We start from the raw sequence: 57,184 nt of genomic DNA, 5'->3' as shown, positions 1-57,184 counted from the left end.
CAATGCCCAATGCCCAATGCCCAATGCCCAATGCCCAATGCCCAATGCCCAATGCTATTAAAAGAATAAATTTATCGCCAGAATGATGCTTATTGGTACCACTAGCATCTAAGCTAGTACGGGTGAACTATATCCTGCATGGAATGTCTGACTTAATTCTGTTTTGGCATCGGCGCGATTTACGCATTTCTGATAATACGGGACTGGCTGCGGCAAAACGGCAGAGTCCGAAGGTGGTGGGCGTATTTTGCCTCGATCCGCATATTCTAGAACGGGATGATGTTGCTCCTGTGAGAGTAACTTATATGATTGGCTGTTTGCAGAAACTCCAAGAGCGATATGCTCAAGTTGGTAGCCAGTTGTTAATACTCCACGCCGATCCTGTACAAGCGATACCAGCTTTAGCAGAGGCTTTGACAGCCAAAGCTGTTTTTTGGAATTGGGATGTAGAGCCTTATTCACAAGAACGCGATCGCACCATTATAAATGCCCTCAAAGAAAAAGGTATTGAGTTTCTTAACCAAAACTGGGATCAAATCCTCAACTCCCCAGAGGAGTTACGCACGGGTAGTAACAGTCCTTACACGGTTTACACCCCCTTCTGGAAAAATTGGCTTACTAAACCAAAGAGTCAACCAGTAGAAACATTGCAAAATGTTGAGGGATTAACGGAAGCTGAACAGGAAATTGCCAAACTTGCAGGAGCGATCGCACTACCTTCAGCAAAAGATTTAGGATTTATTTGGGATGGAGAATTAATTATTTCACCAGGAGAGGCGGCGGCACAAGAACGATTAGAAGAATTTACTAATAAAGCCATTACTGAATATCAAGAACAGCGCAATTTTCCCGCAGTGGACGGTACATCACAACTGAGTGCAGCTTTAAAATTTGGCGTAATTGGCATTCGCACCGTTTGGCAAGCCACGATAGAAGCACAGGAAAACAGCCGCAGTCAGGAAACAGCAGTTAATATCCGCACATGGCAACAGGAATTAGCTTGGCGGGAGTTTTATCAACATGCAATGTATAACTTCCCTGAATTAGCTGATGGTGCTTTCCGCGACGCCTTTAAAAACTTTCCTTGGCAAACTAACGAAAAACACTTCCAAGCTTGGTGTGAGGGGAGAACAGGCTATCCCATTGTGGATGCAGCAATGCGTCAGTTAAACGAAAGCGGCTGGATGCATAACCGCTGTCGGATGATTGTTGCCAGTTTCCTCACTAAAGACTTGCTAATTAATCCCCAATTGGGAGAAAAATATTTTATGCAGCACCTGATTGATGGTGATTTATCTGCTAATAATGGCGGTTGGCAATGGAGTGCTTCTAGCGGCATGGACCCCAAACCCGTGCGGATTTTCAACCCAGCCAGTCAAACACAAAAATTCGATCCAGAGGGGGAATATATTCGGCAATGGGTGTCAGAATTGCGGTCTGTAGATCCAGAATATTTAGTTACTGGTAAAATTCCACCTTTAGAACGTCATGCTGTTGGCTATCCTGACCCAATTGTGGATCATAAAATCCAACAACAGCAGTTTAAACAGCTTTATCAACAGCAAAAAAATATTAGTAATGGTGAGTAAAATAGTTGGTTTTTTAATAGACATTCCCGAAAATGATATAGGCATAATTAATGAATTGTGCCTACCAAATTATTATTCCTAATTCTTTTAAAAGAATTCCTGAAGTCAAAAATTCTACCTCTAGCAAAGATAAGCGTGCTGATTTTCTCATTGAAACTTCAAGTTCATATATCATATTAGAATGCAAAAGTAGTATTATGTCTGCCGATACAAGCGCCTATTTTCATGCTGATAAACTTGCTGATGTTTGGTGTCGAATTCATTCTGCATTTGAGCAAATTGGCAACACAGTAGAAGCTTTAAAACTTTACGACAAGCCAGTGATTCCTCTTATTTTGACTTTTTATGACAGTATTGCTGCATCTACAGTATTTGAGGAGATGGTAAAGCAAACTGACTATTGCTCTCGTCTGGGTTTGAATATACCGCCAATTGTGCATTCTCTACATGAATTTGAACATTGGATTTCTGAGAGAAGTCTTAATAATTGGGCAGAATCAATTCTTTCAAAACAGAATGCTTCTTCTCCTATACAACGTGATAATAAGGGACATAATTATGGACACTTAAACAATATTTCAATTCTTTAAAATTTATCTTAATAACCCAGATGAGTTAATATTTTATCCTAATTTTTAAATTCAGCCTGCTGGAGTTCAACGAGTTAACAACGCTAACATAATATTACGTCTTGACAGGTAAACGAGAAATTGTCCATAAGATGAGCAGGAAGATTAAGTAAATTGCGCCAATTAGCCCAAATTCAATCAGAGGAATATAAGTTACTTCGTAAATTCTGCCCAAGCCTCGTTCGGTCAATCCATAAACCGCAAGTACACTCACTAAAAAAGCACCGTAGATAGTACGTTTAGTCAAGATACCCACAGATAAACCGTGGAGTTGAGTAAGCACCAGAATGCCAAAAAAACCAAAGAGAAATGTGGGCCACTTGCTTTGCCCTAGCATCAATGACACAATCACACTATGCAAAAGCACCGTAATTTCCAAAGTGAATGTCCACCAACGGTTTACATGGGTGTGGTTAAATATCAACGAAGATTGAAGCAGAAGCAAGAACATATAGAGAAAACCAATTAAGTGCCCCAAAGTCGCTTCCATTGGATGATACCAAAAGGTGTAGATAGCGGCGAAGGAGAAAAAATAGCCGTGGTACATTTTGATAATTTGCAAAAACTGTTGATGGAATGGAACAGAATTGCCAAAAAACAAACCGCGTCGAGGTGTTTCTAAAATCAGTACGAAGACTAGTAGGAATACAACCGCACCTTGAGAAGCCCAAATTGAAGTATCCTGAGCTAGAGCATCATACCAAATATATGTTTGGAGAAAGTGTAAAGCAATGAATACACCATTAATGGCAAGCATGAGGTAATTTATCGGATGCAACGCTGATTTGTATTTCAACTGCGATCGCTGCGCCCACAAGATACATGCCCAGATGCTAAACTGATGCCCAAAGTACATACCCCAAGCCGTCGCTCGACTCCAAAAGGTTGGTTGGGGAAGCTTCCAGTAGTACCAGTTTAATCCTTGGTCAGGAAGTTTGATGATGCTTGCAGGAATGCTCCCACCGATCCAAATTGCGTAGGTGATGAGGATGCTTACAAAGATGCCTAAAAATAATACTCGGCGACCTGTCATATTAATTCGTAATACTCGCCAAAGGCGAGAAGCAAGCTACATAATTCGTAATTCTTAATTAATACCTAGATTTTCAGGCGACACGTTCTGTTTTCGATTCAGATGTACTTTTAGTTACTCGCAAACTAAGAGTCAAAGCTACTATCATTACTAAAGTTCCACTCAAAAAAGGAGCAGAAATCCCAAATTTTATAAAACTAACTCCTGCCCACGTTGGCCCAGCGATGCGTGCCAATGCAGAGCAAGAACCGGCAATTCCTAATATTTGTCCTTGTTCTTCTGGAGGTGTCATCTGGGAAATCAAGCTGTTCAATATTGGTTGACTGACACTAATTCCCCATGCCACAAGTGTGGTGGCTACTAATAATAAAATTAAGCTTTGTGAGAATCCAATTAACAGTAATCCTAAGCCTAATCCTAATATTCCCAAGATAAGTAACTTGATTTCACCCAATTGTTTCTTGAGGAATCCGATTAGTCCTCCTTGAATTATTGTGCTGACAATCCCCATGAAAGCAAAAAGATAACTAGCTTGTTGAGGGCCCCAATTTAATTGCTGCTTAGACCATAAAGCTAATGTAGAGTCCATAGCTGCAACAGCAAAGGTGACTAAAAAGTAGATGCCAACAAGTAGACAAAACTGTGAACGCTGTGACAGATGTAGCAAGTTTAGCGAGCGCTGACGGTGGCGATGAACTTGAATTTTGGCTTTAGTCTCAGAATTTAGAGATTCTGGAAGTAATATCAAAGCACAAAGAAATGCTAATAAAGATAATCCGGCTGCAAACAACGACGGTAGAAGAAAGTTAGCGTTGTTCGGATCTGACCCGATTAGAAGACCTCCAATCGCTGGGCCGAGAATAAACCCAAGACCAAAAGCTGCCCCGATTACACCCATGCCACGAGCTCGATTACTTGGTGTGGTAATATCTGCTATGTACGCCTGAGCAGTGGCAATATTCCCTGACATAATCCCAGCAAGACTACGAGCAATAAACAAAATCCATAAGGAGTTGGCAAAACCTAAGCCTGCGTATGCAATTACCGAGCCGAATAAAGTCAGTAATAAAATCGGACGGCGACCGTAGCGATCGCTAAATCTGCCCCATAATGGTGCAAATAAGAACTGCATTAAAGAATAAATAGCTACAAGTAGAGTCGCTTCATTAGGTTTTGCACCAAATTGTTCAGCATACAAAGGCAGTATCGGCAGAATAATTCCGAAGCCGAGCAAGTCTATAAATACAGTCAAAAATAAGACGAATATAGCCCTGCTATTATTTTTACTCTCCATCTGTGCAATTCCATTTTATAAAAAAGATGTGTAACTTGGATTAGTTTTAAGAACATCAGGGAATGCTTGATTGTAAAGAGCTATTGATTACAAACAGTAATCAGTACAAACAAAATGTTTGAATTTCGGTGTGGTTGAGCAAAATAGCATGGAATAAACCCATGATGAAAATCAAGCCAATAATACTACTAATGAAAGCAACTATAATTTCGTGCTTCCGTATGGCTTTTTGTATCTTAGCGTCTATGATGTTTTCTAATTCTTTGTATAACATTGAGTTGAATTTGGTTAAAGACAAGAATTATCTGGAACTTACGTTACATACTTACATAAGTTTGAGTATGTCCGAAATCTCTAACTTATTAAATGAAAACTATTTCGATGCTGTGGGAGTGTTAAGTATGTTTGCGTCGTTTCAAAACAGCACCTGAAACACCAAAAGCTAATATCGCTAAGGTATAAGTTGGTTCGGGAACTGCAAGAATGCTTACCTGATTAATAGCCAAGCCGTATTGTGGAGCAGAACTGCTAAAAACAAGTCGTGAGATGTTTGGAGTGTCACTACGAATCCCCAAGAATACTGCCGAATTATCTAATGCTAAGGAAGAAATATTTGGAACTGAGAAAGTACCCAATAGGTTATTGGCGTTATCAAAAGCGGCGATCGAATTTTCAATTTTCAATTTACCAGTGTCTACAGCTATCTGAGTTCCAGCGCCAAAAACTGGCTGGGCAAAACTAATCGAAAAAGGCCCGCCGTTCCCCTGAGTGCCAGGATCGGGAGTACCAGGAGGAAGAGGGATAAAACCTGTTGGGTCTATACCTCCGAAGAGAATAAAATCACCTAGACCAAAGTTACTCCGAATGCCAGGTGGAGGTAAAGTTTGAAAGACAAATGGTGGAGTAATTTGAGGCTTATTAGTTGGAGTTATATTTATATCCAAGCCTAAACCACGTTGCGATGTTGCTGAAAAAGAGTTAGGTAGAAAAACAGAAAAATCAGGGGCAGAGGGATTAAATACTTTACCTAAACTTTCCCAATTAACTTGATCGTTGCCTCCTAAACCAGCACGCTCAGTTACTAAAAATGTAGCGGCTTTAACTGGTAATGGGAGAACTGTTATTATGGCTGTGATTGCTGAAAAATATTTTACAGATAACTTAAATAATTGATTGATCGTAACTTCCACAATGTTTACTCCTTAATTTTTTAAACTAATATCATCAAAATGCAACAATTAAATACTCAGGATGAAGCAATGCGTTGTTCCGATCAAGAGAGTTAAAACAACTGCTATTATCGCGCCGACCGCTCTGAAATTTGTCATTGCCTCCATTACCAGCCAACTTGTCATTATTCTTTCCAGCATCAATTAGGTTATCTGCAAGACTAGCAGAGATATTGTCATTGCCCTCATAAGCAAAAATCCAATAGTCATGACCAGTACACACCAATAAATCATCATTAGCAATACTAATAATCATAGATATAAAATATTCCTTGATAGTTTTGTATATCAAATAATTTTGATATTTGTAATACTTACATATTACAAATATCAAAATTATAAATTTCTGATGAAATATGCCTCAAAACAGTTAATCCTATTTTATATCTCTGACAAGAGAAAAATACAATAATTTATTTACTAAAATTATTTAATTTCTTCAAGGCTTTCAAAAAGGCGAGGGCTATTGTGTTGGAAATATGGGGAAGCAATAAAATATAGTACTGATACAGCAGATTTCAACTTCTCTACGAACGCGAACAGCGTATCAAAGACAGACTCTACGTCAACGTCAGGTACAGAATACCCTACCAGCGCGATCGCCCGCACCCGAACTCAACTCTTAGCGCACTGGTTAGGCAGGCAATGCCCGACTTGTTCGCTTCCCACGATGAAAGCAAGTGGGGTGAAGGTTGAGTTCGGATATACTTCCAACAAATAGATTATGCAATATTGTAGGGTATTTTTTTATTTGTCAGTCCCCTATGGCAATTTATAGCTACCAACACGTAGATTTAACTGACCTTGGCGCGGGTTATGGCTGAATATAAATGCGCCTTCTTCGCTTTCCCCACTAGATAAAAAGTCAATCTGTTGCTCTCCTGTTTCTGTAACTTTGCCGTTAATCAGTAACTCAGCCATAATCTGAACTGACTCAGCTGTATCTCCTCCACTATTCACAACTTCAAAAGGAACATAAAACTGGCCATTAATTTCTCGAATTGTTTGTTTTTTAGTAACAGAAAGGATGGGAGGTTGATTTTTTTCGTTCAGCCAAGTGTAGCCTACTAGACTCACAATGATTGCCAGGATGAATGAGGCGATGCTGAATGTTATCCACTCAGCTATTGAGCGCTTTGGTTGTTGTTCTGTTTTAGTCATATTGCTAACCTTCCAGCTGCACCACCAATAGTTGCAGGTAAGCCCAGTATCAATGTGTGATCTAACCACATTGTCCAGGGGTCGCTAAGAGTTAACTTTTGAAAGAACCACAGCATAAAAGCGCCTGCTAGCAATGATACTAGGTAAGAAATAATGGTTTCGCTTGATGGTCGTTGAAAAATTCCCTTTTGCTCTTTACGTTTTTGCTGGTTAGAAAAACCTGCCTGAAATACAATGCCATAAGAAATCAGCAAAGATGCGGCGATCATTGCCAACTCCCAAGGTGGAGAGGTCGCGGCTGCAAGCATAGGAATTTCATCTGTGGGAGCGATGTTAAATGCAATTATGGTTGCACCAATCAGGGTTCCACCCACATCAGCAAAGGTGGCGTGTAACTCATCCCCTTTGTTCTTGGTTGTGCTATTTTCCCGATCGCTTGCTTGTCCTTTTCCATTGCTGTTTTCAGTATCTCCCATAAACTGATTCGCTAATGCTACACCGAGAGCGAAGGGCACACTTTCAAAGATGATTTTACCTAAAGATTCTTTTAGGGAGGTTTCTGGTGTCAATTCTCGCAATAGTAACAGCACAAAGGTAGAACAAGCTAATCCAATCGCGATCGCTTCGACGGTATCCATTAGAGCTTGATGAGCTAGCCAGGTATATCTGCGTTTGCGAAAGCCTTCTGTGTAATTGAGCAAGTAAACCACAATAAACATTAATGCGATCGCCGTCATTATCAGTTGTGATTTTGCCAACGATCCAATCCACCAAACCTCCATTGTGTAGAGTAGAGGTATGCCAAATAAAAAACCTCCACAAGCACCTCGAATGATGTCATTAATCTCATTCTTCCAGACATTTTTTTGACTTTTTGTTGGCACTCCTTTATTTCCCTTTTATTTAAATTTTGCTTTAACTTATAGTTCATTTATTTGGGAAAAAGTTATTTTTTTAATATATATAAATTTTATTTATCAGATTTTCATATTTTGTATTATGTGCTACTATACTGATCGGCATCTATCTTAAGTTAATATAATTTACCAAAATATTCTCTCGGTTGATGGAAGTAAAAAACAATACACAACTGTTAAATTATTTAATAGCTTAGGGACTTCCAAGAAATTAAATAACCCAATATTTTATTTCTTGTAGGATGAGCGTTTTGCCCGTCCTGTGAAATGGGCGGGCTTTTCGGCCCACTTTGCAAGTAGTAATAATTTATTTTTGGAGTTCCCTGAATCAACTACAAGCTGGAGATAAAAACCATGAGTACCGAAAAGAGAATAGAAGCGACTACAAAAAATATTGAAGGAAAAATTCAAGAGGTTGTGGGTGAAATAACAGGTAATCCACAAGATAAAACTGAAGGACAAGCAAAGCAAGCTGAAGCCCAAGTCACTCACACCGTAGAAAATATTAAAGACGAACTTAAGAAAGCTTTAGAATAATTTCGCTTGTCGAGTCCAAATAGCGATTTTACCGATGATTGACTCCTAAACTTGTAACATTAATTGCTCCACTTTCTATAAGTTAGTGGGGTTTTTTATTGCATAAAATCTGAAGGTGAGTGATATCTGATGACCAGGATCTAATCCGTGGTCTAACTTATTACCATTGGTGGCCGCAAACAAATAGAAGTTTTACTACGTGCATTTAACCGGATTTGATATGATTGGTAGGTAATGCCAAGTATTTGACTACAATTTACTCACTGGTGGCTAGCCATCAGCTAATCATACGTAAACAGCTGAACGTTGCTACAATCAAGGCATTTACGCGCCCGCAGCTTTTCGCCTTCCCCCCACCCAGCCCCATCAGCACAGAAATACACCCACTGACTTACTGATTCTCCACGGTACGACCCCTTCAGAAAATTTTGTGAACCGCAGATAAGACCTCTTGCAAAAGTTTTTTGTGATATAATATCTGGTTTGACTTCCTAAGTAAAATTACTGAGTTAAAAATGAAATACTCTCAAACCAAACAATTGTCTTCCACAAAATTTAAACGACTGACAGGAGTTAATCGTAAAACTTATCGATTGATGGTTCGTATAGTTAAAGGTAAAAAAGCATTGCGCAAAAAATCTGGACGTCCTCCGGAATTAATTGTGGAAGATCAAGTTTTAATGGTTCTTCAGTATTGGAGAGAATATAGAACTTATTTTCATATAGGGCAAGATTTCGGAATTGCAGAATCGACAGTTTGTCGTATAGTTCATAACATTGAAAACATTTTAATCAAGTCCCGAAAATTCAGTTTACCAGGGAAGAAAAAATTATTAAATACATCTGTATCAGAAGACTTAATTGTCATGGATGTTATGGAAAGTCCGATAGAAAAACCACAAAGACATCAAAAAGCATTTTATAGTGGTAAACAAGAAGAACATACTTTTAACCTCTTACGGATAACCTGTTGAAGTGTGGATATCTTTTATGACTATGCTCGAATATACTTCTCCTCCCATTTGGCTAAATGCTCATATTCAAGACCCGCGTATCAAAGTTGGAGATTACACCTACTTTGATCGGCACATCAGTTTGGCAATATTTACCCCAAAAGATCGGATTGAGATCGGAAAGTTTTGTTCTCTGGCTAAGGATATCGTTATTTTTGGTGGAGGAAACCACATTATGACAAGAGTAACGACATTTCCTTTCAAGTGGTTATCTGCGGAAGCTTCTCCAGAAGAACGTTACACCGATGCATCTGCTTGCGGGGTGACGAATATTGGCCATGATGTTTGGATTGGGCATGGAGCAACGATTTTGTCAGGGGTGAAAATTGGGAATGGTGCAGTTGTGGGCGCACAGGCTGTTGTTGCTTGTGATGTTCCTGCGTATGCAATTGTGGTCGGTAATCCAGCTAAGATAATTCGGTATCGGTTTGAGCCTAAAACAGTAGAACGGCTGCTAGAACTATCTTGGTGGGATTGGGAGTCACACAAGATTGCAGCTAATTTAGATTTGCTATATACCAACCCGGATGAATGGCTACCAGAGATCCAGTTGAAACAGCCACAAGCAGATGTATTGAAATTGATCGGGATGCCGCCATCAGCAGAACACAGAACAGATAGGTATTGAGCCGAGGTGCCACTTCCACATCCTAGACATCTAGATGTTTGAACATCTAAATACAAAGATTTTAGTTTGATTTATTTCTAAAATATGAAAAGTTAGTAATAGGTCAGTTGGCGAGCTACCCCAGAAGCAGCGAGGTGTGATCGCCTTAAGGCAAGAAATAGGACATGGCGTTTCTTGTAGACTACGGTTTTTGTGATTCGGTTGGTTGTTCATGAGCTTTGCCCGATAAATTCTGAGTGCAATCTTCAGCAGCTATTGGGCCAAAGTGCGATCGCGATCGCTTGAGATTGAATTACCGATTTTCCCCAACTGACGCGCTTAGTGACTTTAGTCATGTTTAAGTGGTGACATTTGCTAGATATCTTTTCTTGATTATGCAGAATATATTGGCAATATACAAGTTAAGTAAAACAAGGATTAAAGGATATATGAACCGCTTAAAATCTATTCTTCTTGGTGGTTTATTAGCTTCTGTTTCAATTGCTGCTCTTTCAACTCATGCTAATGCATCTGAAGTGAATTTTCGCAATGAACATTTAAATACTAATACTATTGCTTTTAATAACGCTAAACTAATTCGTGAACGTCAATTGCATGAACAGCAGGTTCGTGAACAAAAGGCTCGTGAATTACGTGAACGCCAAGCTCGTGAACAAAAGGCTCGTGAATTACGTGAGCGCCAAGCTCGTGAACAAAAGGCTCGTGAATTGCGTGAGCGCCAAGCTCGTGAACAAAAAGCTCGTGAATTGCGTGAGCGCCAAGCTCGTCTTCATCACTAAAATTTGAATTTTTACTCGCTCTGCGATCGCCCCGCATTCCCATCACCCTATCTCCTGTAAGATAGGGTGAAATTTTGTTGGAAATTAAAAATGAAGGTTAAAGATTTAAGCAGATTCACGTTATTTTCTTATTTTGGCAAGCTGCATAATAGATGTAACTATAGTTACTGAGGCTTACTTAGATGTTTAATCCAGCAGCTAACAGTTATAAAGAGAAAGAGTTTTGGGAAAATGCTAGTATTCAATTTGAAGAAAGTCCTAAAGAACCGAAAAACTTGACTTCTAAAAAAGTCGCTGCGGTTAAATAATTCGTCACTCTAGATTTTTCTTGAAAGTCAATCAAAGCGAGTTCCGCAATGACTCAAACCGAGCAAATTCCGACTCTAGCTGCCATTGAATCCGCGCGTGCTCGTTCTTGTGCAAAAAAGCACTGCACCTTTGAGAAACAGAAGTATCACCAGGGGTATCGCTTTCACAAGTTGGAACCATTTCCTTAAACTCAGGCGACTTCCAGAGACTATTTCCCGGAGCGAAACTATATTCTAAGCTATTGCGAGCTAGTCGCTTGAGGTCTTTATATCCCAGCCCATATCTCGTTGCCGCTAACAGATACTCATGACTCAAATCAATGCGGGAAATGCCTTCATCATCGGAAGCAAGGGTCATTGGTACCCCAGCCTTCCAATACTCCCTAAAAGGATGTTGATCTCCCTGGACATTCAAAATGACCTCATTACTGGTCAGGCAGATTTCGACCAACACGCCGCGTCGCTTCATTTGCTCCATCAACTCGAAGGGACGCTCCTCAAAAAGAATATCCACACCATGTCCGATGCGAGATGCCTGTGCCACTTCTACAGCTTGCCGAATATGGAAACGTAAATCTTCGGTCGGAACCAATCCCAGGGTTAACTCTCCAGAATGGAGCGCGACCTTGACATTGGGAAATTGGCGTTTTAAAAATTGCAGCATTTGCATTTGCAGGGTGTAGTCACGCAGCGCAATCGGGTTATCTTCCGGGGCGACGAGATTGATGCCAACCACACGCTTTTCCGATGAAGCTAATTCAAAGGCATAAGCTAACTGAGCAAACACTTCAACGGGTGACTTTGTTCTTGTCGTTTGCTGCAAATAGCGCACCGTCACAGCACATCCGGGCTGTGCTGATAGAGTTCCGCAACCAAGTGTTTTCCAGACTTCGCGCTCCAACTGTTCTAATTGCTGGCTGCCGAGTATCACTAGCTTGCTTAATCCTCCTTTGAGCAATTGACGGTGCATCTCTTGCAAATCTTTATTCCAACCAACTTCACGCCCTAGCTGTCGAACCTCACTCCCCTGAACGGTAAGCATTAACTCTAGATAGGTAATATGCTGCGAAGCTGCCCGATTTGCTACTTCCGCGACCATATCATCCCGGCGACTCGCAGAGTCTGATATTGTCCCAAAACCACTAAAAGCGTCAAAAAATTGGTCGTGTCCGGATTTTCCAGCAAATTGGAGGTTACGAGTAGACCAACGATTTATTAGGGAATCATAAACAGATGTTCGGTTTAACAATTCTGAGGCTGGAAAATAGCTACTGTCCTGACCGCAAGCCTTAGGTTCAACTAAAGCCCCCACCTTTGGATTCACACAATACCCATCGATGGCAGCCCACTCCAGATAGTGTTCTGCGTACACAGCCCCGCTTAGATGACTGTGGATATCTCCTCCCTTCGGCATTCGTTGTACAAATGCTCGTAAAGCTGCTGGCTGCGCGCGATGGGCTTCAAACCAACTAGCAGCTTGAGCTTCACTCCGAGTCGAGGACTGCTGCGAATTAGATGGGACTTGGGCTGCTACACTGAAGAGAAAACAGCTAGAACTCGTTAATACTCCTAAAAACAAAGATAAAGGCGCTCGTCTATGCATATAGATTTATTTTTTTGTAAAACATTGACAGAACTCTCTGGTTTAATTGCCGCATCATTGTAGTGTTTATCTGCGGTAATAAGCATTGAAACAGTCATAAGATGTCCGGCATAGGCTGCAAGTAGTTTTTGAGTTGTCGTGGTGAAAAACAATAACTCTACTACGAAGTTCCTTACCTTTTCATGCTCTTATTTTGGCAACGGTATTGTACTTATGATCTAATCTCATGGTTTTCAAGTTAAGAATATAGTCTTATAGACTGAAAGGGATGATACTCAGTATGAGTGGAGTTCTCATGCTGTTTAAAACCATCAACTATCAATCTCTATAAGCTAGATAAACTATAAGCTAAGATAGATACGTATTAATGAATTCTATATACTCGAATCAGAACTTATCATCTTTTAACATTGTATTGAACTCTGAAAAGAAGGTTGTTGACATTAGTTCCGTAGGATGCTCTACAAGTAATCGTTTAAACCTAAATGATGAACGTCATAATGAAGAGTCTATTGTCAAAGCTCGTCTAAGGGATTAAAGGTGGTTGGCATCCACCTGATGAAGACCCGCGACAAGTAAAAGAGTTTTGATTTGCAATTTCTTAAACTGTATGAGTAAAAGCAAAGTTTTTAGCCTTGGAGAAACTGATATTTGATGAAAAGTGCGAGCGCACGCTCGGTGTTTTTAGGGGTTATATCAAATCCGGTTAAATGCACGTAGTAAAACTTCTATTTGTTTGCTGCCACCAATGGTAATAAGTTAGACCACGGATTAGGTCCTGGTCATCAGATATCACTTTGCAACGTTGAAATAAAGCCTCTTCTAAGTGATCTAAAGAATCAAAGGACACGAAGCGCGATCGCTTCATTAGTTACTGGCCATAACCTAACTGAAGAGTTGAAGTTCGGGAGAATGTGAAGGCATCGTTGAGGCGATACTTTTCGACCCAACAACTCGCTCATCCAAGCTGCCACCTTGGGACCATTCCATAAACCTGCATCTGCGGGTAAGGAATGCAAAATTTGCCATAATTGCGCTAATTGGACATCATCTAACAATGGTTCCGTGCCTGTGTTATTTTGCCTACGGTCTCCTAGCATCTTTGCTCCGTAACGGTTATAGCTGCGAACTAGCTCATAAATCCACGACAACCCATATCCCGTAATTGAAGCGACTTCTGCTGTGGTCTTGCCAAGAGATAATAACCAAATAATTTGCTAATGAGTCCGTGCGATCGCCTCTTTTGATTGGCGATAACGATTTTCTAGTTCCTCAATACTTAGGTGAGGTTCTATACAAATGCGTCTTGGCATATACTTCGTTACCTGATCCACTTAGACGATTATACTATGTGCAATCAACCGGATTTGATATTAAACCCGTTTTGGAGTCTGAAATCATAGTTTAGTTATCAATCTTTTATTTCATCAAATTTATTATCAATTACCAAACAGCAAGTAATTATTCTCAAAATGAGAATTGCTGTATAGTTTGAGGTATGCCAGATTATAGTCTTAAGAGTTGCTCTATGATTGCTCTACCTGGTATTGCCATCCAAAACAAGATATATGAAAGTTCTAATTCTCTAGTTTATCGGGGCATCAGAGACGATGGAGTAGGGATCGTCGTAAAAATGCTAAAGCTTGATTATCCCTCTCCCCAAGAACTGACTCGCTACAGACAGGAATATAAAATTACCCGCTCCCTAAAATTAGAAGGAGTTATCAAAGCATACAGCCAGCAGGACTATCAACGCACTCTGGTGATTCTCTTAGAAGATTTTGGGGGAGAGTCCCTAGAGAAATGGATGCACAAGCGCCCAGAGAACTTCTGCCCCATGCCCTTATCCACTTTTATCGGTGTTGCGATTGCTATTTGCGACATTCTGGGCAGAATCCATGCAGCCAATGTCATTCATAAAGATATCAACCCTGGAAACATAGTCCTCAATCTGGATACTGGCGTTGTCAAAATTATTGATTTTGGGATTGCCACCCAATTTAACCGCACGAATCCGACTTTCAAAAGTCCTCATGTTTTAGAAGGGACACTTGCATATCTATCTCCAGAGCAAACCGGGCGGATGAACCGTTTACTCGATTACCGCACCGATTTTTACTCCCTTGGTGTGACGTTCTACGAACTGCTAACTGGACATCTGCCGTTTCCCACAACGGACATTCTTGAGTTAGTCCACTGCCATATCGCCAAACAGCCAGATCCACCTCATGAACTGAATACAACAATTCCTAAGCCAGTTTCAGATATCATTCTCAAACTGATGGCGAAAAATGCAGAAGAACGCTATCAGAGTGCTTGGGGAATCAAAGCGGATTTAGAAATCTGTGCTGAACAATTAGCACAAATCGGTCAAATCTCTAGCATTCAACTGGCGCTTCAAGACGCTTCGGGTCAGTTTCAAATTCCCCAAAAACTGTATGGGCGGGACAAGGAAGTTGCAATGTTACTGGCGGCGTTTGATCGCGTAGCGTGTCCAGAGTCAAATTGCGTCGCTGCTTTATCAAACAATTCGGAAACGACTTCACAAAGAGAACAAGCGGGCAAACCAAAATTCCAAGTCGAAATGATGTTGGTATCTGGCTATGCTGGAATTGGTAAATCTGCGTTAGTGCAAGAAATTTATAAACCAATTACCCAAAAGCGTGGTTATTTTATCTCTGGTAAATTTGATCAATTTCAGCGTAATATTCCTTACAGCGCGATCGCAGATGCTTTGCAAAAATTGATACAACAATTGCTCAGTGAGCCAGATGAGCATCTGCAACAGTGGCGATCGCAACTTCTAAGGGCTTTGGGAACCAACGGACAAATTATTATTGATATCATCCCGGAAGTTGAATTAATTATCGGCAAGCAGTCGCCTGTACCAGAAGTTGGAGCAACTGAAGCTCAAAATCGCTTTCATCGAATCTTTGGGCAGTTTGTGCGAGTGTTTTGTTCAGAGTCACATCCCCTTGTGATCTTCTTAGATGATTTGCAGTGGATAGACTCAGCAACGCTGAAGTTAATCGAGTTGATGCTGCTGGATGAGCAAACCCAATCACTATTTTTGATTGGAGCCTATCGAGATAATGAAGTAAATCCAACGCATCCATTAGCATTAATGCTAGAGAGACTGCGAAAACAAGGGGCAAAGCTTCAGGAAATTACCCTAATACCATTAACGCTTGAGCCGTTGAGTCAGTTAATTGCCGAGACGCTACATCAGAATGCAGACACCGTTCGTGCGTTAGCTGAGTTGGTGTTGCGTAAAACTGAGGGCAATCCCTTCTTTGTCAGTGAATTTTTGAGAATGTTGCATAGCGAAAATTTATTGACCTTTGACCCCCCTCAATCCCACGCCAGATGCTACCCTGCGGGAACGCTAAGAGCGAACAAGTCGGCAGAGCCGCCCAACGCACTGGCTCCCCTTAGTAAGGGGAGCCACTCTCGTGCGGGGGTTCCCCCCGTTGAGAGAAGTGGCGTGGGAAGTAAAGGGGAGTGGCAATGGAACATAGCTCAGATCCAAGCCCAAAATATCACCGATAATGTTGTAGAATTAATGCTGGTCAAGTTGAAGAAACTACCCGAATCTACACAGCAAATTCTCAAATTAGCGGCTTGTATTGGGGCTGAATTTAATTTAGATGTTTTATCAATTGTTTGCGACCAATCACCTCAATTAGTTTTTTTAGATTTACTCCCTGCCATACAAAATGGATTAATTCAACCCTTATCTGAATTGGATGAAAACTTGTTAATTAAAGAGCATAAGTTTCTGCATGATCGCGTACAGCAAGCTGCCTATGCTTTAATCGATGAGGCGCATAAACAAATTGTTCATTTACAAATTGGTCGCAATCTACTATGCAAAACTTCACCGGAGTGCCTATCAGATAGGTTATTTGAAATCGTTGATCATTTGAATCATGGGATTGAGCTTGTCAGTGAGCAACCTGAACGAAATGAAATTGCTCGATTAAATTTAATTGCCGTGCAGAAAGCAAAAGCAGCGATTGCTTATGGTGTGGCGAAAAAATATTTAGCTACAGCAAGAGTTTGGCTGGCAGCTTCTAGCTGGCAAATAAACTATGACTTGAGCTTAGATTTATATTTAGAAACAACAGAAGTCGCGTACTTGTGTGGCGATTTTGAGCAGGTAGAATATTGGGTGGCGATCGTTCTACAAGAAGCCAGAACGGTTCTTGACACCGTGAAAGTTTATGAAGTCAAAATTCAAACCGACATCGCGCAGAACCACCTATTAAAAGCAATTAACACTGGATTGCAAGTGTTGCAGCAACTGGGGATCAGTTTTCCCGAAACCCCCAGTCAGTTAGATATTCAGCTTGAACTAGACGCAATCGCATCACTCTTTAGTGAGAAGCAGATTAAAGACTTGATCCATTTGCCGGAAATGACCGAGCCAGAGAAGTTAGCAGCAATGCGAATCCTATCTAGAATTACGATTACGGCCTGGATTGCCGCTCCTGATTTAATGGCCTTACTGGTATCTAAACAAGTCAGCTTATCATTCGAGCATGGAAATTCATTTGCGTCTTCCTTTGCTTATGCCAACTTTGGATTAGTTCTGTGTGGAAAGGTCGAAGACATCGAGACTGGCTACGAGTTTGGACAGTTAGCTTTAAGGCAGTTGTCACAACCTAAGTCTCATTCACTCATAGCTAGAACATCCCTCATCGTGAATACCTTCATTATTCATTGGAAAGATCATGTGAGAGACACATTACAGCCATTACTAGAGATTTATCAAAGTGGGCTAGAAACTGGGGATTTAGAGTTTGCCGCCTATGGCGCTCACTCTTATTGCTTTAACTCCTATGTTGTCGGAAACGAACTTGTGGAGGTTGAACGCGAGATGGCGGCATACAATGAAGCACTCCGTCAAATCAAACAGGAAATAGCACTAACCTGGAATCAAATATTTCACCAAGCGATCGCAAATTTGATGGGATACTCGGTCAATCCAACCCGTTTAGTTGGCAAATTCTACAATGAGGAGAATGGATTGCCACAACACGAAGCAGCAAATGATGGAACTGCAATCTTTGATGTCTATTTTAATAAATTTTTCCTGTGCTATCTATTTTGTGAGTATGCTCAGGCAATTGAAAACTCAACCATAGCAGAACGTTATTTAATCCGAATAACAGGCACACCTATTGCGCCTTTTTACTACCTATATGATACTTTGACAAGACTCGCAACATACCCTGAAAGCAGCGCTCAAGCGCAAGAGGAAATCCTCAAAAAAATTGCAGTTAGCCAGGATAAAATAAAGCAATGGGCACATTATGCGCCCATGAATCATTTGCATAAATATCATTTAGTGCAAGCAGAGACTGCACGAGTTTTGGGTCAGTTGCTTGAGGCAGAAGAATTTTACGAGCAAGCGATTCAAGGGGCTAAAGACAACGAGTATTTGCAAGAAGAAGCATTAGCATACGAATTAGCTGCTAAACATTATCTGGCAAGAGGTAGAGAAAAAATCGCCCAAACTTACATGAAGGAAGCACATTACTGCTATGAGCGATGGGGAGCATATGCGAAAGTCAAAGATTTAGAAACTCGCTATCCTCAGCTATTTCCTCAATCGTCGGGTATGGCTTACGTGCCAATCCACAAAACTTCTGGAACCACCTCTAATCGCTCACCCATCGCTTTTGATTTAACGGCAGTGATGAAGGCATCCCAGGCAATTTCGAGCGAAATTGAACTAGATCAGCTGCTTGGTTCCTTGATGCAGATTTTGATCGAGAATGCTGGCGCACAAACTGGATGTTTGCTTTTGGAAAATGATGGAGAATGGGTAATTGAAGCTTCTTGTGAACTTAATGATGGCAATAATATCTGTGCTACGCGAGTGCTGCAATCGATGTCAATGGCAAATTGCTTACCCGAATCAATCATTCAGTATGTGATCCGGACTCATGAAACTGTCATCTTAAATAATGCGGCTCGTGAAGGTAATTTTATCAATGAGCCATACATTCAGCACAACCAAACTCAATCACTGCTCTGCTTACCGCTGCTGAATCAAAGTAAGCTGGTTGGCGTATTGTATCTAGAAAATCAATTAGCGGCTGGGGCATTTACACCCGAACGATCGCAGATATTAAATCTGTTATCATCCCAAGCAGCGATCGCAATCGAAAATGCCAGGCTCTACTCCAAGCTACGCGCTAGCGAAAGTAGAATGAAACAATTTCTAGAAGCGGTTCCAGTAGGAATTGGAGTATTGGATGCGGCTGGTCGCGTTTACTACGTCAATCAACGGGGAATTCAGCTAATGGGTAAAGGGATTGATCCTTCTGTGGCATCGGAGCAAATCCCAGAGGTTTATCAATTTTATCTGGCGGGAACAGACCAAAACTATCCAACTGAGAAACTACCAGTTATTCGGGCATTGAGCGGCGAATGCACCACAGTTGACGATCTGGAAATTCACCAAAACAACGCAACCATTCCAGTCGAGGTGTGGGGAACTCCTATCTTTGATGAACAGGGTAATGTAGCTTATGCGATCGTAGCCTTTCAAGACATCACAGAGCGTAAACAAGCAGAACACCTCTTAGCCAATTACAACCGCACTCTAGAGCAACAGGTAGCAGAACGAACTGCGGCTTTACAAAAAAGCGAAGCCGCACTGCGCGATGTCTACGACGAGCTTCGCCTACGCGAACAAGAATTACGACTAATCACCGACGCTCTACCAGTTCTTATCAGCTACGTGGATGCAAATCAGCGCTATCGGTTTGTTAACCAGACTTATGAGGTCTGGTTTAACCTTAGTCAAGATGAGATTTTGGGCAAGTATGTTCATGAACTCCTGGGTGAGACGGTTTATCAACGGGTTGAGCCGTTTATCAATCAAGTGTTTGAAGGGCAAACTGTAACCCTGGAAGCAGAAATTCCCTTTTCACTGGGTAAAAGGTGCATCAGTGCTACCTTGATCCCCGATTGCGATCGCAATGCTCAAGTCAGAGGATTCTACAGTCTAATCACAGACATTAGCGAACAGCGAAACGCTGCACTGCGTGAACAAAAACGCGCCGAGCAAGCCTCAATTCTGGAAGAACGCAACCGTATGGCGCGAGAAATTCACGATACGCTAGCCCAGTCATTCACAGGCATTCTTGTTCAAGTAGGAGCTGCAACACAAGTGCTAGCGGACGATATAGAAGCGACACAGGCACACCTGGAAATAATTGATGAACTAGCACGAACCGGACTTGCTGAGGCGCGTCGATCGGTGGTAGCGCTTCGTCCTCAGCTATTGGAGGATGGTAATTTACATAGTGCCCTTCATCGCCTTGTGACTCAAATGAGAGCCGCTGCCGATACCGCTCTGATCTACGAAATCAAAGGCACAGCCTATTCCTTGCCATCTGAGGTTGAAAATAACTTACTACGAATTGGACAGGAAGCATTAACCAATGCTATAAAATACGCTGATGCTGCGGAAATTCGTGTTGAGTTGGTATATGACAATGCCCAATGTATTCTGCGCGTTAAAGACGATGGACGAGGTTTTGGGGTTGGTACGATCCCATCTGTTGGCGGATTTGGATTGCTGGGAATGAGCGAGAGGGCAGAACATCTTGGAGCGCAACTGAATATTCAGAGCCAACCTGGACAAGGAACAGAAATTGTTGTCATTGTAAATCGAGAGTGAGAATATTATTAAAAATGCACTAGTTACAAACGCAACCTGTAGTAGCTCAATTTCTAATTCTTAATAATTATGAGCCAATCAACGAATATTCGGGTTCTAATTGTTGACGATCATTCCATTGTCAGGCAAGGATTGACAACCATCATTAACCGTGACCCAGAGATGACGGTGATTGCTCAAGCAGAAGATGGACAACAGGCGATCGCTCTCTTTCGTGAATACCAACCAGATGTAACGCTAATGGATTTACGAATGCCCCAGATGGCAGGAGTTGAAGCCATTACTGCTATTTGTGCTGAATTTAAAGCTGCTCGAATTGTTGTGCTGACAACCTACGATGGTGATGAAGATATCTATCGTGGTTTACAGGCAGGCGCTAAAGGATATTTGCTCAAAGATGCTAAACCCAACGAACTTCTGAGTGCCATTCGCACAATTCATCTTGGTCAGCAGTATATTCCACCAGCCGTGGGGGCAAAACTGGTGCAGAGGATGAGCAATCCAGAACTGAGTGAGCGAGAACTAGATGTACTCCGTTTAATGGCGCAAGGAATGAGTAATTTAGAAATTAGCACTACTTTGAGTATCGGTGAAAGCACCGTCAAATCTCACGTTAATCGAATTTTAAGTAAGTTGGGAGTGAACGATCGCACTCAAGCCGTGATTATTGCTGTTAAACGAGGGATTGTCAATTTGTAAGGAAGTTGTACTAAAGTTCAAATTTAGATTCCAACTTTAGTTGGAACCAACCTTAGATTTTGAGATGGACTGATTTATCAATCACTCTATTGAGCAAAAATTCCAACTTTTAGGGGACGACAAGTTAGAGTTAATTGCATATATTTAATTCAGGCAAACATTGATAGCAATTTAGTTGCAAGATATAAGTTTACTTTACACAAAGAAAGTAGAAAGAGGGTTGTATGTTCAGCGCTGGCGACGAGCATACAACCGTCGGAGGTATCAGTGAGTTTTGACCGTGACCGCAGTTTGTTATTCCTCCCACCTTCAACACAAGATCACATAAAAGGTGTGCTGAATGCGATCGCAGTGCTGGTGATGTATGGGGACTATGAATGTTCTCAAAGTGCGGACGCTTACAGGCTGATTAAAGTCATTGGGCGACAGCTTAGTGTTTCTTTGGGGGAGAATTATTTGTGTTTCATCTTCCGTCATTTTCCACAGATAGAGATTCATTCTCATGCTCAACGTGCGGCTGAAGCGGCTGAAGCGGCTGCTGTCCAAGGTCAATTTTGGCCAATGCATGAAATGCTGTTCAGCCATCAACAAGAGTTGGGAAACGGCTATCTGGTGGAGTATGCTAATAATCTAGGACTTGATATTTCCCAATTTCTCCAAGATATATCTAAAAAAGTCTACATCGATCGCATCAATGAAGATATTGAAAGTGGAATATACAGTGGAGTAACGGCTACTCCAGCACTGTTTATTAATGGAATTCGGTATAGCGATCGCTGGAAAATTGAGCAGTTGATGGCAGCTATTATCACTGCAAGTCATTAAGTTTCTTCGTTCTTAACCACACAACTAAAATTACAGCTTATTACGCAAGCAATTAATCAACAGGAGCAATTTCATGGTACAATCTCTCTGGCTTTTTGGCACTCGCCTCAACATCGTTGCCGATCACACCACTACAGGAGGTCAGTACGATCTGATCGAAGGCTACTTCCCACCTGGCACACAGACTCCTCCCCATCGCCACACGCGCTATTCCGAACAACTCTACGTGCTAGAAGGGGAGTTCACGGTCTGGTCAGGTGAGAACAAGGTTGTATTGAATGCTGGTGAAAGCTTCCTGATTCCTGCTGGCACACCCCACGTAGTCGCTGCGCTCAGCGATCAGCCAGCTCGCGGGTTGGTCGTTGCTGCACCAAGTGGCTTTGCTCGGCTAGTCGCAGCAGTTGGTACACAGGATGAGACAGAAGCACCGGACATGGCGCTGTTCGATCGCATTTCCACCGAGATCGGCGACGAAATTCTGGGGCCGCCCGGAGCTTTACCCTCGGCATGAGGTGATGTTGGCTCAAGGACAGCAAGATCGCTGCGAGGGAAACTTTCCTCTCTGAAGTTGATGGCATGAATGCCTTGTTTGTCTAAAGCTAATAAGCTAATCGTCATTCATTTTTCCAGATTGATTCGCTTGTAGTAAGGGCTTCAGCCCTGGTTTTATGCAACTTAAATGCTCATTAGCTTAGTTAGCAGAAGTCACTGGTTATATCCATCACCGAAAGCCTTGAGAATTTCACCACCATAATCAATCAACCACTCCGATAAGTACTCACTCTGAGGACGAATCGTGGAGTTGCATATTTGTCTCTATTGCTGCCAGAAAGCTAGACCATGAGAAAATCACGTCTAAAGCCTACTGTATTGAAAGACTATCGCATCACAATTCCTGCTTCCTTTTTCAGCATGATTCTGGGTTTAGTGGGATTGGGTAGTTGCTTCCCTGCGCTTAGTTGAACGTGGCATGACCGGAGTAATGGAAAAGCTGGCAGTGCTGCTAAGTAGTTAGTGCAAATATCGTGATTGGCAGTATTGCTCTGGGAACAGTACGACTGTTGCTGCGAGGGAAACTACTACCATTGCCTGTGATAGGCGATCGCAGTAAATAAGCAATATCATTCAGCGATTTTTATAGTTTCTCATAGAACAAGACAGATTGCGTAATTGTCTAGTGCATTGAAGGCAAACATCAATACAAAATTCACACAAACGGAGAAATTTTATGGCGGGTAAACTTACAGGTAAGATCGGATTAGTCACAGGTGGTAGCAGTGGAATCGGACTCGCTACAGCCCAACGCTTTGTACAAGAGGGGGCTTACGTCTTTATCACTGGTCGTCGTCAAAACGAACTTGATGCTGCGGTGAAGAAGATTGGAGAAAACGTGACTGCTGTTCAGGCTGATGCATCGAATCTCGCAGATATCGATCGTCTTTACACTACGATTAAGCAGGAGAAAGGACACCTCGATATCCTCTTCGCTAACGCTGGAGGCGGCGAACTTGTCCCACTCGGCTCGATTACCGAGGAGCATTTCGATAAAACCTTTAATACCAATGTCAAGGGTTTACTCTTCACCGTACAAAAAGCACTGCCGTTGATGCCAGAGGGTTCATCCATCGTCCTCAATGCTTCGACCACTTCCATTCAAGGCACTCCAGCGTTCAGCGTTTACAGCGCGACCAAAGCTGCTGTGCGCTCCTTTGCCCGTAACTGGACACTCGACCTCAAAGAGCGCAAGATTCGCGTCAATGCCATCAGCCCCGGTGTGGTTCCGACTCCTGGCTACAATCTCATAGGATTGAGTGAGGAACAGGTGCAGGGATTTGTGGCCAGCCAGGTTGACACTATCCCCCTTGGGCGGGTGGGTACACCGGACGAAATCGCTAAGGCTGTTGTTTTCCTTGCCTCGGATGATAGCAGCTTTGTAAACGGCATTGAACTGTTCGTCGATGGTGGTATGGCACAAGTTTGAATGTGCTTGCGGAGGACTCCATACGTAGTTTTTCCCTAAACGTTTACTGATTAGACATCTAAAGAATTGGCGTAGGGACAATACCCTGCCTTAAGCCGCTCCGCGTCTACATGAATTGTCCCTACAAAGGGTTTCAGGTAATGCATATTTAATTTTCACTCCTATGTCTATTACAAAACAACATCTTGGGAGTAGGACTTATGACTGCAACAACTAAACAGAATGACACTAAATCGTTCGTTTACTCAACCCGAATTGATATTCCTGTAGAAATCCGATCGCAAGTAAATACCTTACTTAATCAAAGCTTGGCAACTGCGATCGACTTGAAGACCCAGATCAAATATGCTCACTGGAATGTCAAAGGTAAAGATTTTTACCAACTGCATCTACTGTTTGATGAAATTGCTTCCGAAGTTGAAGAATTTATTGATTTGATTGCCGAACGGATCGCAACATTGGGGGGAAAAGCACTGGGAACCGCCCGGATTGCTGCTAAAGAATCGGAACTGCCTGAGTATCCCTTCGATGCTGTTGATGGCACAGATCATGTCATCGCACTTGGCGATCGCTTGGCAATTTACGCCAAATCCCTCCGTAAAAACATTGAAAAAACAAATAATTTGGGTGATATGGATACCAATGATCTCTTTATTGAGATTTCACGGGCGATAGACAAGCGGTTGTGGTTTTTAGAAGCCCATCTGCAAACCTCATTTCAGAACCAGGATCATTCAGACCAAACGTGAGGAGTGATTGATGAAGAATAACTTATTTACACGCCGAAAATTATTAAATGTAGGGATTTTAGTAGGTTTAGGTTTGACTACTGCCCCGATGATCGCACTTGCAAAGCCTAAAAAGGATTTACATCAAACGAAGGAAACTAAGGTGGTTGCTAACAATATCGTGCTGGTGCATGGAGCCTTTGCGGACGGCTCAAGTTGGAGCAAGGTGATCCCGCTACTGCAAGATAAAGGTCTTCGCGTCACGGCAGTGCAGATTCCGCTCACTTCTCTTGCAGATGATGTTGCCGTAGTAAAGCAAGTTCTTGCCGCTCAAACCGGTTCCATAATTCTCGTCGGTCATTCCTATGGAGGTGCAGTCATTACAGAAGCAGCAGCTAATGCAGCAAATGTTGTGGGATTGGTCTACATTGCAGGTCATGCACCCGATAAAGGAGAAAGCCTCAGTGACTTAAATAAACGTTTTCCCACCCCACCTGGTTCTTCCCATATCCATTCTATTTATAATAATAAGTTCCTTCAGGTTGATCCTGATACCTTTCAAGAGGTATTTGCTCAGGATGTTGACGCCGTTGAAGCACGCGTGATGGCTGCTGTGCAGAAGCCGATCGCCATCAAGAACTTTAGCGAGAAAGTGAGCCAAGCAGCCTGGAAGTCCAAGCGATCGTGGTATCTGGTATCTGCCAACGATCGCATGATTTCACCAGAACTAGAGCGTTTTATGGCAAAGCGGATCGGGGCAACCGTCATTTCGTTACCATCAAGCCATGTCTCAATGGTTTCCCATCCAACTGAAGTAGCAAATCTGATTATTGAAGCTGCAAAGGCAGAGGAGCCTCAAGCTAAAGTTCATTAACCTTAATTGGCATTGCAACGAGATGCGCGACGTGAAAGTTGTGCTTAGAAGTACTCTATATAACCTTACAATGAATAAAGTCATAACCACATTTCGCACGGTTTCGATCGATGGTTTGGATATCTTTTATCGAGAAGCTGGCTCTGGCAGTAATCCGACAATTCTACTGTTGCACGGCTTCCCGACCTCATCTCACATGTTCCGCAATCTGATATCTGCGCTTGGCGATCGCTTCCATCTGGTTGCACCTGATTATCCGGGTTACGGCAACAGTTCGATGCCAACTGTGAATGAGTTTAATTACACATTTGATCGCCTAGCCGAGATCGTGGAGAAATTTATTACTGCGATCGATCTCAAGAAATATAGCCTTTACGTGATGGATTATGGCGCTCCCATTGGCTATCGAATTGCAGTTAAATATCCAGAGCGAGTGGAAGCGCTGATTGTCCAAAACGGGAATGCCTACGAGGAAGGTCTGCGCGAATTTTGGAACCCAATCAAGGCTTACTGGCAAGACCGTTCTCCTGAGAATGCTGACAAGCTCAGACACCTTTTCACACTGGAAGCAACTAAGTGGCAATATACCAACGGCGTTCAAAATCCTGAAGCAATCAGCCCTGATACCTGGAACATGGATCAACCCTTGCTTGATCGCCCAGGAAATGTTGAGATTCAACTGGCCCTGTTTTATAGCTATGGCACAAATCCACCGTTGTACCCACAATGGCAGGAGTATTTCCGCAAATATCAACCACCTACCCTGATTGTTTGGGGTAAGAATGACTACATCTTCCCTGCCGAAGGGGCTTATCCCTATCAGCGCGACCTGAAAAACGTTGAGTTGCATTTACTCGATACCGGACATTTTGCCCTGGAAGAAGAAGGAGATGCGATCGCAGACCATATCCGTCGCTTCATTACAACTCACGTTGTGAAGGAGGACATCATCCCAGTCCCCAGTAGGAATTAACAATTCAAAATTCAAAATTCAAAATTCAAAATTCAAAAATAATCTCCGATGGGAAGCGATGTCGATAGTAACTGATTATCATTCCACGATCATTGCTCATCAATTCCCACTGTCAAGTTAACTGGCTTGACAGTGCCACTTCAAAAGATTATCCACCATCTATAAATCCAAGGAGGATTTATGATTAATCAAGCAAACTCGCAAGCAGTGAAAGTTTTGGAAGTTGCAGAAGATCCGCGTCTTTCCAGGGAAGTGAAGGCGTTTTTGAAATTACTGAATTCTGGTGGTGCGCCTTTAGAGACATTACCTCCACTCGAAGCGCGTCAAGTCCTAGTGAATGCACAGGCTGACGTTAAAGTAGACCTTTCAGGCATTGATGAGTCTGAAAAGACGATTACCGTTGACGGGTATTCGATCACGCTAAACATTGTGCGACCTGAGGGTGTCAAAGACACATTGCCTGTTTTCATCTTTATTCATGGTGGCGGTTGGGTGCTGGGCGATTATCCAACGCACAAACGCATGGTTCGCGATCTCGTCGTGCTTTCAGGTTTTGCGGCTGTCTTTGTCAACTACACTCGAACTCCAGATGCTCAGTATCCGCAGGCTGTCAATGAGATATATGCCGCTACCAAATGGGTAGCCGAGCATGGTGAGGAGATTAATGTTGATGGCAAAAATCTGGCAGTAGTCGGAAACAGTGTCGGCGGTAACATGACGGCTGTAACCACTTTGATGGCGAAAGCGAAAGGCGGTCCGCAGATTAAGTTGCAAATCCTGATGTGGCCGATCGTAGACGCTAATTTTGAAACGGATTCTTATCAACAATTTGGCAAGAAACGTTTCTTGACCACATCTTTGATGAAGTGGATGTATGACCTCTATACGACAGACCTGGAAAAACGCAAAGAAATTTATGCCTCTCCGCTACAGGCTACTGTTGAGCAATTGAAAGGATTGCCTCCGGCGTTAATTCAGGTTGCAGAAAGTGATATCTTGCGTGATGAAGGCGAGGCGTATGGACGCAAGCTAGATGAAGCCGGGGTAAAAGTGACAACCGTGCGTTACAACGGCATGATTCATGACTTCGGACTGCTGAATGGTTTAGCTGAGGTTCCGGCAGTTCGTTCTCTTTTTGTCCAGGCAGCCGCCGAACTGAAGAAATATCTGCAATAGGAAACAATCGTTTCTTTTACCGCAGTTGCAATTAAGCCTCGTTCTTGTCACACTTTGGCGATCGTTACGCCATCGCGGGCACTGCTCTGACTTATCCAATCTTCATTGGCTTCTTGGGGTCAGGTGTTGACTGGCGCGATCGCTTCAAGCCCTGGACTTGAGCATCTCCACTGACTTTGAGGCAAATGGTGGTTCCAAAGTCTCTCCCTGGGAACGATAGCCGCAAGAAGCCTAAGCAAGATATCATGCCAGGACTGCAACCCATCCCTGTCTAATGAGTGCAAATCTGTCCACGGATGAAGTTGTAAAAGTAATGAAGTAACGTCAACAACCATAGGACTCACCATCATGAAAAAACTAGACGGAGAAATTGCAGTCCAAAGCGCCAAGGACATTCGCGGCCCATCACCATTGATTGCTATCGAAAACGAAGCACCAGCGAAGCTGATTGTCGATCCACCGCTTCCCGAACCACTGTCCCAGGGCCGCGTCTTTATCCAGTACCGAACGGAGAACCTGCGCGTGTTGCCGGTGTTCGGCAAGGGTGCTCTCGAAGTATCGCCGCGCATCGGTCATATCCACATTACCGTTGACGACGCACCGTGGCACTTTGTCGATGCCAGTGGGGAAACGATCATCCTGGTCGGACTTGAACCTGGCGTGCACAAGGTGCTGATCGAACTAGCTGACCCCATGCACAAAGTAATCACCAGCGAAACTGTAGAGTTCACGCTGCCAGATATTAAGAAATCATCATGAAAAAACTAGAAGGAAAAATCGCAGTTGTAACGGGAGCATCTAAAGGAATTGGTGCTTCAATTGCCAAACATCTGGCAGCCGAAGGTCAGCCGTAGTCGTCAATTACGCCTCTAGTAAAGAAGCAGCCGATCGCGTGGTTGATGAAATTACCAGCGCAGGTGGGAAGGCGATGTCTCCGACGGGCTTCGCCTACGCAGTACAGGCAAATGTTACCAAAAAAGCAGAGGTCGAACGTCTTTTTGTCAAGACAGAGCAGACATTTGGCAGGCTCGACATCTTGGTGAATAATGCCGGAATTTATGAATATCTGCCGCTCGAAGACATCACAGAAGAGCATTTCCACAAACAGTTCGATCTCAATGTACTGGGATTAATCCTTACCTCCCAACAAGGAGCAAAGTACTTTGGCTCGGCGGGCGGCAGTATTATCAACATTAGTTCAATCGCCAGTACCGCCACACCCGCGACCGGCTCGGTATATAACGCCACCAAAGCAGCTGTCGATGCCATAACAAAGTCGCTCGCCAAAGAACTGGGTTCACGCCAGATCCGTGTTAACTCGATCAATCCTGGCATGGTAGAAACAGAGGGACTGCAAGCATTGGGAGTTCTCGAAAGCGATTTTCGCAGACAGGTTGAAGCGCAAACTCCCCTTGGTCGCATCGGGCAGGTGCAGGACATTGCACCTGCTGCCGTCTTCTTCGCGTCCTCCGACTCAGCCTGGATCACCGGAGAAACGCTGCACATCGCGGGTGGTATTCATTGAGCTGTATCAAACTGCTTTTGAGGTAATTCGGTCGGCACGGATTTAATTACAATTCAATCATGCTGAAGCGTTGGCGTTCGCGGAGCGTCTCGGAACGAGAATCGCCATTTTACACTGCCATACTATGACCAAACCCGAAAATCCTCGACTACCCCTGCCGCCTTTCAATAATGAATCCGCCATCCAAAAAGTCCGAATCGCAGAGGATGCTTGGAACACACCTAACCCTGAACTAGTAGCACTTGCTTACACGTCGGATAGTGTTTGGCGCAACCGTTCAGAATTTCTATGTGGTCGTGAGGCGATCGTTCAGTTGTTGACACGTAAGTGGCTTAAAGAATTGGAATACCGGCTGATCAAAGAGCTTTGGGCTTTTCAAGACAACCGAATTGCTGTCCGATTTGCTTAGGAATGGCATGATGATTCCGGCAACTGGTTCCATTCTTACGGCAATGAGAATTGGGAATTCGATGAATATGGATTCATGCGATGGCATATTGCCAGCATCAACGACCTGCCAATTCAGGAAAGCGATTCTTCGAAGGAGACGCTACGCGATCGCAAATACCACTGGATACTGGGTCGTCGTCCTGACGATCATCCCGGATTGTCCGACCTCAATCTTTGAAAAGCCGAAGCAACGACCATATTACCCAGTTTTTATCCTGCAAGGAGTCCACTGCTATGAATGCAAACAACGGCATCATCAACCAGATCAGCCCGTATGCAGTGACTGAAACTATCGATCGCTTTGCAGCCATCCTTCAAGCAAAAGGCATCACCGTTTTTGCCCGCATCGATCAACAGGCTGAAGCCGAAAAAGTCGGACTTAGCCTACCTCCGACGCAATTGTTGCTGTTTGGCAACCCGAAAGCCGGAACTCCCCTCATGGTGGCAGAACCAACGATCGCCCTGGATTTACCCCTGAAAGTACTGGCATGGGAAGCGACTGACGGCAAGGTGTGGGTAAGTTATAACGATCCCAATTACTTAAAACAGCGATTTTCTCTCTCCGATGAGTTGGTGAAGAACATCGCTATCATTGCACCTTTAATCCATCAAGCACTCCTTTAATTAACTTATTTGTTGCTTCCATATCGGCACTGTAAAACTGATGGTGATACAACCTCGCCTACCCTGTTACAAACCTGGGATTCGGTTTGGACGACCTGATATCATTAAACGATTTCTTGCAAGTCGTCGAACCGGATTTTACTTTCGTGTTTTGCAAGAGGGCGAAGTTGGAGCCGGAGACACTTTAGAGTTGGTGAGCCGGGATGACAACAATATTACTGTTGCTAATATCACTCAGCTTTATACTCGTGAGCATGTTCGTTTCAGGGAGATCCAAAAAATAAAATTCCCAAATGTTGCTTTCGCCGCAAGGGGCGAAAGCACTTAACTCAGTTTTGTCAAAAATATTATTAATACGGCTGGGGATTTTATTCCTGGCAAGTGCCTCAACCAGGCTAATGGCTCTAGCGATCTGTTCATACTTGCATTCAGCAACACTGTTTAATTTGGTCAAAGTCTAAATAGCAAATTATTAAAAAGGACACCATGACAACTCAAAATGTAACCATTTCAGCCTTGTCCGGGGGCAGTTTTAGCGCCTATCTAGCAGCACCCAATACTCAGCCTTATGCAGGGATTGTGCTGATTCAAGAAATTCTTGGGGTAAATACTAATATGCGTCAAATTGCCGATGATTATGCTAAGGCAGGCTATTTGGTGCTTGTGCCAGATTTGTATTGGCGACTGGAACCCGGTGTGCAACTTGATGCTGACGATAAGGAGCAGTGGGCTAAAGCTTTTGAGTTACTCCAAGCATTTGATGTGGATAGCGGCATAGAAGACCTAAAGGCAAGTCTGTCTTTTCTGCGGCAGTATCCCAGCAGCACAGGCAAGGTCGGTAGTGTGGGCTTTTGTTTGGGCGGCAAACTGGCATATTTTATGGCAACACGTACTGATGCAGATGCCAACGTTAGTTACTACGGTGTTGACATTGACAAGAATTTAGCAGAGGCGACAAAAATTCAGAAACCGCTGATATTGCATATGGATGAAAATGACGAGTTTGTGTCACCAAGTGCTCAAGCATCCATTCAGCAGGGACTGAAAGACAACCCCCTGGTAACAATCTATCGCTATGAAGGAGTGAGTCATGGGTTTAGTCGCGTGGGTAGTTCCGCTTATCGTAAAGAAGCCGCAGAATTAGCGCGCGATCGCACTTTGGCGTTTTTGAAACAGCATTTAGGCAGTGGTGTCAAAGTCTGAAATAGGGCGATTACTGACCGATAATTCGCCCACCGCGATCGCTCTGGCAACCAAGTATTCTGATTCTGAATCACTGGGAAAACACTGCATATCGCGGGTGGTTTTTAAGAAAGAGAACGGTGAAAATCAACAAGCAAGGAGAAAACCCATGAACATCAACAAGAATGACACCGCAGTAGTCGTCATCGATCCGCAAAACGATGTCTTGAGCGAAAAAGGGGTTTCCTGGGATTTGGTGGGTGAGAGTGTTAAGGATAACAAGACCGTCGAGAACATCGAGCGAATCTTCAAAGCCGCAAAGCAGAATGGATTTGAAGTTTTTATCTCCCCTCACTATTACTACCCCACCGACCATAATTGGAAATTTGCCGGAAACTTAGAGCAAATGATGCTTGAGGTTAAGGAGTTTGATCGCCGTGGCGCGTTGAGCCTCGATGGATTCCTGGGATCGGGTGCTGACTGGCTCGCTCGCTACAAGCCCTTCATTGAGGATGGCAAGACGATTGTGGCCAGTCCCCACAAAGTCTATGGGCCGCAAACCAACGACCTCGTTTTGCAACTGCGTAAACGCAACATCAGCAAAGTCATTCTACTCGGAATGTTGGCAAATCTTTGTGTTGAAGCTCACCTACGCGAATTGCTCGAACAGGGATTCCAGGTCGTTGTCGTCAAGGATGCAACAGCAGCCCCTCGGCATCCGGAACTGGGCGACGGCTACAAGGCAGCACTGATCAACTTTGGGTATATCGCTAATGCAGTTCTTTCTACAGATGAAGTTGTAGCAGGAATGGAGTAATGTCAAACTCATCAACTTTACAACACTCATGAAAACATCCGCGTTACTCCTAGCTCTGCCAATCAGTATCTTAGCTAATTTTTCCTTACCTGCTTCTGCTGACTCTACTGCTGGCATCCTTCTGAGTACGAAATGCCAGGGCGGCTACAACATCAATATTTGGCAGAATCATACTTCCGGTGAACTGCTCTATCGCGCGACCAATGCCAACGGTAATTTAAGTTTGGGCAAAGGAACTACCCAAGCGACAGAAGGTGTTCGAGTGTATAAGTTTCGGAATGGAATTTATGAATATTGGGTGTGGGATGGCACGTTAGATAACCCGCAGTCTGGAACTTTAGAGGTGTATAAAAACAAGCGTATCTTGATGAAGCAAGCTTGTAGAAAAAGTTGAATCTTCTAGCGGGTGTTATGATGCACTTTTTGGAAACCCAGCTAGTGCTTCGCCACACAAACTTTGCGTGGTGGCAAGCAGAGGGGCAGAGGTGCGGAGGGGCAGGGGGGAAAGAACTTGTACAAATCTCTCCTCTGCTCCCCTGTTCCTCTGCCGACTTCCACCCAGCAATTTGGGGTTGGCGAACTACTAGGGCAAGCATCTTGAGTTACGCTCGCTAAATACGTTATCGCTAAAACCCTCTTAGTCAGCCAGTTTTTTCTGAAATTCATAACACCTTCTAGAAATCGTATTCACCTTATCAAACTCAAAGGATATGGAAGTGGACACTCAACACTATGACGATATTATTATCGGCGGTGGCAAAGCGGGTAAAACACTAGCACCAGCGCTAGTTGCTGACGGACGTAAAACCGCTCTAATTGAACGCAGCTTAAACATGATTGGTGGAGGGTGCATCAATATCGCCTGTATTCCTACTAAAACTATGGTGGCGAGTGCCAATGTAGCAAACACAGTGCGAAACAGTGCCCCTTATGGGGTTAAAACCAACACACCTACCGTTAATTTAGCAGAGGTGATCCAACGAAAACGATCGGTTGTGCAATCTGCGCGTGAAATGAATTTGCACAATCTAGAAACGGCTCTCGATAACAACTTGATCATTGGCGAAGCAAGGTTTGTTGCTCCCAAAACGATCGCAGTAACGACGACTGAGGGGAACAATCGCTTACTTACCGCCGAACGCTTATTTATTAATACAGGCACACGACCGTTAATTCCATCCATTCCCGGACTCACAGAAGTTGAGTTTTTAACGAGTGAGTCGATTATGGAGCTAGAATACTTGCCTGAACACCTGATCGTTCTCGGTAGTGGCTATATTGGTTTAGAGTTTGCCCAGATGTTTCGGCGCTTTGGCTCTCGCGTTACTGTCATTGGACAAAGTGAGCAAATCCTGTCACAGCAAGATCCAGATATAGCGATCGCCGTTCAAACACTGCTAGAACAAGATGGTATTGAATTCTTATTAAAAGCGAAGGTGTTGAGGGTCGTTCGCGTTGGCGGAGCCTCTCGCAGAGAAGCGTCTCCTGTGGAGAATCGCACTGGTAATGAAACCATTCTGCAAATCCAAGTTGCCGATCGCTCCTTCAGCCTCCAGGGGTCGCATTTGCTCGTCGCCGTTGGTCGTGCGCCCAACACCGAGAGCTTAAATTTAGCTGCTGCTGGTGTGGCAACTGATACACGCGGATTTATTCAAGTCAACGATCGCCTGGAGACGAACATTCCGGGGATTTGGGCGTTAGGCGATATCAACGGTGGCCCGCAATACACCCATATATCGCTCGACGATTATCGCATTATCAAAGCTAATTTAATTGATGGGGGCGATCGCAGTACAGGCGTAGACGCGGAGCGGCTTGTCGTCAGACATCGCTTAGTGCCATCCTGTTTGTTCATCGATCCAGAACTGGCTCATGTGGGTTTGACTGAAACTGAAGCACAGCAACAAGGATATGCCATCCGCGTGGCGAAAGTCGATGCGTCAGCCGTTCCCAGAGCAAAAACGCTCGGTCAAACCGATGGACTGCTGAAAGCGATTGTAGATACCGAGACAGGTCGTATTCTAGGGTGTTCTCTATTGTGTCATGAAGCGGGTGAGGTGATTTCGACGGTGCAGATGGTGATGCAAGCTCAGATGCCTTACACCGTTCTGCGCGATGGCGTTTTGACTCATCCCACGATGACCGAAGGGTTAAATATATTGTTTTCCAAGTTGTAAGGAGACAGCAAGCGCAGATCCAAGGACTTACCAACTACCAATGAGGAGTTGAATTATGCAGGCTAATTCCCAGGAAAAATCTACGCGCCTGATCGCTTTTGCGGTCAGTCATTACTGTGAAAAAGTACGATGGGCATTAGAACGGCAAAGTATTCCTTTCATCGAAGAGCGTCATGTGCCGGGTTTTCATTGGCTTTTTACTCTTCCGAACGGGGGAAAATCAGTGCCATTATTATTAACTAAAGCTGGTATATTTACTGATTCTACAGGTATCCTGCACTATCTTGATGTGATCGCTCCAACTAGTCAGAGACTTTACCCTGCTGATCCTGAATTACGCCGCGAAGTGGAAACCCTGGAAGATTTATTCGACACTATTCTCGGAGTATCCGTTAGACGTTGGGCTTACTTTTACCTGCTTAACAACTACAAGCTCATGCAGAAGTTGTTGTGTGACGGTGTACCAGCGGTTGAAAGCATATTGTTTCCAATTGTCTTCTCACAGGTGCGCTTTATTACCAGGAAAGATTACAACATTACGGCAGAGTCAGCTGCGGATTCGCTCAATCAAATTAAGGGACTGTTTGAGAAGGTAAATAATCTGCTTGCTGATGGACGTTCCTACTTGGTTGGGAATTCCTTCTCAGCAGCAGACCTTACCTTTGCTTGTCTGGTTGCTCCCATACTTATACCACCAGAATATGGTGGAAAAACAGCAGCTTTAGATGAATTACCAGATGAAATGGCTGTAGTACATCATGAGCTACGGAATACTCTTGCTGGGGCATTTGCATTGCGTTTATTTCGTGAGGAAAGGCGAAATGGTTTTCGCTTAACTAACTTGGTTCAAGGATGAAGGTGAACATGGATACTGAGACAGATCGGATTCTATAGTGTTGTATCATATCCAGTGAAAGACTTATTCATACCACAGTAGGCAGAGAGCCAGGGAGAAAAGAGTTTTAGATTTTTGCATAGATATATCGAACGATCGTTAATTAACTGGACTTGATGTAACAGAGCGCTTTCAATACTAAAGTCATTGGAACAGGTATATGAAACTAAAAGATAAAATTGCACTGGTTACAGGCAGTAGTCAAGGGATAGGACAGGCGATCGCAATTCGTCTAGCAGAGGAAGGAGCAAGTATTGTTATCAACTATCGCTCTCATCCTGAAGGTGCGGAAGAAACCTTGTCGAAAGTAAAGGCAGCTGGTGGTCAGTGCCATATAGTAGATGGGTTCACAATTCAAGGAGATACAGGTAAGGTTGCCGATGTGCAGCGCATGATTGCAGACAGTATTTCCCACTTTGGCAAGCTAGATATCTTAGTTAACAATGCAGGAATAGAAAAAAACGCCGATTTTTGGGATGTGACTGAAGCCGATTACGATGCTGTGATGAATGTGAATCTCAAGGGAATATTCTTTGCCACACAAGCATTTGTGCAGCACCTACTAAAAACAAAGCAACCTGGCAAGATTATTAATATTAGTTCTGTACATGAAGAATTGCCTTTTCCACACTTTGCTGCTTACTGTGCTAGCAAAGGTGGCTTGAAAATGCTCACCCGTAATTTAGCTGTGGAACTGGCTCCTCATGGCATTAATATTAATAATGTTGCGCCAGGAGCAATTGAAACTCCTATTAATACTAAACTTTTAAACGATCCACAGAAGTTAGGGGCGCTCCTGAAAAACATTCCCTTGGGACGATTAGGACAACCAGGAGATGTTGCGTCTATAGTGGCATTTCTTGCATCTTCTGAGTCAGATTATGTAACAGGTACAACATTTTTTGTTGACGGTGGATTGCTCTGGAATTATCAAGAGCAATAGAGAGGGGCATTGGGCATGGGGCATGGGGCATGGGGCATTGGTCATAGGAGTGGAGTTCAAAGACTCATTAATGGAGTTAAAAGCCTCATTAATGGAGTTCAAAGACTCATTAATGGAGTTCAAAGACTCATTAATGGAGTTCAAAGCTTCATTCCCCATTCCCAATTCCCATTTTGAATTTTAAATTTTAAATTTTGAATTCGGAGCGAAGCGACGTGACTCCAGAAGAAGTAAGATTGCAGCAGGATCAAGAACGTGTTGCCTACTGGAAACGCTGGGGGCCTTATCTCAGCGATCGCCAATGGGGAACGGTGCGGGAGGATTACAGCCACGACGGTTCTGCTTGGGATTATTTTCCTCACGATCATGCCCGATCGCGTGTTTATCGTTGGGGTGAAGATGGTATTGCTGGTATTTCTGATAGTCGGCAGCGTTTGTGTTTTGCGATCGCTCTGTGGAATGGCAACGATCCCATTCTCAAAGAACGACTGTTTGGACTAACCGGCACAGAAGGTAATCACGGTGAAGATGTTAAAGAGTATTACTTTTATCTTGACAATACGCCCACCCATTCCTACATGAAATGCTTGTACAAGTATCCCCAACAAGCATTTCCCTACACGCAACTGGTAGAAGAAAATCGCCGCAGAAGCAAATTTGAGCCGGAGTTTGAGCTACTTGATACGGGCATCTTTGCTGACAACCGTTATTTTGATGTTTTTATCGAGTATGCCAAAGCCGCACCGGAAGATATTTTAATTCAAATTGCGATCGCTAATCGCAGTTCAGAAGTCAGCACACTCCACCTACTGCCAACACTCTGGTTTCGTAATATCTGGGCTTGGAATCCCGAAATTGAGAAACCTTTTATGAAAGTAGTTAGCTCAAATTCCAACTTCAGTTTAATTGAAGCCGAGCATTCTAACCTGGGAACTCGTTGGCTTTACTGCCAAGGAGATACAGAACTTCTTTTTACCGACAACGAAACGAATTACGAACGATTATTTGGTTACAACAATGACTCACCTTATGTCAAAGATGGCATTAATGAGTATGTGGTGAATGGGAAAACAGCAGCCGTCAATTTTAAACGTATAGGCACAAAGTTTTCTTCTCACTACAAATTAACCATCAATCCAGGTGAAACTAAAGTTGTGCGCTTGCGGTTAAGTGATGTGCAAACACTGACAGATCCTTTTGGCAAAGATTTTGACACAATTTTCCAGACACGCATTGCCGAAGCTGATGAATTTTATCAGGGCATCTGTCCTTTCCCAACGTCAGAAGATGAGCGCAATATTCAGCGCCAGGCCTTTGCCGGCTTGCTATGGAGCAAGCAGTATTATAACTATGTCGTTCATGACTGGCTCAAGGGCGATCCCCAACAGCCGCCACCTCCACCGGAACGACAGGCTGGACGCAACCATGAGTGGATTTCTCTTTTCAGTGAAGATATCCTCTCGATGCCAGACAAATGGGAATACCCTTGGTTTGCTGCTTGGGATCTAGCCTTTCACCTGATTCCCTTAGCTGTCATCGATCCAAATTTTGCTAAGTTGCAGCTAGACCGCCTGACACGGGAATGGTATATGCAGCCCAATGGTCAATTACCTGCTTACGAATGGGCATTTGGTGATGTTAATCCCCCCGTGCAAGCATGGGCAGCTTTGCGCGTTTATCAAATCGAGCAGAAGTCTTACAAAAAAGCCGATCGCGCTTTTCTGGAAAAGGTCTTTCATAAGCTGCTGCTGAATTTTACTTGGTGGGTAAATCGCAAAGATGTAGAAGGTAAGAACGTCTTTCAGGGCGGGTTTTTGGGACTGGACAACATAGGGGTATTTGACCGCAGCAAGGAACTACCTACAGGCGGACATTTCAATCAAGCAGATGGTACAAGCTGGATGGGAATGTACTGTTTAAATATGCTAGCGATCGCACTGGAACTCGCCAAGGAAGATTCTACCTACGAAGACATTGCCAGCAAGTTCTTCGAGCATTTTCTCTACATTGCCGATGCCATTGACGGTATTGGGAATGCAGATATTTCGCTATGGAATGAAGAAGACGGCTTTTACTACGATGCGCTGCATTTACCCGATGGCCGGCAATTTCCGGTGAAAGTGCGCTCAATGGTTGGGTTAATTCCCCTCTACGCTGTCACAGTTTTGGAATTAGAAACTTTACAGCGTTTTCCCGGCTTCAAGCGTCGGATGGAATGGTTCATTCGCAATCGCCCAGATTTAAAAGATAATGTCGCCTGTATGGAAACACCGGGGGTAGGTGCGAGAAGACTGTTAGCGATCGCTTACAAGACAAAGTTACAACGTATTCTGCAACGGATGCTGGATGAGAATGAATTCTTGAGTGATTACGGAATTCGCGCCATCTCCAAGCATCACCTCAAAGATCCTTATATATTAAATCAAGGCGAACATGATTACTGCGTTCGTTACGAACCTGCCGAATCTACCACAGATTTGTTTGGTGGTAACTCTAACTGGCGTGGCCCGATTTGGTTCCCGGTAAACTACTTAATTATTGAAGCACTCTGGAAGTTTCATGATTACTTCGGAGATAGCTTGAAGGTGGAATATCCCACAGGTTCCGGGCAAGAAATGACATTACGGGAAGTAGCGATCGCCCTTTCTCATCGCTTAGTTGCGATTTTTGAGCAAGATCCTGTCGGTCGTCGTCCGGTATATGGCGGTCTGGAAATATTTCAATCCGATCCCCATTGGCGCAATTATATTTTGTTCCATGAATACTTTCATGGAGATAATGGGGCGGGTATTGGAGCTAGTCATCAAACAGGTTGGACAGGATTAGTCGCCGCGCTAATTCTCCAAAATGCTGAACACCGAGCGCAAGAGCAGCAGCATGGAAACATTTAGAAAACATTTACCAGAATACTTAATGGAAGCAGCAGAACTGGGATTATTTATGATTGCTGCGGGAGTATTTACCTGTGTGTTTCAGTATCCTGGTTCTCCAATTCATCAAGCAATTCCCAATGGCGATTTGCGTCGGTTTTTAATTGGTGTGGTCATGGGGATAACGGCAATTACCCTGATTTATTCGCCTTGGGGCAAGCAATCGGGCGCACACATGAATCCTGCTGTCACGCTCACATTCTATCGTCTGGGAAAAGTCAAACGTCAGGATGCTATTTTTTACATTCTGTTTCAGTGTTTGGGCGGTTTGTTTGGGGTTTATTTGGTGGCATTATTGCTGGGTAAGGTGTTCACCAAAGTGCCTGTGAACTATATCGTCACCATCCCAGGAACATCAGGGTGGGTTATAGCTTTATTGGGCGAGCTAATCATTGCATTTGTGATGATGATGACCGTGCTGCTAAGTAGTAACAACCAGAAACTCAATCGCTTTACAGGGCTATTTGCCGGATTTCTGGTAATGCTTTACGTTTTTTTTGAAGCTCCTCTATCTGGCTTTGGCATGAATCCTGCCCGCAGTCTGGCTTCTGCTTTCCCTGCCCACATTTGGACAGCATTTTGGTTATATGTAATTGTGCCACCTGCGGGGATGTTGCTGGCATCAGGAGTATATCAATATCTATTTGGTAAACGCGCCGTCAAGTGTGCCAAATTGCATCACAACAATCATAAACGCTGTATTTTTCGCTGTGACTACAATCGTCACGGCAAAATCGATTTGAGTGACTCTCTGCCAATTCCAGGAGAACAATCATGACAACGAACACTCATTATGATGCGATTATCATCGGCACTGGGGCGGGTGGTGGCACTTTAGCCTATCATCTTGCACCCAGTGGCAAGAAAATTTTAATTTTGGAACGGGGTAAATTTTTACCGCGAGAAAAGGAAAATTGGAGTGCGCTGGAAGTTTATCAAAAAGAACGATATCACACTCCAGAGCAGTGGTATGACGTAAATCATAAACCCTTCCGTCCAGCAACGAACTACTGGGTTGGTGGTAATACCAAAGTTTATGGTGCAGCTTTGTTGCGATTACGGGAACGCGATTTTGAGCGAGTGGAACACAAGGACGGTATTTCACCAGAATGGCCATTAAAATACCGCGACTTTGAACCGTACTACACTCAAGCAGAGCAGCTTTATGATGTCCACGGTCAAGGGGGTATCGATCCCACCGAGGCAGCTAGGAGTTCACCTTATCCTTATCCTCCCGTACACCATGAACCCCGAATGCAGGAACTTGTTAACAGTCTGAGGGAAGCTGGTTTGCATCCCTTTAATCTGCCGTTGGGATTGAAACTTAATGAAGTAGATAAGAGCCTGGGAAACTGTATTCGTTGTAATACCTGCGATGGCTTTCCTTGTTTAACTCAAGGTAAAGCTGATGCTGAAATTAACTGTATTCAACACATTCGCCATTATGAAAACATCACTTTACTGACTGAAGCCAAAGTCACACGGTTACATACAAGTTCCTCTGGTCGAGAAGTCACCCGCGTAGAAGCTGAGATTGACGGCGAAACTCAGTTTTTTACAGGCGATATTGTTGTAGTTGCTTGCGGCGCGATTAACTCAGCAGCATTGTTATTGCGATCGCACAATCACCAACATCCCAACGGATTAGCAAACAGTTCCGATCGGGTGGGGCGCAACCTGATGAAACATGTTTGCATGGCAATGGTGCAACTCAACACAAAACTCAATCTTTCTGTTTATCAAAAGACGATCGCCATTAGTGATTTTTATTGGGGCGAATCCGATTTTCCCTACCCAATGGGCTTGGTACAAAATACTGGCAACGTATTGGCAGATATGCTACCCGCCGAGGTTCCTGCACTGATGGCTCCACTATTAAGACTACGACCAGGAGCAGAACTGAAAACAGTTGCCGATCATACAGTTGGCTGGTGGTTACAAACAGAAGATTTACCCGATTCTGAGAATCGCGTGCGGGTGGAAGAAGAGCGCCTTTACTTAAACTATAAACCCAACAACTTAGAAGCAAGCGATCGCCTAGCTAAACGCTGGGTAACTGTTCTCAAGCAGGTTGATCGGGCAGAACACTGTATTCCATTTAGTCTCTATCCCCGCAACATGATGCCGCTGCAATCGGTTGGTCATCAATGCGGTACTTGTCTTTTTGGAGAAGACCCAACAACCTCCGTACTCGATCTCAATTGCCGTACCCATGACGTGGATAATCTCTATGTTGTCGATGGCAGCTTCTTTCCATCCAGTTCCGCCGTCAATCCGACGCTGACCATTATCGCTAATTCATTGCGAGTTGGCGATCGTTTACTAGAGCGCTTAAAGGGTTAGCTGTTGTCCAGTGATAGATGACGCAGCAAACCAGAGCAACGCTTACACTGTATTCATTTTGAATTTTGTTAGCGCAGCGTTAGCGAGTCTGCGTACTCTTACAGAGAAGCAACCTACGCTTTTAGCGTCTCGTAGAGAGCGTCATTTTGAATTTTGAATTCCGCCTTCCGGTACTAGGCACTTCTCAAAGCCACAATGGGGTCGAGTTTAGCAGCGCGACGTGCAGGAACAACGCCAAAGAATAAACCAATTCCTCCAGAGACACCAACTGCCATAGTAATCGCTACAGGAGAAAGACTCGCTTCTAAAGGAGTCAAGGCTCCCACTAATAGGATGCCACTGACACCAACCGCAGTCCCAACTAAGCCGCCAGCTGCGGAAACTATCACTGCTTCAATGATGAACTGTAGCAAAATATCTTGCTCAGTTGCCCCGATCGCTTTTCGCAATCCGATTTCTTGGGTGCGTTCGGTGACGGAGACTAGCATAATATTCATAATGCCAATGCCACCGACAAACAGGGATATGCCTGCGATCGCAGCTAGCATAATTGTCAATGCACCTGTAATTTGACCGACAGTTTGCAAAGCATCTTTTTGGCTGCGAAGAGTAAAATCATCTTCACCATTAATTTTGTGTCGTAGACGCAGCAAATTAGTAATTTGAAATTCTGCTGCATCCACACTCTCTGAATCACGAGCAGCAGCAACGAGATAATCTAAGGCGATACCATAAGGAGAATTTTTGCCCACAAGTCGGTTTGCTGATGTGGTAATTGGTATTAAGGCAGCATCATCATAATCTGCTCCCACGCTGGAACCTTTGGCTATTAACGTCCCAATTACTTGAAAGCTGGTATTTCCGACTCGCAATTGCTGGCCTACAGGATTACTATTACCGAATAGTTTTTCTGTTAAGTCTCCACCCAGCACTACCACTTGGTTACTTCGCTTGATGTCTACCTCAGAGAAAAACCTGCCTTTAGCAGTTTCAAAATCCCGCACAGATAGAAAACTGGGAGTTGTACCAATGATATTGACATCGGTGTTTCTGTTGCGGTATGTAACTACCTGTCTTCTGTTTAACTCTGGTGCAACTCCTACTACTGTTGGTACTTGAGAAGCGATCGCATCCGCATCTTGCAACACCAGAGTTTTTGGCACTTCAAAGGAGATACGCTGAGTTTCTCGATTACCTGGCAGTACAAATAGCACATTTGGCCCTAGTGACTCCAGCTGTTTATTAACGTATTTTTGCCCACCTTCGCCAATGCCAATCATAGCAATCACCGAAGCGTTACCAATAACTATACCTAACATCGTCAGGGCGCTACGCAGCTTATTTGACAGCAGGGTTTTCCCCGCCATGTTCATGCTTTCGAGGAAATTCATATCTTAATATAATTACGAATTACGAATTATTTTGTTCTTTTGCCTTCTCGATTTTGTAGTCTTTGGGTGGGTTAACAAAAATGCGATCGCCTTCTTTAACTCCCTCTAAAATCTGAGTTTGTTCTTGAATTTGTGCCCCAACTGTAACTTCGCGGAACTGGGGTTTATTCTTTGCATCTGGTACAAGTACGCCAGTTTTACCCTTTTCAGTGACGATTGACACCGTTGGTAATACCAAGGCATTATTAACGCGATCGCCTAAAAAAGTCAGATCCACATTTAAGCCAGAACGCAGTTTATCTATACCAGTATCGAGAGCAACCCGCACCTGGAAGGATGTCACACCTTGTTCCACCACTGCTTCGGGAGCAATCAGGCGCACATGACCTTTAAAAACTTGATCGGGATAGGCATCGGCGACAATTTCCACCTGCTGTCCCTGTTTTATTCTGCCAAGATCGGCTTCGGGAACTTGAGCTAATATTTCTAAACCGCGTGCTACAGCCACAATTGAACTGGAAGTCGCCGATGCACTAGTAGATGCAGAAGTTGTGGGTGTGACAAACGCGCCTGGTTCGGCATACTTTTGGGTAACAATTCCCGACAGAGGAGCGCGAATAATAGTATCTTCCAACTGCACTTGTACACCCTTTAACTGAGCCTCAGCAGATGCAACAGCGGCTTGACGCTGGGCAATTTCCTCAGAACGAGTGCCATCTTCTAAGAGTACCAATGCTGCCCGTGCTTCGTTAACAGCGGCTTGGCGTTGGTCAATTTCCTCATTCCGAGTACCACTTTGGACTAAGGAAAATCGTTTTTTAGCTTCTTCTAAATTGGCTCTAGCACTTTTGTCGTCGCTGATGGCTTGATCGAGTAATTGTTTTTTCTCTGCTCCTTCTTTATATAGATATTGGTAACGCTTTACCTGTTCACTGGTGTAATTCACCCTTGCTTGAGCCGCATCTACTTGAGATTGAGATTGAGCAATCTCTTGGGGACGATTACCAGCCTTAGCCGCGGCTAATTGAGCTTGAGATTGTGCTAATCGCGCCCTAGCTTGAGCGATTTCTTGAGGACGACTACCAGCAAGGGCTTCGGCTAGCTGTGCTTGACTTTGGGCTAAGTTAGCCCGGTACTGGCTCCTTTGAGCCTCAATACCGGCACTATCCATGCGGGCGAGAATTTGCCCTTGTTGAATGCGATCGCCTTGTTCCACGTATAATTGCGATAGCACTCCAGGGTTCTTGGGACTAATATTTACGCTCTGAACTGGCACGACTTTGCCACTAGCTGTAATCCGCAACGTGACGTTTTGTGCTCCAACTGGCACAGTTAGTTGAGCAATATCTTCTTTGTTTGTCCCTTGATTTACCAAGGTGTAAGTTGTGATAGTACCCACAACCAAAGCACTCCCTGCCATCAGCCCTATCAGCCAGCGCAATGGATACTTAACTTTGCCAATAACTGGAATTTCTATGTACGTAGCCATATTATAGAAGCCTGTAAATCTTGCTGTATAAGAATATTTTTTAGTTAGAGGACAAGTGGAGAATACGGAGTTGTTAAAGCTTTGGGATTAAATTTTTATGAGTCAATTAACAACTAGACGCATAATAAGCTTCACAGTTGCTTAATCTTCCTTAATACTAGGCATTCGTATTTCTGTATGTCTTCACCTGAAAGGGTGACTTTAGCCACAGCATATTAGTGCAATCCTGAACTATTCGTGAGAAACAAGATCCCCGACTTTTTTGAGAAGCTGGAAATCTACGGCTGGCAATTCTCACAAATCAGATAAAATTGCTATAGTGCGATCGCGCTTTAGTTGCTCTGTATCCTTTGCGTCCAACTCTTACGAGACGCTGCGCGAATGCGGTTCGTTTTTCTTTCTTGTACTTAAATATGGTTTAGCGCATCTTCATACAGAATTGGTATGAGGTGGATGAATAAGTATATTTGTAATTTTTGTGGGCACAGCTTATCATTCACTCAAACCTATGTGTTTACATTGTAGGCTGTTCTAACCTACAGTTGTACCCTGAACAAGGGTTTTAGCTATGCAGTCTAGAAATTTATTTCAGGGCGCTTAAACAACGCAGATACTTCAACTTACCTACTAGTCTGCAACTAGTAGCTCAGTGCAAAAATTTTCCACCACTTTTTCCTCTACTTGATTCACAATCATAGAAACAAATTCGTCAAGGTCGAATGGCTTAAGTAAATATTCTTCAAACTCTACATCTGGAATGTGGTCACAAGTACCTGTGGTAGATGTTGAAGTTACAATGATTGGGATATGCTTACCATTGTCTGCCTCTATAGCATTCAATGTATTTAGCAATGTATAAATACTTTCACCTAAAAATCTAATTTCACAGACAATGACGTTGGGCGTGAACCAACTCAGGATTTCTAAAGCTTCTTTTACAGAACCAGCGGTAATCACATTTGCGCCCAGGTCTTTGAGTAAAAAAGCATACAAATCTCTACTATCGCGATCATTGTCTACAACGAGTACTTGTACACCTTTGAGTATCCCAACTGCCAAGCAAAAGTCATTGATTAAATTCATAATAAGACCTGCGATTAGGACTTGAAGTGCAAAGCGATCTAAAAAATCTGTACTCTTAAAGAGACGAGACAACAGGATAGGTCAAATAAAAAGTAGCAGAGAACCACTTAATAGTTAAAATTACTAGGTTCTGTTCTTGTACTATGAGCGGGTGTTGTTTTATTTCCTAAATGAGTTGATTAACTACAACACAAAACGTAGGAAAACTTTTCAAATAAGGGCATGGCAATACCCATTGGTGTCAAAGTAATTCGTAATTGATAATTTGTAATTCGCAATTACAATCAGTGTTAGCTCTGAACTCTCCACTGATTGAATACCACGCTCATTAAAAATTCAGTGGGGGCTTGTACTTTTTTCAATTACGAATTACGGTAGCGAGTCTGTGTACTCCTGCAAAGAAGCAAGCTAAGCGCAGCGTCTGGTAGAAAGCGTCATTGCAAATTAGTAATTATTTGGTCAACTTAGAGCTAAGGTGAATAGAATTCGCGGCGACACAAAGTATTGATGCAGAGCGGCTTACCGTAGGGTAGCACACCTGTAACCCGCACAGTTTTGGTAGAGTGCGTTAGCCCTACCCTTCTCTTCTCTACGAGACGCTACGCGAACGGGAACGCTAAAAGCGAACGGCATAACACACCCTACTTCCGACTACTTCCTACAGATACCCAACAGTTCTCAACAGCAAATCATCAAGTTGCATTTTTCTCAACTCCTAGTGCCTTATAGCTCTGTGCTAACTGCTGCCAGAGCAACTCAATCTCCTCGTAGCACTCCTGTGAAGAAAGTTCTTCTGCACTGTGTAGATTGAAGATGTAACAAACGCTTTGAGAAAATTCCTGAAGATTAGCATTGAATACAAGGTTCTGGGGTGTGAATTCACCCAGGTATCGATGGCGGTGGTTGAGGAATTTGTTTTTGTCTACCTGATTATAGTGATCCATATAAAAATCCTGATAGCGAAAATCCAGATTTTTGACATAATAAACTTGGTATTGTTTGATTTTGTGAATGAATTGATTAACTTCGACACAAAATGTAATAAAAATCATTTTTGCAATTCAAAACTCTTTGAGGAATTAACCAAAAGAATTAAGCTAATACGCTTACATTCAGAGTGCAATTTAAATGCGTAATAGCTTATTGCCATTCCCTGTCCTCAAGTTCTTTTATCGGCAACAATAAGGTGGCTTCAATTTCCTGCCTAATAGCAAGCGTCACTTCCGAATTGCTATGCAGGCAATCGAGTAGTAACTGATTGGCATCATAATAGCGTTGCAGCACTTGCTGTTGTTCAGGGCTAAACTGCCACTGATGGTTAATGTTGCGATAATTAATCACCGTGCTCTTTAACTGTTCAGCCCAGGCTGAATAGTTCGTCTGCCACCATAGCTCAAATCGTTCTTGACTTTGACGAGAATTGGGAAATTGGTCAGAGAGTTGTCGCAGGGATTTATAGAGTCCAACATCTAAAACAATGCCCAGAATGTTCGAGAGAGAATCTCCACAGGCGTGGAAATGGGCGAAATCTTGGCTGCTATCAATTGCACACTCCAGCAGCAGGTCATCTAATGCCGCATCCAGAAACATCCCCTGGTCGAGGCTGGCGGCTAGGGCAAAGTGAGGAGCTATGTGAGGAGTCCGACTTAAGGCAAGGTAAAATGCTCGAACTGTCGCATCTTTTGGTTGGGTGGGAATAGTGCGAGATTTTTGGCTCGCCCACGTCAAAAACTCTTGTAAATAAGGGTCTTCGGCAACCAGTGCATCAATCTGTTGCTTCATCAACTGTACTAGAGAGTCTGCACTTCGGAGCATGGTAGCGGTTAACAAGAAGATTTCGCGCCAGTTCGGGTCGGTGATATGACTGACCAGTCCTTCCAGAGCTTGCTCAAATGCCTGTAGGTTATGGCTGGCAACGATTTTTCTCGCTGTGAAGTATTCTTGAAAGGCCAGATAGGAGAAGGAAAAAATTCCCCGCGCCCGTTCTGCCAGTAGCCCATGTTGAGCCTCGATTGACTTCAGCGCTGCTTCGCTTTCTATTTGCAGTTCCTCTGCATCTATTGGCACGTTGCTTAGATTCTGAATATAGTCACCAATGTATTGCTCAATGATGCGTTGTTCAAAAAAGTACTGACCCTGCTCAAATGCCGCTGCTGCAATTTGACTCAATAACTTGAGCTTTTGTGGTAGTAAAAACCCTCGGTAAACGTTATCCCGTTCTATGCCTCTGGCTTCATCCCATTTGCCCAACAGAAGGTCTAAACCTTGCTTATAAAAGTCAGTCCGCTTAGTTGGAAATTTTTCTTGACCATGAAACAGCCAGCAGGCAAGATGCAGAAATAGGGGTGTGACGATAAGTTGGCGAAATTGCCAGTTTTCAGGTAAGTCCAGCTTTTGAATAAACTCAACGGACTGCGCCTGACCATGTTTTTGATTGGTCTTGCTAAACGCCACAAACCATTTTTGAGCGAAGGCTCGGATTTGTTCTGAGGTAAATGGGGCAATTTCAACATCGGTAAAACCTCGGAGTTTAAGTCTTTGAGCTGCTGTTCGACAAGTGGCCACTAACTGATTTTTGTGATACTTCTCTAAAAATCTCCGAATTTCGCTTAAGACAGCATTGCTTTGTTGGTTAAGAACTTCATCCATGCCATCAAGTAACAGTAATACTCTGCCTGCATTCAGCAAGGTTTCGATGACTGAGGGATCTGAAATTCCAGATGTGAGAAACTCTTGGTGGATGTACTTTAATAAACTGAACTCGTTGCTGACTTTAGATTCTTCAGCAAAATTTCTCAGTGTGATGAAGATTGGCACGTGCTTCGGCGCAAATGCTTCTTGGTTACACTGAATGGCGAGATGTTGCAAAAAGGTGGTTTTACCTACTCCTGGTTTGCCTAGCACCCTGAGCTTGGAGTGTGTTTCAACTGCCTGTATACCAGGTATCTGTCTCTGGTCAATCTCACCTAAGCCAAAACGGTCAAATTCTTCTCGGTCAAGGTTTTGCAGTTCAGTGATTTCTAGCCACTGTTGACTGGCAATTTCCTCCAAAATATTCACATCTATATATATGTCATTGATCGCAACGGGACGGCTGATATCCAATAACTGCAAAATACCACACTGGTCTTGAATTTTGTCGAAGCGTTGCGATCGCACTTGTTGCACTAATGTATCAATATCCACCACAGAGGGCTGGGCGTATTCTTCTAGTTCACGGAATTCTGCCGGAGGATCGGTAGCAATCTCTCGCCAATTCACTTCCAAAACTAAGCAAATCTCAATAAAGGTATGACGCTCAACCGGACGACCACTGAAAAACCGCCAAATTGGTTGTCTAGTCTTGAGGTTGACTTCTGCTGCTAGATTGTCTTGTGTCCACCCCTTGAGAGCAAATGCTCTTTTAGCCTCTTGAATTCCGGTGAGTGATGCTCGGAGCGATCGCTTGACCATAGGAGAAAAACCTTGCTCCTCAAATCATGAACCTTAACTTTTATAAATATCTGCAATTTTATAGCTTTCTCTGTGATACTAACATTTTACTCACTTAAAGTTATACAAAATCATCGAGTCTACTCTCAAGTTTTTAAACTTTTGTGAAAAAGTTAAACATCATACGTTTATCTTATACATTTCAATCGTTGATCAGACATGAATTCAAACAATGTTTCCTTTTCAAAGCATAAATTGTTAAATTAATTTAGTTGATGTTGTTTTTATTGATCAGGCAATTTTGAAAATAAATGATGTCGCAGTCTAAAGTATTAACTAAGTGAAACAAGCTTAAAAAACATTAAATATCACACCTCTTTTAAGAAGAGAGGTGTGATATTTAATGAAAGTTGAGTTACTTAAAATATATTTAGACAGTCCTGAAGTAGTGACTATAAATAGTTTCTACTCCACAGATATTATTCGCCATCTATATGTTTATTTACCGAGGAATCAACAATGATGTGGATGACACCGTTATCATCAGCAGCATCGGGTTTTGAGGCTGTGGGGTATAATCTACCTTGAAATTATGGAAAGGGTCAATTTTCAAAATTGAACCTTGAATCGGCTTTATGGGCATCACCTTGCCGGAAACTATATGATACGTCAGGATTTCCTGGAGCTTATTAATATTGTTAAGCAATGTCTCTACAGTACCTACTGGAAGCTTCGCAAAAGCTTCATTTGTGGATGCAGAGGCGATATACGAGTCAACACCTTTGAGAGTATCTATCAGATTGGCAGCTTTGATTGCATCAACTAGGGTGCTAAAAGAACCAGCGGTAACGGCAGTATCAACAGTATCAACCATTTATTTCACTTGGTTTTATTTAATTTTGCAATTATTGTTAGGATGACATCCTAGTGTTAGAAATCATGTTTGAACAAGCGCTTGAGTAGCGTATAAGTTGTATGATATCAGCTAAAAAACTTAAATATTAAATAAAATACAGCAGAATTTAGGAGTTAGGAGTCAAGTCGCTTCTCTACAAGACGCTGCGCGTAGCTTGCTTCCCCAAAGGGGTACGCTCCAATTAAAAATTAAAAATTATTAATTAAAAATTGCAATCAGTGGGGGCTTGTACCCAAAATTAATTAAAAATTATTATTCTTCAAATTAATTAAAAATTATTATTCTTCTTAATTTTTAATTAAAAATTAAAAAAAGTCAATTCCAATTCGCAATTACCAATTCGCAATTCGCAATTTATTAAATCAGTGGGGGCTTGAACCCACCACTGATTTAAGACCACTGATTCTTTGAATCAGTGGAGGCAATAGACCCATTAATTAACAATTAAACAATTAAGTGATTTCTTGTATTTAATTGCGAATTGACAATTGTTTTGGTCAATGGAAAAATCTTGTTAGCGACAATCCAAAATTGTTTATCCGGTTTGCAGTGCATTGCATAACCCGTAACAGATTATACACTATCTGCAATTATTTTCGCATAACTACTTTTTAGCCCTGCAATTGATTGCAAGGCTAATCTAGTAGAAGTTTTATTTATTTCACTTTTTCAAAACTACATTGAAAGAATTTAAATACCCAGTAATGGTTTTAGCTAGTGCCTTCTGCTGTTTTTTTGTAGCTATTGCCATTACTTGATATAATCTTCCTTCGGCAACATACATTCTACTAATAGTGATTTTCCCTCCAGAATTGATGTACTGAATTTCTTTGCCGGGATGATTATTGGAACTACGAATGTTTCGTTGACTAATTAAATTACTTTTCGTAGTCTTTAAAGCCATATCCCGTGCATTATTAAGTACAACTTGGGGGTCAGCCATTTGACCGTAACTATAAGGAAAATCATTGTAAGCAACTATGTATGCTACTTGCTGTTTTGGTGGTTGAGCAACAAATATTTCTAAGGTAATTTCCCCCATGTAAGTTTTTTGGAATTCGGTATTTCTGCTGGGGCTTCCCGGCATCAAAATACTAAAGCGCCCATCTGGAGCGGTGAATAACTTCCATTGTGGCTGCACGGGTTGAGAAACCTTTGGTTTGACAACAGCCGCCGGAGGTTTGGGTTGACGCGCTTCCACAAAAGCAGAACCACCACAGACAAGTGTGGCGGCTATTAGTGGCAACAGACTTTTAACTGTCATATTTTTTGCCCTTTGAGATGCCGATCTCACTGATGATGCTAGCTGTTATAACCTAGCAGCACGTAAAGCAGCACCAATTAGGCCGACTTGCGGGTTGAGGATAACATACACGGGGATCTCTTCAAGAAGGCGGCGCATCCTACCTTTTTGGGTGAAATTTAATAAGAAACCGCTATTTTGGATTAAGGGCAGGATTTTGGGTGCAATTCCACCAGCGATATATAAGCCACCGTAAGGTAGGAGTTTTAGGGCGAGATTGCCGGCTTCTGCACCGTAAGCCTCTATAAATAATTGCAAAGTTTGTTCCGAGAGGCGATCGCTACCTTGCAATGCAGCCGTACCAATAGCAGCACCAGCATCAACACTTTTCTCTTCCTGTCCCGCTTCTTGTTCCCAAGTTCTAACAATTTGGGCAATATCTGGTGATTCAGTGCCAAATTTGCGATCGCGCAAAAATTGGTAAATTGCCACAATTCCCATTCCAGAAACCACACGTTCCACAGAAAGGCGCTGGATATCATGTTTACCCAGCAGGTATTTCAACAGTTGAAACTCGATCTCGTTCCGAGGGGCAAAGTCAGCGTGTCCTCCTTCTGAAGAAAAAACTTGATAGTCGTTTCCCTGTCTAATTAAAAATCCTTGGCCTAAACCAGTACCAGCACCAATAATTGCAATCGGGGCTTCGGGTTGAGATTTGCCAATTTGCAACGTCAGCAAGTCTTGTTTTTGTAAACCTAAAATGCCGTAACCAATGGCGGCGAAGTCGTTAATCAAAGAAATGTGCGGGATACCCAATTCTTCTTGTAGACGTTCGGTATCTAGGAACCAGACTAAATTGGTCAGTTTGGCAGTATTTTTGACAATGGGGCCTGCGATCGCAAAACAAGCCTTTTCTGGTGTAGGTGTATTAGCTTTGACCAAAAACTTCTGCACTATGGGTACTAAATCGGGAAAATCAGCACTGTGGTAACTTTCCTGATAAATAGTATGTAAAGCTGGTGAATCCGATGTTTCAACCAATCGCAGAATAGTTTTCGTCCCGCCGATGTCTCCTGCTAGTAACAAAGTCATAGAATTTATTCGTGAATTAATTACTTTTTTGTAGGATATACCCAACGTAGCAGAAGGCATGAACGCAAATCTCTATCAGAGGTTTAAGCAAATCGAATAACTTCTTCTATGTGGGTTAAATGGGAAGTATCTCCCGTTAGTTCTAATAACCATTCTGGGTCTTGGCGTACCACTTTTACCAGAGAACATAAAGAAGCTTTGACTTCTGTTTTGGCAATTTCCCCCACTAGTCCCATTGCTCCACCCAATACAGATGCACCATGCGCCACTAGCAGTATATCCTCTGGGAAGAACTCAGTAGCTAAACATCTAGCCGTTTGTCCAGAACGTTCTCGCACTTTTTCGTGAGTTTCAGGATATTTGGCGGCGATGCGCGAAGTATAGCTATTGTCAATTCTGGGGAATAACTTTGCTAATGCTGGAGTTGGCAGTCTTTCGGGTTCTTCCGTCATCCAAACTGGATTTAGCCATTCACTCAAACCTGTTTCGAGTTTGATCGATAAGTTGAGCATTTCTGCAACTGCATTTGCTGTTTGTACGGTTCGCAGGAAAGGAGAAGCGAAAATATGACCAATATTTTCTTTTTTCAATCGTTTAGCTAACTGCTGTGCCTGCACCATACCATCATCAGACAAGGGTGGATCGTAACGTCGTTCGGCGGTGAGAAACCAATCGGGGTTTACGAAGTCGAGGCGGTTAGCGTGTCTTGCTATCCAGATTATTTGACTCATGGGTTTAATTATTCCGGTGAATAGAATTCGCCGCTAAACAAATATAGATATCTGCAAAGAGGGCTATAAATATTAATATATTATGACAAAATCGTAATAATTATTAATAATACTAATGATTAGGAAAAATTATCAGTGCTGTCAATGTAGCTTTTCTTAAAGACTTTTTAGCCAAGTCTCTAAAGCGATATCGACTATAGGAATCTGCTGAAATCTTTAAGATTGCAATAGTGATACTTTGCTTATAGCCTTTTTCGCCATTTTTCTAAAGCTACCTCAACTAATCCATTTAGAGAATCATAGCGATCAAATTTATATGTATTAAGTCTTCCACCTCCCCTAACAAGAGTAAATTCATTTGCATCAATTTCTAGTAATTGTCTTTCCTCGTATGTTAAAGGTTCCGAGTTATTAATTTTCCTAGTTATTCTATTTCGATCCTTATAATATTGACTAAAATATTTATTTGTTCGATAAGTTAAATTTTTATTTGCTACTATTTCATTCATGATTTTTACTCTATTTGAAAGTTTCTTTTTGGATAAATTTATCTTTGCGCCAATTCCACTTGGTACATATCCCTCTAACAAAGCATTGCCTTGCCAATCTGTCCAAATCCTTGCTCTACTTATACGGTCACTACTATTATTTTTTAAACCTAACCATAAAAATATAATTGGTATTCCTTTACTATCAAAGTAAAATTCAGCACAAAATTTACTTGTTTTACTATTACCATTTCCATATTTAAAACTAACAGCAGAAGATATTTCTTCCATCCGTTTATCAAAGCTTAGAACCTTTTGACGAATTTTTAATATTCCCTCTTGTTGTTCAGAAGAGCATTTAGCTAGACGGTTCATCAGCCCTCTAGAAGGTGGAAGTATATCTTCATTTTTCTCTCTGTCCTGATGAGGAATTTCTATTTTTGAAACTTTTTCATTATCTAAATCTAAATTTTTTATCTGGAAATAATAGTTAAACTCATCTGCTAAAACAGCAAACTCAAAAAAATCAATAGATAAATGATGATATTTTTTATCTATAAAATTATCTCTATGAAAATTAGGCTTAATTGCTATTAAGCTAATAGGTTGTTGATAGTCTATTTCGTCTTCTAAAGGTTTTACTTCGTGTAAAGCGTCATAATATCGAGTTAGCTGCTGAACAATATATCTATCTTCAGCATTTTTCAATTCCAACACCACTAACTGTTTATTTTCTCTCAATGCTAGAATATCACAAATTTGGCCATTAACATAATATTGTCGCTTTAGCGGAATTAATCCAAAAAGTTCTTTTAAATTAGCCCAGACAAAATCTTCTAAATCAGCTTCAGTCGCAAATTTCCAACTATTACCTGTTTTTATTAAATTCACGAAATCCATTATCTCGCTCTGACTTCAGTAAATTACTACCTTTAGTATTCCCAAAGATAGATATGAATATATACAATTGCTTATAACTTTAACCATCCAAATAGTTGCCCTACAGTTAATTGAAGATCGCTAACTAAATCGGGAACTGGTAATATTTCTTGTTCTTCTTGTAAAAGTTCTGGTTGCTGCTTTGGTGGATAAACTAAAACAGAATGCTCATCTGGATCAATCAGCCAACCGAAGCGACTACCATGTTTTAAACAATGTAGAATATTTCCGGTTACTTTAGTCTGGCTTTGATCAGGTGAAAGAATCTCAATTGTCCAGTCTGGATATGTCTTAAAGACATTTGCCACTTCTCCACGCTCGTCTAATAAAATCCGTTCCCAAGCAAACACAGCTATATCAGGGACAATTGAACGTCCGCCAAAAGTACATCGCAATTCTGGAAATGCAGGGGCAATTCTTTGAGGTTTGGTTACAGAATTGATATTACTGACTAGTTCACCTTGAAGAATACTATGTTTTCCCTGTGGCATTGGCTTTTGAATAATTTGACCGTTGATGTATTCTAAGCTAGGCTTTGTTTCTGGTAGTTTTAAAAAATCCTCTAAAGTTAGGGGTTTAGTTGATGATTTTACCATCTGCTTATACCTCCAAAATTTTCATTTAATTATTTACCCTAAATAAGCTTTTTTAACTCGCTCATCACTAATTAATTCTGATGCTGCACCTGTTAAGGTAATAGAACCAGCTTCTAGAACATAACCGCGATCGGCAATTTGTAGTGCCAGATTAGCGTTTTGTTCAACTAACAGAATAGTCACACCTGTAGCCCGGAGATTTTCAATAATAGAGAAGATTTCCCGGACGATCGCAGGTGCTAAACCTAAGCTAGGCTCATCTAAAAGTAAGAGTTGTGGTTTACTCATTACAGCACGTGCGATCGCTAACATTTGTTGTTCACCACCGCTGAGGGTTCCTGCTAGTTGATTCCGTCTTTGTGACAAGCGGGGAAATAGCTCAAATTGGCGCTGAATATCTGCTTTGATCTCAGCTTGATCGGAGCGAATATAAGCACCCAAAAGTAAATTATCAAATACTGTTTGCCGCGCTAATACTCTGCGTCCTTCAGGACAATGGGCGATACCAAGTTGTACAACTTCGTGAGTTTGGCGGCGGTTAATATTATGTCCATTATAGATAATTACACCACTTTTAGGATTAACCACTTTAGATATGGCGCGGAGTGTAGTTGTTTTTCCCGCACCATTAGCACCAATTAAAGTAACTACCTCACCTTTTTGAATAATTAAATTAATCTTTTTCAGAGCTTGGATGCCGCCATAATTAACATCAAGTTCTTGAACTTCTAAAATTGTATAGTCTGGTCTACTATCGGATTTCATCGGCGGTTTACATCCAGAAATGTTGATTCAAAACCTAACATACATCAATCATACATTTCTTAAAATAGTGCGTAGACATTGCTTCAACTTAAAAACCAACGCCAGAATACTGTAATCTTTATGGTGTACCATTAATTACTGATAAAGATATCAAGTGTCCTGTGGGAAAAGCAGCAGATATTGGTAGCAAAGGACTAATTAATTTAGCTCCCGATGCATGGGTACAGTGGGTTACACAACGTCCTGAAGTCGTGGCGAAAGAAATTCTCGGCTCTGAGTTTCATTGGATTAGCCGCGAAACAGATGTGTTGGTGAAAGCATACAGTGCCACTCACGGGGATTTTCTAGTACTAAATGAACTACAACTGCGTTACACAACACAGATGCCTCTACGGATGAGAGCCTATGCTGCCTTGGCACAAGAACGTTACCGATTGCCAACTTACCCAGTACTGATCAACATTTTACCGCCCGCATCCACCTTAACGATTGTCAGTAGTTACGAGCAGGAATTTTTGGGATTACGTGCCATTCAAGATTATCACGTGATTAATTTGTGGGAAATCGATGCTGAAATAGTGTTTCAGCAACCACTACCATCGTTGTTACCCTTTGTGCCAATCCTCCGAGGAGGGGGGGAAGTATCAGTTGTGCAACGCGCATTACAGGCGCTACGAGCAGATGCACAGTTGAATCAATTAGAATCATTGCTGGCATTTTTTGCTAGCTTTGTGTTAGACACGCCTTTAGTGCAACAAATCATGAGGTGGGATATGGCAGTATTGCGAGAATCGCCTTGGTATCAGGAAATTGAGCAAAGAGGTATTCAGCAGGGTGCGCGACGGCAGCTAATCCGGGTATTAGAACAACGCTTTGGCGAAATTCCCCATGAAGTGGAAGCAAGGCTTGAGAGCGAAAGTGTGGAACAATTAGAAAATTTAATGGATAGTGCGATCGCAGTGAATTCTTTAGACGAATTTGTGAGTATTTTGATGTAATCGAAGTTTTTCGAGTTGGCAAGCGCAATGATGATGAGGTGTACGAAAATCTCTAATGCCATTAAAATCCCGAAATTAATTTTTTTGTAACTCATTCTCAATCGCTTATTCATTTCCCAAATAAGCTTCAATTACAGCCGGGTCATTTCTGACAACTGCGGGTTCACCCAATGCAATCAATTGCCCAAAATCTAACACCGCAATGCGATCGCACAAACCCATAACTAATGGTACATGGTGTTCTATAAGAACGATCGTCAAATTGAAGTCATTGCGAAGGCTGCGAATAAATGCACTCAATTGCTGCTTTTCGTTGGGGTTCATTCCCGCCGCCGGTTCATCAAGAAGTAAAATTTGCGGTTCTAATGCTAAAGCGCGGGCAATTTCCAGCCGCCGCTGATCGCCGTAGGCAAAGTTTTTGGCTTTTTCGTCAGCGCGATCGCTTAATCCCACCAAATCCAAT

At 42.7% G+C, this 57,184-nt stretch carries 51 protein-coding genes and 3 pseudogenes (1 of these 54 cut by a window edge); 32 read left to right on the top strand and 22 right to left on the bottom strand.

Going from position 1 to position 57,184, the window contains the following annotated elements:
• Nucleotides 1-143 precede the first annotated feature (143 nt).
• Nucleotides 144-1,589, top strand: a complete 1,446-nt coding sequence (locus tag HWQ40_RS01160) for a deoxyribodipyrimidine photo-lyase, 8-HDF type (RefSeq protein WP_292774493.1) — start codon at nt 144-146, stop codon at nt 1,587-1,589.
• 50 nt (nt 1,590-1,639) lie between these two features.
• Nucleotides 1,640-2,179, top strand: coding sequence for a hypothetical protein (locus HWQ40_RS01155; protein ID WP_292774486.1), 540 nt, complete (start codon nt 1,640-1,642; stop codon nt 2,177-2,179).
• A gap of 94 nt (nt 2,180-2,273) precedes the next feature.
• On the opposite strand, the gene HWQ40_RS01150 is transcribed toward HWQ40_RS01155, so the two are convergent.
• From HWQ40_RS01150 to HWQ40_RS01125, 6 genes are all read right to left on the bottom strand, one after another.
• Nucleotides 2,274-3,251 (bottom strand): hypothetical protein, encoded by a 978-nt coding sequence (locus HWQ40_RS01150; RefSeq protein WP_292774485.1) that lies wholly within the window; start codon nt 3,249-3,251, stop codon nt 2,274-2,276.
• A gap of 73 nt (nt 3,252-3,324) precedes the next feature.
• Nucleotides 3,325-4,545 carry an MFS transporter gene (locus HWQ40_RS01145; RefSeq protein ID WP_292774484.1) on the bottom strand — a complete coding sequence of 407 codons (1,221 nt, stop codon included), beginning with the start codon at nt 4,543-4,545 and terminating at the stop codon, nt 3,325-3,327.
• Nucleotides 4,546-4,940: 395 nt separating this feature from the next.
• A complete protein-coding gene (locus tag HWQ40_RS01140) occupies nt 4,941-5,735 on the bottom strand; it encodes a hypothetical protein (protein WP_292774483.1) in 795 nt (264 codons plus the stop codon).
• Nucleotides 5,736-5,769: 34 nt separating this feature from the next.
• Nucleotides 5,770-6,030 (bottom strand): hypothetical protein, encoded by a 261-nt coding sequence (locus HWQ40_RS01135; protein ID WP_292774482.1) that lies wholly within the window; start codon nt 6,028-6,030, stop codon nt 5,770-5,772.
• Nucleotides 6,031-6,536: 506 nt separating this feature from the next.
• Nucleotides 6,537-6,935 (bottom strand): TIGR02588 family protein, encoded by a 399-nt coding sequence (locus tag HWQ40_RS01130; RefSeq protein ID WP_292774481.1) that lies wholly within the window; start codon nt 6,933-6,935, stop codon nt 6,537-6,539.
• A complete protein-coding gene (locus HWQ40_RS01125; RefSeq protein WP_292774480.1) occupies nt 6,932-7,819 on the bottom strand; it encodes a TIGR02587 family membrane protein in 888 nt (295 codons plus the stop codon). The genes HWQ40_RS01130 and HWQ40_RS01125 overlap by 4 nt, the downstream gene beginning before the upstream one ends.
• A gap of 387 nt (nt 7,820-8,206) precedes the next feature.
• Here HWQ40_RS01125 and HWQ40_RS01120 point away from each other — a divergent pair, with 387 nt between their 5' ends.
• From HWQ40_RS01120 to HWQ40_RS01100, 5 genes and pseudogenes are all read left to right on the top strand, one after another.
• Nucleotides 8,207-8,389, top strand: a complete 183-nt coding sequence (locus HWQ40_RS01120; protein WP_292774479.1) for a CsbD family protein — start codon at nt 8,207-8,209, stop codon at nt 8,387-8,389.
• Nucleotides 8,390-8,904: 515 nt separating this feature from the next.
• Nucleotides 8,905-9,336, top strand: a pseudogene (locus HWQ40_RS01115) (transposase family protein); the annotation flags it as partial.
• 43 nt (nt 9,337-9,379) lie between these two features.
• Nucleotides 9,380-10,030 carry a CatB-related O-acetyltransferase gene (locus HWQ40_RS01110; protein WP_292774478.1) on the top strand — a complete coding sequence of 217 codons (651 nt, stop codon included), beginning with the start codon at nt 9,380-9,382 and terminating at the stop codon, nt 10,028-10,030.
• 428 nt (nt 10,031-10,458) lie between these two features.
• Nucleotides 10,459-10,809: a hypothetical protein gene (locus HWQ40_RS01105; protein ID WP_292774477.1), complete on the top strand. Its 351-nt coding sequence runs from the start codon at nt 10,459-10,461 to the stop codon at nt 10,807-10,809.
• Nucleotides 10,810-10,991: 182 nt separating this feature from the next.
• Nucleotides 10,992-11,117, top strand: a complete 126-nt coding sequence (locus HWQ40_RS01100; RefSeq protein WP_292774476.1) for a hypothetical protein — start codon at nt 10,992-10,994, stop codon at nt 11,115-11,117.
• A 31-nt stretch (nt 11,118-11,148) separates the two neighbouring features.
• Here HWQ40_RS01100 and HWQ40_RS01095 read toward each other — a convergent pair whose 3' ends face one another.
• A complete protein-coding gene (locus HWQ40_RS01095; protein WP_292774475.1) occupies nt 11,149-12,720 on the bottom strand; it encodes an adenosine deaminase in 1,572 nt (523 codons plus the stop codon).
• Between the two features lie 839 nt (nt 12,721-13,559).
• Nucleotides 13,560-13,820 carry a hypothetical protein gene (locus HWQ40_RS01090; RefSeq protein ID WP_292774473.1) on the bottom strand — a complete coding sequence of 87 codons (261 nt, stop codon included), beginning with the start codon at nt 13,818-13,820 and terminating at the stop codon, nt 13,560-13,562.
• A gap of 428 nt (nt 13,821-14,248) precedes the next feature.
• Here HWQ40_RS01090 and HWQ40_RS01085 point away from each other — a divergent pair, with 428 nt between their 5' ends.
• The 9 genes from HWQ40_RS01085 (at nt 14,249) to HWQ40_RS01045 (ending at nt 27,672) form a co-directional block, all read left to right on the top strand.
• Nucleotides 14,249-20,416, top strand: a complete 6,168-nt coding sequence (locus HWQ40_RS01085) for an AAA family ATPase (protein ID WP_292774471.1) — start codon at nt 14,249-14,251, stop codon at nt 20,414-20,416.
• 69 nt (nt 20,417-20,485) lie between these two features.
• A complete protein-coding gene (locus HWQ40_RS01080) occupies nt 20,486-21,115 on the top strand; it encodes a response regulator transcription factor (RefSeq protein ID WP_292774469.1) in 630 nt (209 codons plus the stop codon).
• Between the two features lie 267 nt (nt 21,116-21,382).
• Nucleotides 21,383-21,940, top strand: a complete 558-nt coding sequence (locus tag HWQ40_RS01075) for a DsbA family protein (RefSeq protein WP_292774467.1) — start codon at nt 21,383-21,385, stop codon at nt 21,938-21,940.
• A 73-nt stretch (nt 21,941-22,013) separates the two neighbouring features.
• Nucleotides 22,014-22,451 carry a cupin domain-containing protein gene (locus HWQ40_RS01070; protein ID WP_292774465.1) on the top strand — a complete coding sequence of 146 codons (438 nt, stop codon included), beginning with the start codon at nt 22,014-22,016 and terminating at the stop codon, nt 22,449-22,451.
• A gap of 717 nt (nt 22,452-23,168) precedes the next feature.
• On the top strand, nt 23,169-23,921 hold the full coding sequence (locus HWQ40_RS01065; protein ID WP_292774463.1) for a glucose 1-dehydrogenase: 753 nt from the start codon (nt 23,169-23,171) through the stop codon (nt 23,919-23,921).
• A gap of 200 nt (nt 23,922-24,121) precedes the next feature.
• Nucleotides 24,122-24,670, top strand: a complete 549-nt coding sequence (gene dps / locus HWQ40_RS01060) for a DNA starvation/stationary phase protection protein Dps (protein WP_292774460.1) — start codon at nt 24,122-24,124, stop codon at nt 24,668-24,670.
• Nucleotides 24,671-24,680: 10 nt separating this feature from the next.
• Nucleotides 24,681-25,523, top strand: a complete 843-nt coding sequence (locus HWQ40_RS01055; protein WP_292774458.1) for an alpha/beta hydrolase — start codon at nt 24,681-24,683, stop codon at nt 25,521-25,523.
• Between the two features lie 70 nt (nt 25,524-25,593).
• Nucleotides 25,594-26,496 (top strand): alpha/beta hydrolase, encoded by a 903-nt coding sequence (locus HWQ40_RS01050; RefSeq protein WP_292774457.1) that lies wholly within the window; start codon nt 25,594-25,596, stop codon nt 26,494-26,496.
• Nucleotides 26,497-26,676: 180 nt separating this feature from the next.
• Nucleotides 26,677-27,672 carry an alpha/beta hydrolase gene (locus tag HWQ40_RS01045; RefSeq protein ID WP_292774455.1) on the top strand — a complete coding sequence of 332 codons (996 nt, stop codon included), beginning with the start codon at nt 26,677-26,679 and terminating at the stop codon, nt 27,670-27,672.
• A 91-nt stretch (nt 27,673-27,763) separates the two neighbouring features.
• Here the strand turns inward: HWQ40_RS01045 and HWQ40_RS01040 are convergent, their stop codons facing one another.
• On the bottom strand, nt 27,764-27,919 hold the full coding sequence (locus HWQ40_RS01040) for a hypothetical protein (protein WP_292774453.1): 156 nt from the start codon (nt 27,917-27,919) through the stop codon (nt 27,764-27,766).
• Between the two features lie 101 nt (nt 27,920-28,020).
• Here HWQ40_RS01040 and HWQ40_RS01035 point away from each other — a divergent pair, with 101 nt between their 5' ends.
• The 15 genes and pseudogenes from HWQ40_RS01035 to HWQ40_RS00965 all read left to right on the top strand — a co-directional run bounded on the left by HWQ40_RS01035 (nt 28,021) and on the right by HWQ40_RS00965 (nt 41,558).
• Nucleotides 28,021-28,431 carry a DUF6130 family protein gene (locus HWQ40_RS01035; protein WP_292774451.1) on the top strand — a complete coding sequence of 137 codons (411 nt, stop codon included), beginning with the start codon at nt 28,021-28,023 and terminating at the stop codon, nt 28,429-28,431.
• Nucleotides 28,428-28,526, top strand: a complete 99-nt coding sequence (locus HWQ40_RS01030) for an SDR family NAD(P)-dependent oxidoreductase (protein ID WP_292774448.1) — start codon at nt 28,428-28,430, stop codon at nt 28,524-28,526. Before HWQ40_RS01035 ends, HWQ40_RS01030 begins: the two co-directional genes overlap by 4 nt.
• A 38-nt stretch (nt 28,527-28,564) precedes the next feature.
• Complete coding sequence (locus HWQ40_RS01025) at nt 28,565-29,197, top strand: SDR family oxidoreductase (protein ID WP_292774446.1); 633 nt, start codon at nt 28,565-28,567, stop codon at nt 29,195-29,197.
• Between the two features lie 124 nt (nt 29,198-29,321).
• Nucleotides 29,322-29,825: pseudogene (locus HWQ40_RS01020) on the top strand (nuclear transport factor 2 family protein).
• Between the two features lie 56 nt (nt 29,826-29,881).
• Complete coding sequence (locus HWQ40_RS01015) at nt 29,882-30,271, top strand: DUF302 domain-containing protein (protein ID WP_292774444.1); 390 nt, start codon at nt 29,882-29,884, stop codon at nt 30,269-30,271.
• Nucleotides 30,272-30,278: 7 nt separating this feature from the next.
• Complete coding sequence (locus HWQ40_RS01010) at nt 30,279-30,599, top strand: MOSC domain-containing protein (protein WP_366933877.1); 321 nt, start codon at nt 30,279-30,281, stop codon at nt 30,597-30,599.
• Between the two features lie 158 nt (nt 30,600-30,757).
• On the top strand, nt 30,758-31,474 hold the full coding sequence (locus HWQ40_RS01005) for a dienelactone hydrolase family protein (RefSeq protein WP_292774442.1): 717 nt from the start codon (nt 30,758-30,760) through the stop codon (nt 31,472-31,474).
• Nucleotides 31,461-32,270 carry a cysteine hydrolase gene (locus HWQ40_RS01000; protein ID WP_292774440.1) on the top strand — a complete coding sequence of 270 codons (810 nt, stop codon included), beginning with the start codon at nt 31,461-31,463 and terminating at the stop codon, nt 32,268-32,270. Before HWQ40_RS01005 ends, HWQ40_RS01000 begins: the two co-directional genes overlap by 14 nt.
• A gap of 28 nt (nt 32,271-32,298) precedes the next feature.
• Nucleotides 32,299-32,664: a hypothetical protein gene (locus HWQ40_RS00995; RefSeq protein ID WP_292774438.1), complete on the top strand. Its 366-nt coding sequence runs from the start codon at nt 32,299-32,301 to the stop codon at nt 32,662-32,664.
• A gap of 316 nt (nt 32,665-32,980) precedes the next feature.
• Entirely contained in the window at nt 32,981-34,447 is a 1,467-nt protein-coding gene (locus HWQ40_RS00990; protein ID WP_292774435.1) for a mercuric reductase, read from the top strand.
• A 55-nt stretch (nt 34,448-34,502) separates the two neighbouring features.
• On the top strand, nt 34,503-35,303 hold the full coding sequence (locus tag HWQ40_RS00985) for a glutathione S-transferase family protein (protein ID WP_292774433.1): 801 nt from the start codon (nt 34,503-34,505) through the stop codon (nt 35,301-35,303).
• A 199-nt stretch (nt 35,304-35,502) separates the two neighbouring features.
• Entirely contained in the window at nt 35,503-36,285 is a 783-nt protein-coding gene (locus HWQ40_RS00980) for a glucose 1-dehydrogenase (RefSeq protein ID WP_292774430.1), read from the top strand.
• A 215-nt stretch (nt 36,286-36,500) separates the two neighbouring features.
• Nucleotides 36,501-39,176, top strand: coding sequence for a glucosidase (locus HWQ40_RS00975; protein WP_292774428.1), 2,676 nt, complete (start codon nt 36,501-36,503; stop codon nt 39,174-39,176).
• Nucleotides 39,163-39,993: an aquaporin gene (locus tag HWQ40_RS00970; RefSeq protein WP_292774426.1), complete on the top strand. Its 831-nt coding sequence runs from the start codon at nt 39,163-39,165 to the stop codon at nt 39,991-39,993. The genes HWQ40_RS00975 and HWQ40_RS00970 overlap by 14 nt, the downstream gene beginning before the upstream one ends.
• On the top strand, nt 39,990-41,558 hold the full coding sequence (locus tag HWQ40_RS00965; RefSeq protein ID WP_292774424.1) for a GMC family oxidoreductase: 1,569 nt from the start codon (nt 39,990-39,992) through the stop codon (nt 41,556-41,558). The genes HWQ40_RS00970 and HWQ40_RS00965 overlap by 4 nt, the downstream gene beginning before the upstream one ends.
• A gap of 173 nt (nt 41,559-41,731) precedes the next feature.
• Here the strand turns inward: HWQ40_RS00965 and HWQ40_RS00960 are convergent, their stop codons facing one another.
• The 12 genes and pseudogenes from HWQ40_RS00960 to HWQ40_RS00905 all read right to left on the bottom strand — a co-directional run bounded on the left by HWQ40_RS00960 (nt 41,732) and on the right by HWQ40_RS00905 (nt 55,723).
• Complete coding sequence (locus tag HWQ40_RS00960; protein ID WP_292774422.1) at nt 41,732-42,949, bottom strand: ABC transporter permease; 1,218 nt, start codon at nt 42,947-42,949, stop codon at nt 41,732-41,734.
• Between the two features lie 19 nt (nt 42,950-42,968).
• A complete protein-coding gene (locus HWQ40_RS00955; protein WP_292774420.1) occupies nt 42,969-44,438 on the bottom strand; it encodes an efflux RND transporter periplasmic adaptor subunit in 1,470 nt (489 codons plus the stop codon).
• Between the two features lie 627 nt (nt 44,439-45,065).
• A complete protein-coding gene (locus HWQ40_RS00950; protein ID WP_292774418.1) occupies nt 45,066-45,521 on the bottom strand; it encodes a response regulator in 456 nt (151 codons plus the stop codon).
• Between the two features lie 692 nt (nt 45,522-46,213).
• Complete coding sequence (locus tag HWQ40_RS00945; protein ID WP_366933873.1) at nt 46,214-46,573, bottom strand: hypothetical protein; 360 nt, start codon at nt 46,571-46,573, stop codon at nt 46,214-46,216.
• An 88-nt stretch (nt 46,574-46,661) separates the two neighbouring features.
• Nucleotides 46,662-48,974 (bottom strand): NACHT domain-containing NTPase, encoded by a 2,313-nt coding sequence (locus HWQ40_RS00940; RefSeq protein ID WP_292774416.1) that lies wholly within the window; start codon nt 48,972-48,974, stop codon nt 46,662-46,664.
• Nucleotides 48,975-49,432: 458 nt separating this feature from the next.
• A pseudogene (locus tag HWQ40_RS00935) lies at nt 49,433-49,827 on the bottom strand (fasciclin domain-containing protein).
• Between the two features lie 703 nt (nt 49,828-50,530).
• Complete coding sequence (locus HWQ40_RS00930; RefSeq protein WP_292774414.1) at nt 50,531-51,133, bottom strand: hypothetical protein; 603 nt, start codon at nt 51,131-51,133, stop codon at nt 50,531-50,533.
• A gap of 45 nt (nt 51,134-51,178) precedes the next feature.
• A complete protein-coding gene (locus tag HWQ40_RS00925) occupies nt 51,179-52,204 on the bottom strand; it encodes a glucokinase (RefSeq protein ID WP_292774411.1) in 1,026 nt (341 codons plus the stop codon).
• Nucleotides 52,205-52,287: 83 nt separating this feature from the next.
• Nucleotides 52,288-52,935 (bottom strand): histidine phosphatase family protein, encoded by a 648-nt coding sequence (locus HWQ40_RS00920; RefSeq protein ID WP_292774409.1) that lies wholly within the window; start codon nt 52,933-52,935, stop codon nt 52,288-52,290.
• A gap of 242 nt (nt 52,936-53,177) precedes the next feature.
• On the bottom strand, nt 53,178-54,314 hold the full coding sequence (locus HWQ40_RS00915; RefSeq protein ID WP_292774407.1) for an endonuclease NucS domain-containing protein: 1,137 nt from the start codon (nt 54,312-54,314) through the stop codon (nt 53,178-53,180).
• Between the two features lie 80 nt (nt 54,315-54,394).
• Nucleotides 54,395-54,958 (bottom strand): Uma2 family endonuclease, encoded by a 564-nt coding sequence (locus tag HWQ40_RS00910; RefSeq protein WP_292774405.1) that lies wholly within the window; start codon nt 54,956-54,958, stop codon nt 54,395-54,397.
• A 33-nt stretch (nt 54,959-54,991) separates the two neighbouring features.
• Nucleotides 54,992-55,723, bottom strand: a complete 732-nt coding sequence (locus HWQ40_RS00905) for an ABC transporter ATP-binding protein (RefSeq protein WP_292774403.1) — start codon at nt 55,721-55,723, stop codon at nt 54,992-54,994.
• Nucleotides 55,724-55,884: 161 nt separating this feature from the next.
• Here HWQ40_RS00905 and HWQ40_RS00900 point away from each other — a divergent pair, with 161 nt between their 5' ends.
• Nucleotides 55,885-56,721, top strand: a complete 837-nt coding sequence (locus tag HWQ40_RS00900) for an Rpn family recombination-promoting nuclease/putative transposase (RefSeq protein ID WP_292774401.1) — start codon at nt 55,885-55,887, stop codon at nt 56,719-56,721.
• Between the two features lie 105 nt (nt 56,722-56,826).
• Here the strand turns inward: HWQ40_RS00900 and HWQ40_RS00895 are convergent, their stop codons facing one another.
• Nucleotides 56,827-57,184, bottom strand: partial view of an ABC transporter ATP-binding protein gene (locus HWQ40_RS00895; RefSeq protein ID WP_292774399.1) — the end only. Its footprint extends 434 nt past the window's final position; 358 of the gene's 792 nt are visible here — the last part of the coding sequence; its start codon lies off the right edge, out of view; its stop codon occupies nt 56,827-56,829.

This window comes from Nostoc sp. NMS9, from assembly GCF_017114995.1.
GTDB lineage: Bacteria > Cyanobacteriota > Cyanobacteriia > Cyanobacteriales > Nostocaceae > Nostoc.
Note: the sequence above shows the minus strand (reverse complement) of the source record. Positions and strands in the feature narration are given on the sequence as shown.

Excerpts from the sequence above, each read along its gene's own strand:
- HWQ40_RS01160 (WP_292774493.1), top strand. The coding sequence starts at position 144 with ATGTCTGACTTAATTCTGTTTTGGCATCGGCGCGATTTACGCATTTCT.
- HWQ40_RS01155 (WP_292774486.1), top strand. The coding sequence starts at position 1,640 with ATGAATTGTGCCTACCAAATTATTATTCCTAATTCTTTTAAAAGAATT.
- HWQ40_RS01150 (WP_292774485.1), bottom strand. The coding sequence starts at position 3,251 with ATGACAGGTCGCCGAGTATTATTTTTAGGCATCTTTGTAAGCATCCTC.
- HWQ40_RS01145 (WP_292774484.1), bottom strand. The coding sequence starts at position 4,545 with ATGGAGAGTAAAAATAATAGCAGGGCTATATTCGTCTTATTTTTGACT.
- HWQ40_RS01135 (WP_292774482.1), bottom strand. The coding sequence starts at position 6,030 with ATGATTATTAGTATTGCTAATGATGATTTATTGGTGTGTACTGGTCAT.
- HWQ40_RS01130 (WP_292774481.1), bottom strand. The coding sequence starts at position 6,935 with ATGACTAAAACAGAACAACAACCAAAGCGCTCAATAGCTGAGTGGATA.
- HWQ40_RS01120 (WP_292774479.1), top strand. The coding sequence starts at position 8,207 with ATGAGTACCGAAAAGAGAATAGAAGCGACTACAAAAAATATTGAAGGA.
- HWQ40_RS01110 (WP_292774478.1), top strand. The coding sequence starts at position 9,380 with ATGACTATGCTCGAATATACTTCTCCTCCCATTTGGCTAAATGCTCAT.
- HWQ40_RS01105 (WP_292774477.1), top strand. The coding sequence starts at position 10,459 with ATGAACCGCTTAAAATCTATTCTTCTTGGTGGTTTATTAGCTTCTGTT.
- HWQ40_RS01100 (WP_292774476.1), top strand. The coding sequence starts at position 10,992 with ATGTTTAATCCAGCAGCTAACAGTTATAAAGAGAAAGAGTTTTGGGAA.
- HWQ40_RS01095 (WP_292774475.1), bottom strand. The coding sequence starts at position 12,720 with ATGCATAGACGAGCGCCTTTATCTTTGTTTTTAGGAGTATTAACGAGT.
- HWQ40_RS01090 (WP_292774473.1), bottom strand. The coding sequence starts at position 13,820 with ATGCTAGGAGACCGTAGGCAAAATAACACAGGCACGGAACCATTGTTA.
- HWQ40_RS01085 (WP_292774471.1), top strand. The coding sequence starts at position 14,249 with ATGATTGCTCTACCTGGTATTGCCATCCAAAACAAGATATATGAAAGT.
- HWQ40_RS01080 (WP_292774469.1), top strand. The coding sequence starts at position 20,486 with ATGAGCCAATCAACGAATATTCGGGTTCTAATTGTTGACGATCATTCC.
- HWQ40_RS01070 (WP_292774465.1), top strand. The coding sequence starts at position 22,014 with ATGGTACAATCTCTCTGGCTTTTTGGCACTCGCCTCAACATCGTTGCC.
- HWQ40_RS01065 (WP_292774463.1), top strand. The coding sequence starts at position 23,169 with ATGGCGGGTAAACTTACAGGTAAGATCGGATTAGTCACAGGTGGTAGC.
- dps (WP_292774460.1), top strand. The coding sequence starts at position 24,122 with ATGACTGCAACAACTAAACAGAATGACACTAAATCGTTCGTTTACTCA.
- HWQ40_RS01055 (WP_292774458.1), top strand. The coding sequence starts at position 24,681 with ATGAAGAATAACTTATTTACACGCCGAAAATTATTAAATGTAGGGATT.
- HWQ40_RS01050 (WP_292774457.1), top strand. The coding sequence starts at position 25,594 with ATGAATAAAGTCATAACCACATTTCGCACGGTTTCGATCGATGGTTTG.
- HWQ40_RS01045 (WP_292774455.1), top strand. The coding sequence starts at position 26,677 with ATGATTAATCAAGCAAACTCGCAAGCAGTGAAAGTTTTGGAAGTTGCA.
- HWQ40_RS01040 (WP_292774453.1), bottom strand. The coding sequence starts at position 27,919 with ATGATATCTTGCTTAGGCTTCTTGCGGCTATCGTTCCCAGGGAGAGAC.
- HWQ40_RS01035 (WP_292774451.1), top strand. The coding sequence starts at position 28,021 with ATGAAAAAACTAGACGGAGAAATTGCAGTCCAAAGCGCCAAGGACATT.
- HWQ40_RS01030 (WP_292774448.1), top strand. The coding sequence starts at position 28,428 with ATGAAAAAACTAGAAGGAAAAATCGCAGTTGTAACGGGAGCATCTAAA.
- HWQ40_RS01015 (WP_292774444.1), top strand. The coding sequence starts at position 29,882 with ATGAATGCAAACAACGGCATCATCAACCAGATCAGCCCGTATGCAGTG.
- HWQ40_RS01005 (WP_292774442.1), top strand. The coding sequence starts at position 30,758 with ATGACAACTCAAAATGTAACCATTTCAGCCTTGTCCGGGGGCAGTTTT.
- HWQ40_RS00995 (WP_292774438.1), top strand. The coding sequence starts at position 32,299 with ATGAAAACATCCGCGTTACTCCTAGCTCTGCCAATCAGTATCTTAGCT.
- HWQ40_RS00990 (WP_292774435.1), top strand. The coding sequence starts at position 32,981 with ATGGAAGTGGACACTCAACACTATGACGATATTATTATCGGCGGTGGC.
- HWQ40_RS00985 (WP_292774433.1), top strand. The coding sequence starts at position 34,503 with ATGCAGGCTAATTCCCAGGAAAAATCTACGCGCCTGATCGCTTTTGCG.
- HWQ40_RS00980 (WP_292774430.1), top strand. The coding sequence starts at position 35,503 with ATGAAACTAAAAGATAAAATTGCACTGGTTACAGGCAGTAGTCAAGGG.
- HWQ40_RS00970 (WP_292774426.1), top strand. The coding sequence starts at position 39,163 with ATGGAAACATTTAGAAAACATTTACCAGAATACTTAATGGAAGCAGCA.
- HWQ40_RS00965 (WP_292774424.1), top strand. The coding sequence starts at position 39,990 with ATGACAACGAACACTCATTATGATGCGATTATCATCGGCACTGGGGCG.
- HWQ40_RS00960 (WP_292774422.1), bottom strand. The coding sequence starts at position 42,949 with ATGAATTTCCTCGAAAGCATGAACATGGCGGGGAAAACCCTGCTGTCA.
- HWQ40_RS00955 (WP_292774420.1), bottom strand. The coding sequence starts at position 44,438 with ATGGCTACGTACATAGAAATTCCAGTTATTGGCAAAGTTAAGTATCCA.
- HWQ40_RS00950 (WP_292774418.1), bottom strand. The coding sequence starts at position 45,521 with ATGAATTTAATCAATGACTTTTGCTTGGCAGTTGGGATACTCAAAGGT.
- HWQ40_RS00945 (WP_366933873.1), bottom strand. The coding sequence starts at position 46,573 with ATGATTTTTATTACATTTTGTGTCGAAGTTAATCAATTCATTCACAAA.
- HWQ40_RS00940 (WP_292774416.1), bottom strand. The coding sequence starts at position 48,974 with ATGGTCAAGCGATCGCTCCGAGCATCACTCACCGGAATTCAAGAGGCT.
- HWQ40_RS00930 (WP_292774414.1), bottom strand. The coding sequence starts at position 51,133 with ATGACAGTTAAAAGTCTGTTGCCACTAATAGCCGCCACACTTGTCTGT.
- HWQ40_RS00925 (WP_292774411.1), bottom strand. The coding sequence starts at position 52,204 with ATGACTTTGTTACTAGCAGGAGACATCGGCGGGACGAAAACTATTCTG.
- HWQ40_RS00920 (WP_292774409.1), bottom strand. The coding sequence starts at position 52,935 with ATGAGTCAAATAATCTGGATAGCAAGACACGCTAACCGCCTCGACTTC.
- HWQ40_RS00910 (WP_292774405.1), bottom strand. The coding sequence starts at position 54,958 with ATGGTAAAATCATCAACTAAACCCCTAACTTTAGAGGATTTTTTAAAA.
- HWQ40_RS00905 (WP_292774403.1), bottom strand. The coding sequence starts at position 55,723 with ATGAAATCCGATAGTAGACCAGACTATACAATTTTAGAAGTTCAAGAA.